General features: G+C 37.8%; 52 protein-coding genes, 4 pseudogenes and 2 other annotated features (1 of these 58 running past the window's edge). Of the genes and pseudogenes, 9 read left to right on the forward strand and 47 right to left on the reverse strand.

From position 1 onward, the window contains the following. The coding region (locus H346_RS0100860; protein ID WP_027969402.1) for a transposase at nucleotides 1-244 on the forward strand (244 nt) is incomplete at its 5' end. Nucleotides 245-497: 253 nt separating this feature from the next. On the opposite strand, the gene rplL is transcribed toward H346_RS0100860, so the two are convergent. From rplL to uvrB, 8 genes are all read right to left on the reverse strand, one after another. Beyond that, complete coding sequence (gene rplL / locus H346_RS0100865) at nucleotides 498-863, reverse strand: 50S ribosomal protein L7/L12 (protein WP_027969403.1); 366 nt, start codon at nucleotides 861-863, stop codon at nucleotides 498-500. Between the two features lie 61 nt (nucleotides 864-924). After that, entirely contained in the window at nucleotides 925-1,425 is a 501-nt protein-coding gene (gene rplJ / locus H346_RS0100870) for a 50S ribosomal protein L10 (protein ID WP_027969404.1), read from the reverse strand. Nucleotides 1,426-1,453: 28 nt separating this feature from the next. Further along, nucleotides 1,454-1,589 (reverse strand) — a sequence feature (ribosomal protein L10 leader region). Between the two features lie 318 nt (nucleotides 1,590-1,907). Next, nucleotides 1,908-3,167: a D-alanyl-lipoteichoic acid biosynthesis protein DltD gene (gene dltD, locus H346_RS0100875; RefSeq protein WP_027969405.1), complete on the reverse strand. Its 1,260-nt coding sequence runs from the start codon at nucleotides 3,165-3,167 to the stop codon at nucleotides 1,908-1,910. Next, nucleotides 3,160-3,399 (reverse strand): D-alanine--poly(phosphoribitol) ligase subunit DltC, encoded by a 240-nt coding sequence (gene dltC, locus H346_RS0100880; RefSeq protein ID WP_027969406.1) that lies wholly within the window; start codon nucleotides 3,397-3,399, stop codon nucleotides 3,160-3,162. The genes dltD and dltC overlap by 8 nt, the downstream gene beginning before the upstream one ends. Nucleotides 3,400-3,415: 16 nt before the next feature. Then, nucleotides 3,416-4,672: a D-alanyl-lipoteichoic acid biosynthesis protein DltB gene (dltB, locus tag H346_RS0100885; protein ID WP_027969407.1), complete on the reverse strand. Its 1,257-nt coding sequence runs from the start codon at nucleotides 4,670-4,672 to the stop codon at nucleotides 3,416-3,418. After that, the gene (gene dltA / locus H346_RS0100890) at nucleotides 4,669-6,207 is read right to left on the reverse strand and encodes a D-alanine--poly(phosphoribitol) ligase subunit DltA (protein ID WP_027969408.1); all 1,539 of its coding nucleotides are present in this window, start codon (nucleotides 6,205-6,207) and stop codon (nucleotides 4,669-4,671) included. Before dltA ends, dltB begins: the two co-directional genes overlap by 4 nt. 11 nt (nucleotides 6,208-6,218) lie before the next feature. After that, complete coding sequence (locus H346_RS10120; protein ID WP_083940701.1) at nucleotides 6,219-6,362, reverse strand: teichoic acid D-Ala incorporation-associated protein DltX; 144 nt, start codon at nucleotides 6,360-6,362, stop codon at nucleotides 6,219-6,221. Between the two features lie 250 nt (nucleotides 6,363-6,612). Further along, nucleotides 6,613-8,604, reverse strand: coding sequence for an excinuclease ABC subunit UvrB (gene uvrB / locus H346_RS0100895; RefSeq protein WP_027969409.1), 1,992 nt, complete (start codon nucleotides 8,602-8,604; stop codon nucleotides 6,613-6,615). A gap of 191 nt (nucleotides 8,605-8,795) precedes the next feature. On the opposite strand from uvrB, the gene H346_RS0100900 reads away from it, so the two are divergent. Then, nucleotides 8,796-10,973 carry an ABC transporter substrate-binding protein/permease gene (locus H346_RS0100900; RefSeq protein WP_027969410.1) on the forward strand — a complete coding sequence of 726 codons (2,178 nt, stop codon included), beginning with the start codon at nucleotides 8,796-8,798 and terminating at the stop codon, nucleotides 10,971-10,973. Further along, nucleotides 10,973-11,713 carry an amino acid ABC transporter ATP-binding protein gene (locus H346_RS0100905; protein WP_027969411.1) on the forward strand — a complete coding sequence of 247 codons (741 nt, stop codon included), beginning with the start codon at nucleotides 10,973-10,975 and terminating at the stop codon, nucleotides 11,711-11,713. Before H346_RS0100900 ends, H346_RS0100905 begins: the two co-directional genes overlap by 1 nt. A 493-nt stretch (nucleotides 11,714-12,206) precedes the next feature. On the opposite strand, the gene H346_RS0100910 is transcribed toward H346_RS0100905, so the two are convergent. From H346_RS0100910 to H346_RS10125, 10 genes are all read right to left on the reverse strand, one after another. Beyond that, entirely contained in the window at nucleotides 12,207-13,583 is a 1,377-nt protein-coding gene (locus H346_RS0100910; protein ID WP_027969412.1) for a PTS sugar transporter subunit IIC, read from the reverse strand. A 64-nt stretch (nucleotides 13,584-13,647) separates the two neighbouring features. Further along, nucleotides 13,648-14,082, reverse strand: coding sequence for a DUF3284 domain-containing protein (locus H346_RS0100915; protein WP_027969413.1), 435 nt, complete (start codon nucleotides 14,080-14,082; stop codon nucleotides 13,648-13,650). A gap of 3 nt (nucleotides 14,083-14,085) precedes the next feature. Continuing rightward, complete coding sequence (locus tag H346_RS0100920; protein WP_027969414.1) at nucleotides 14,086-14,415, reverse strand: PTS lactose/cellobiose transporter subunit IIA; 330 nt, start codon at nucleotides 14,413-14,415, stop codon at nucleotides 14,086-14,088. 2 nt (nucleotides 14,416-14,417) lie between these two features. Continuing rightward, the gene (locus H346_RS0100925) at nucleotides 14,418-14,729 is read right to left on the reverse strand and encodes a PTS sugar transporter subunit IIB (RefSeq protein ID WP_027969415.1); all 312 of its coding nucleotides are present in this window, start codon (nucleotides 14,727-14,729) and stop codon (nucleotides 14,418-14,420) included. Nucleotides 14,730-14,739: 10 nt separating this feature from the next. Then, nucleotides 14,740-16,737 carry a BglG family transcription antiterminator gene (locus tag H346_RS0100930; RefSeq protein WP_027969416.1) on the reverse strand — a complete coding sequence of 666 codons (1,998 nt, stop codon included), beginning with the start codon at nucleotides 16,735-16,737 and terminating at the stop codon, nucleotides 14,740-14,742. Between the two features lie 105 nt (nucleotides 16,738-16,842). Then, a complete protein-coding gene (locus H346_RS0100935) occupies nucleotides 16,843-17,937 on the reverse strand; it encodes a DUF871 domain-containing protein (RefSeq protein WP_027969417.1) in 1,095 nt (364 codons plus the stop codon). A 13-nt stretch (nucleotides 17,938-17,950) separates the two neighbouring features. Further along, the gene (locus H346_RS0100940; RefSeq protein ID WP_027969418.1) at nucleotides 17,951-19,345 is read right to left on the reverse strand and encodes a glycoside hydrolase family 1 protein; all 1,395 of its coding nucleotides are present in this window, start codon (nucleotides 19,343-19,345) and stop codon (nucleotides 17,951-17,953) included. A 436-nt stretch (nucleotides 19,346-19,781) separates the two neighbouring features. Beyond that, on the reverse strand, nucleotides 19,782-19,940 hold the full coding sequence (locus tag H346_RS10420) for a hypothetical protein (protein ID WP_027969419.1): 159 nt from the start codon (nucleotides 19,938-19,940) through the stop codon (nucleotides 19,782-19,784). A gap of 89 nt (nucleotides 19,941-20,029) precedes the next feature. Further along, the gene (obgE, locus tag H346_RS0100950; RefSeq protein ID WP_027969420.1) at nucleotides 20,030-21,343 is read right to left on the reverse strand and encodes a GTPase ObgE; all 1,314 of its coding nucleotides are present in this window, start codon (nucleotides 21,341-21,343) and stop codon (nucleotides 20,030-20,032) included. 54 nt (nucleotides 21,344-21,397) lie between these two features. Further along, entirely contained in the window at nucleotides 21,398-21,526 is a 129-nt protein-coding gene (locus H346_RS10125; RefSeq protein WP_083940703.1) for a DUF4044 domain-containing protein, read from the reverse strand. Between the two features lie 168 nt (nucleotides 21,527-21,694). Between H346_RS10125 and H346_RS0100960 the strand changes: the two genes are divergently transcribed. Further along, the gene (locus H346_RS0100960) at nucleotides 21,695-22,936 is read left to right on the forward strand and encodes an aminopeptidase (RefSeq protein ID WP_027969421.1); all 1,242 of its coding nucleotides are present in this window, start codon (nucleotides 21,695-21,697) and stop codon (nucleotides 22,934-22,936) included. Between the two features lie 81 nt (nucleotides 22,937-23,017). Here the strand turns inward: H346_RS0100960 and H346_RS0100965 are convergent, their stop codons facing one another. Further along, a complete protein-coding gene (locus H346_RS0100965) occupies nucleotides 23,018-23,746 on the reverse strand; it encodes a pseudouridine synthase (protein WP_027969422.1) in 729 nt (242 codons plus the stop codon). Nucleotides 23,747-23,855: 109 nt separating this feature from the next. Here H346_RS0100965 and H346_RS0100970 point away from each other — a divergent pair, with 109 nt between their 5' ends. Next, nucleotides 23,856-24,221: a thioesterase family protein gene (locus tag H346_RS0100970; RefSeq protein WP_027969423.1), complete on the forward strand. Its 366-nt coding sequence runs from the start codon at nucleotides 23,856-23,858 to the stop codon at nucleotides 24,219-24,221. 209 nt (nucleotides 24,222-24,430) lie between these two features. On the opposite strand, the gene H346_RS0100975 is transcribed toward H346_RS0100970, so the two are convergent. Then, nucleotides 24,431-25,651: an MFS transporter gene (locus tag H346_RS0100975; protein WP_027969424.1), complete on the reverse strand. Its 1,221-nt coding sequence runs from the start codon at nucleotides 25,649-25,651 to the stop codon at nucleotides 24,431-24,433. A gap of 524 nt (nucleotides 25,652-26,175) precedes the next feature. On the opposite strand from H346_RS0100975, the gene H346_RS0100980 reads away from it, so the two are divergent. Then, nucleotides 26,176-27,660, forward strand: a complete 1,485-nt coding sequence (locus tag H346_RS0100980) for a DUF1846 domain-containing protein (protein ID WP_027969425.1) — start codon at nucleotides 26,176-26,178, stop codon at nucleotides 27,658-27,660. 229 nt (nucleotides 27,661-27,889) lie between these two features. On the opposite strand, the gene H346_RS0100985 is transcribed toward H346_RS0100980, so the two are convergent. From H346_RS0100985 to pyrR, 11 genes and pseudogenes are all read right to left on the reverse strand, one after another. Beyond that, nucleotides 27,890-28,129 carry a KH domain-containing protein gene (locus tag H346_RS0100985; protein WP_002985072.1) on the reverse strand — a complete coding sequence of 80 codons (240 nt, stop codon included), beginning with the start codon at nucleotides 28,127-28,129 and terminating at the stop codon, nucleotides 27,890-27,892. Between the two features lie 8 nt (nucleotides 28,130-28,137). Further along, nucleotides 28,138-28,410: a 30S ribosomal protein S16 gene (rpsP, locus tag H346_RS0100990; RefSeq protein WP_027969426.1), complete on the reverse strand. Its 273-nt coding sequence runs from the start codon at nucleotides 28,408-28,410 to the stop codon at nucleotides 28,138-28,140. Nucleotides 28,411-28,525: 115 nt separating this feature from the next. Next, entirely contained in the window at nucleotides 28,526-30,268 is a 1,743-nt protein-coding gene (locus tag H346_RS0100995; protein WP_027969427.1) for a glycerophosphoryl diester phosphodiesterase membrane domain-containing protein, read from the reverse strand. Nucleotides 30,269-30,903: 635 nt separating this feature from the next. Further along, the gene (locus H346_RS0101005; protein ID WP_027969428.1) at nucleotides 30,904-32,124 is read right to left on the reverse strand and encodes an ABC transporter permease; all 1,221 of its coding nucleotides are present in this window, start codon (nucleotides 32,122-32,124) and stop codon (nucleotides 30,904-30,906) included. A gap of 15 nt (nucleotides 32,125-32,139) precedes the next feature. Beyond that, nucleotides 32,140-32,427, reverse strand: a pseudogene (locus H346_RS09525) (ABC transporter ATP-binding protein); the annotation flags it as partial. Continuing rightward, nucleotides 32,384-33,010: pseudogene (locus H346_RS09530) on the reverse strand (efflux RND transporter periplasmic adaptor subunit); the annotation flags it as partial. The pseudogenes H346_RS09530 and H346_RS09525, both read right to left, overlap by 44 nt. Before the next feature lie 210 nt (nucleotides 33,011-33,220). After that, nucleotides 33,221-36,397 carry a carbamoyl-phosphate synthase large subunit gene (gene carB / locus H346_RS0101020; protein ID WP_027969430.1) on the reverse strand — a complete coding sequence of 1,059 codons (3,177 nt, stop codon included), beginning with the start codon at nucleotides 36,395-36,397 and terminating at the stop codon, nucleotides 33,221-33,223. 367 nt (nucleotides 36,398-36,764) lie between these two features. Continuing rightward, nucleotides 36,765-37,862 (reverse strand): carbamoyl phosphate synthase small subunit, encoded by a 1,098-nt coding sequence (locus H346_RS0101025; RefSeq protein ID WP_027969431.1) that lies wholly within the window; start codon nucleotides 37,860-37,862, stop codon nucleotides 36,765-36,767. 36 nt (nucleotides 37,863-37,898) lie between these two features. After that, the gene (locus tag H346_RS0101030) at nucleotides 37,899-38,831 is read right to left on the reverse strand and encodes an aspartate carbamoyltransferase catalytic subunit (protein WP_027969432.1); all 933 of its coding nucleotides are present in this window, start codon (nucleotides 38,829-38,831) and stop codon (nucleotides 37,899-37,901) included. Nucleotides 38,832-38,886: 55 nt separating this feature from the next. Continuing rightward, on the reverse strand, nucleotides 38,887-40,146 hold the full coding sequence (locus H346_RS0101035; RefSeq protein WP_027969433.1) for a uracil-xanthine permease family protein: 1,260 nt from the start codon (nucleotides 40,144-40,146) through the stop codon (nucleotides 38,887-38,889). A gap of 15 nt (nucleotides 40,147-40,161) precedes the next feature. Then, nucleotides 40,162-40,683, reverse strand: a complete 522-nt coding sequence (pyrR, locus tag H346_RS0101040; protein WP_027969434.1) for a bifunctional pyr operon transcriptional regulator/uracil phosphoribosyltransferase PyrR — start codon at nucleotides 40,681-40,683, stop codon at nucleotides 40,162-40,164. A gap of 279 nt (nucleotides 40,684-40,962) precedes the next feature. On the opposite strand from pyrR, the gene H346_RS0101045 reads away from it, so the two are divergent. Further along, complete coding sequence (locus H346_RS0101045; RefSeq protein WP_027969435.1) at nucleotides 40,963-41,577, forward strand: TVP38/TMEM64 family protein; 615 nt, start codon at nucleotides 40,963-40,965, stop codon at nucleotides 41,575-41,577. A 116-nt stretch (nucleotides 41,578-41,693) separates the two neighbouring features. Here the strand turns inward: H346_RS0101045 and H346_RS0101050 are convergent, their stop codons facing one another. The 11 genes and pseudogenes from H346_RS0101050 to H346_RS0101090 form a co-directional block, all read right to left on the reverse strand. Continuing rightward, a complete protein-coding gene (locus H346_RS0101050) occupies nucleotides 41,694-42,587 on the reverse strand; it encodes an RluA family pseudouridine synthase (protein ID WP_027969436.1) in 894 nt (297 codons plus the stop codon). Further along, entirely contained in the window at nucleotides 42,577-43,035 is a 459-nt protein-coding gene (lspA, locus tag H346_RS0101055; protein ID WP_027969437.1) for a signal peptidase II, read from the reverse strand. Before lspA ends, H346_RS0101050 begins: the two co-directional genes overlap by 11 nt. Then, nucleotides 43,032-43,946 (reverse strand): LysR family transcriptional regulator, encoded by a 915-nt coding sequence (locus H346_RS0101060; protein WP_027969438.1) that lies wholly within the window; start codon nucleotides 43,944-43,946, stop codon nucleotides 43,032-43,034. Before H346_RS0101060 ends, lspA begins: the two co-directional genes overlap by 4 nt. A 297-nt stretch (nucleotides 43,947-44,243) precedes the next feature. Then, nucleotides 44,244-44,654, reverse strand: a pseudogene (gene tnpA / locus H346_RS10130) (IS200/IS605 family transposase). Between the two features lie 103 nt (nucleotides 44,655-44,757). Continuing rightward, nucleotides 44,758-45,051 carry a 50S ribosomal protein L27 gene (rpmA, locus tag H346_RS0101065; RefSeq protein WP_027969439.1) on the reverse strand — a complete coding sequence of 98 codons (294 nt, stop codon included), beginning with the start codon at nucleotides 45,049-45,051 and terminating at the stop codon, nucleotides 44,758-44,760. Nucleotides 45,052-45,078: 27 nt separating this feature from the next. Further along, complete coding sequence (locus H346_RS0101070) at nucleotides 45,079-45,405, reverse strand: ribosomal-processing cysteine protease Prp (protein ID WP_027969440.1); 327 nt, start codon at nucleotides 45,403-45,405, stop codon at nucleotides 45,079-45,081. Nucleotides 45,406-45,416: 11 nt separating this feature from the next. After that, complete coding sequence (rplU, locus tag H346_RS0101075; RefSeq protein WP_027969441.1) at nucleotides 45,417-45,731, reverse strand: 50S ribosomal protein L21; 315 nt, start codon at nucleotides 45,729-45,731, stop codon at nucleotides 45,417-45,419. Between the two features lie 34 nt (nucleotides 45,732-45,765). Continuing rightward, nucleotides 45,766-45,840: a sequence feature (ribosomal protein L21 leader region), on the reverse strand. Nucleotides 45,841-45,953: 113 nt separating this feature from the next. Beyond that, nucleotides 45,954-46,112 (reverse strand): annotated as a pseudogene (locus tag H346_RS10765) (LacI family transcriptional regulator); the annotation flags it as partial. Between the two features lie 360 nt (nucleotides 46,113-46,472). Further along, nucleotides 46,473-47,666 (reverse strand): CapA family protein, encoded by a 1,194-nt coding sequence (locus tag H346_RS0101080; RefSeq protein ID WP_027969442.1) that lies wholly within the window; start codon nucleotides 47,664-47,666, stop codon nucleotides 46,473-46,475. 453 nt (nucleotides 47,667-48,119) lie between these two features. Then, nucleotides 48,120-49,334: a tRNA uracil 4-sulfurtransferase ThiI gene (gene thiI / locus H346_RS0101085; protein WP_027969443.1), complete on the reverse strand. Its 1,215-nt coding sequence runs from the start codon at nucleotides 49,332-49,334 to the stop codon at nucleotides 48,120-48,122. A gap of 11 nt (nucleotides 49,335-49,345) precedes the next feature. Continuing rightward, on the reverse strand, nucleotides 49,346-50,488 hold the full coding sequence (locus H346_RS0101090; RefSeq protein ID WP_027969444.1) for a cysteine desulfurase family protein: 1,143 nt from the start codon (nucleotides 50,486-50,488) through the stop codon (nucleotides 49,346-49,348). Nucleotides 50,489-50,910: 422 nt separating this feature from the next. Here H346_RS0101090 and H346_RS0101095 point away from each other — a divergent pair, with 422 nt between their 5' ends. Next, entirely contained in the window at nucleotides 50,911-51,348 is a 438-nt protein-coding gene (locus H346_RS0101095; protein ID WP_027969445.1) for a DUF6556 family protein, read from the forward strand. 183 nt (nucleotides 51,349-51,531) lie between these two features. Here H346_RS0101095 and gorA read toward each other — a convergent pair whose 3' ends face one another. The 5 genes from gorA to H346_RS0101120 form a co-directional block, all read right to left on the reverse strand. Then, entirely contained in the window at nucleotides 51,532-52,884 is a 1,353-nt protein-coding gene (gene gorA / locus H346_RS0101100) for a glutathione-disulfide reductase (protein WP_027969446.1), read from the reverse strand. A 228-nt stretch (nucleotides 52,885-53,112) separates the two neighbouring features. Beyond that, nucleotides 53,113-53,454 carry a YlbF/YmcA family competence regulator gene (locus H346_RS0101105; protein WP_027969447.1) on the reverse strand — a complete coding sequence of 114 codons (342 nt, stop codon included), beginning with the start codon at nucleotides 53,452-53,454 and terminating at the stop codon, nucleotides 53,113-53,115. 60 nt (nucleotides 53,455-53,514) lie between these two features. After that, nucleotides 53,515-54,681: a chorismate synthase gene (aroC, locus tag H346_RS0101110; RefSeq protein ID WP_027969448.1), complete on the reverse strand. Its 1,167-nt coding sequence runs from the start codon at nucleotides 54,679-54,681 to the stop codon at nucleotides 53,515-53,517. 87 nt (nucleotides 54,682-54,768) lie between these two features. Beyond that, on the reverse strand, nucleotides 54,769-55,449 hold the full coding sequence (aroD, locus tag H346_RS0101115; RefSeq protein ID WP_027969449.1) for a type I 3-dehydroquinate dehydratase: 681 nt from the start codon (nucleotides 55,447-55,449) through the stop codon (nucleotides 54,769-54,771). Beyond that, complete coding sequence (locus tag H346_RS0101120; protein WP_027969450.1) at nucleotides 55,446-56,609, reverse strand: class I SAM-dependent rRNA methyltransferase; 1,164 nt, start codon at nucleotides 56,607-56,609, stop codon at nucleotides 55,446-55,448. The genes aroD and H346_RS0101120 overlap by 4 nt, the downstream gene beginning before the upstream one ends. A 146-nt stretch (nucleotides 56,610-56,755) precedes the next feature. On the opposite strand from H346_RS0101120, the gene H346_RS0101125 reads away from it, so the two are divergent. Continuing rightward, nucleotides 56,756-57,671 carry the beginning of an LTA synthase family protein gene (locus H346_RS0101125; protein WP_279614476.1) on the forward strand. Its footprint extends 1,256 nt past the window's final position, so only the first 916 of its 2,172 coding nucleotides appear in the window; the start codon lies at nucleotides 56,756-56,758; the stop codon falls past the right edge of the window.

Genomic DNA, 57,671 nt, shown 5'->3' on the forward strand with positions numbered 1-57,671 from the left:
ATCTAAGACAGTAACTATTCCTGAGAATATAGAATTCACCTTCATTCCACCCTATACACCTGAAATGAACCCTATTGAACAAGTATGGTCAGAGATTCGCAAACGTGGTTTCAAGAATAAGGTATTTAGAACTCTAAGTGCGGTAATGGATAAACTTCAGGAAGTTATTCAAAACTTATCTTCTGCTCAACTCAAATCAATTGTACATAGAGATTGGACATCAGCTATTTTTGATTTTAATTGAGTATTAATTACATGGAAGACAATGCCATTGTAACTAGTCAATAAGTCTATACCAAAATCAGAAGACCCTATAAAATTTATAATCTCCCAAATCCTCATTAGAACGCAAAGTCACTAATTAAAAAAATCCTGCCAATGATTTTTTGGCAGGATTTTTGGCAGGAAACCAAATCAAATTATCAGTTTCTTTAAATCGCTATAAGCTCTAAAAGACTGGTAAATCGGGCTTCCGCTCTCAAATTGCTATGTGACTCTTATTTAAGAGTGATTGTTGCTCCAGCTTCTTCAAGTTTAGCTTTAAGTTCTTCTGCTTCTGCTGCAGAAACACCTTCTTTGATGTTAGCAGGTGCACCGTCAACAAGACCTTTAGCTTCTTTAAGACCAAGACCTGTGATTTCACGAACAGCTTTGATAACACCAACTTTTTTGTCACCAGCAGATGTCAATTCAACGTCGAATGAATCTTTAGCTGCTTCTTCAGCACCACCAACAGCAGCTACAGCTACAGGAGCAGCTGCAGTTACACCAAATTCTTCTTCGATAGCTTTTACAAGATCGTTAAGCTCAAGGATTGAAGCTTCTTTAATTTCAGCAATAATGTTTTCAATGTTTAATGCCATGGTAATTTCCTCCAAATAATTAATTTAAAATGTTAAGTGTAGCCTTAAGCTACTTGACGACTTAAGCAGCACCTTCTTTGTTTTCTGCAACAGCTTTGATAGCGTATGCAACGTTGCGAACTGGAGCTTGAAGTACAGAAAGAAGCATAGAAAGCATTCCTTCGCGGTTTGGCAATGTTGCAAGTGCTTGAATTTCTTCTTTTGAAGAAACAGCGCCTTCGATTGCACCACCTTTGATTTCAAGTGCGTCAGCAGTTTTAGCAAAGTCATTGATGACTTTAGCCGGTGCGATAACATCTTCGTTAGAAAATGCTACTGCAGATGGTCCTACGAAAAGATCTTTCAATCCTTCAAGACCTGCTTTTTCAGCTGCACGAGTCAATATTGAGTTTTTAATAACTTTGAACTCAACGTCACTTTCGCGAAGCGAACGACGAAGAACAGTATCTTGCTCAACTGTAAGACCACGTGAATCAACAACAACGATAGACGCAGCAGTCTTCATTTTTTCAGCTACGATATCCACTTGCTCAGCTTTTTTAGCAATAATTGCTTCACTCATTAGTTTTACCTCCGTTTTTATTTTTGGGATAGGCACAAAAAAATCGTACCTAAACCTAGACACGAAAGTACAAATACGTTATTTTCTTTAATCACGCTTTGTGCCTCGGCAGGAATATTACGAGCACGCTCCCCTGCTGTCTTAGGTCAGTTTTCTACAAAAACCTTACATAAGTATAACCTTTTAAATTCTTCCTGTCAAGAAGAATCCACTAAGTTGTAAAATTTTTAAGAAATGTTAATTTCCAAAGTAAATTGTTTTGAAGGCGAAGTAGGTCTTGGTATTCTAGGTGAACTCTAGTCTGTCATTTTTCTAAACTCGTAAACTGTAGCCCCAAAGGCAAGATTTTACACTAATCCCCATCAACTAGAACTTAGTCTGAAATGCAACAAAATAAAAAGACTGACAATTACGAACCCTTAACTAGCCAAGCAAACCCAGTTAGTTGTGGCAATTCGTTATCCTCAGTCTGATAATCACAATCACTCATCTTGCGACACTGATTGTTTATTAGCCCATTCCTTGCTGTAGAAATAAGGATTAAGCTGATATTTTGGAGACGGATGGTTCATCTCCAAGAAAGGTTGAACCGCCTTATCAAAAGCTAACCAACCATTCCAACCAATATGAATGGTATCTTGCATAAAGTAAGGTTTCCCGCCATCTTTTGAAAAATCAGCAATTTGGTGAAATCCTTGCGTCTTTAGCTGATATTTTATTTTTCGGACAGCCTCTTGATATTTTTCTTGATTAAGACCTGTATAATCTGCCCATGCCTTATTAACAGGTGTGATGACAAAAAGAACATCTGTCTTTTGTTTAGCAAATTCTGACAAAACTAATTGAAAATCATTGTATTCTGGTGATGTCACATAACTATATTTGGCTTGGAAATTTTTATAAAACCGGTGTCTAGGTGCGATACGCTGACTATAGAAGGAATTTTTAATGCCAAAGCGATTATTTGTAGTCGCAAGTTGTCCTCTCCTAGTTGCTAGTTCAGCTAAACGCGTATACGAAAATGTCTTTGGAAGTCCCTTAACACGAGGAAGAATCTTAGTTTCATAATTCTTAGATTTACTAAAAAAACTAAAGAGGGACTCCTCTCTTAAAGCAATTTGATGTTGCCATTTTAAAAGAATAACCTCCCAAGCACTAAGCGCACGTCCTTTGCTGATTTTCTTGAGTAGGTCTGACTTGGAAACACTAGGATTAATCTTAAGCAAGCGCTTAGCAGCCACCTGTGATTCTTTATCAGTCTTTGCCTTTAACAGAAACTCAATCACTTGAGTATTTGACAAATACATTTGAACCGCACCAGGGTTAGTGCCTTTTGGTGTAAACCATTGAGGAGATATCACAAATACAGCTTTTTTCCCTTGCATTTCCTCTGAAATCTGCTGCATCCCATAATATTGTGATAAAGAAGCAGAGCCTCTTTTGCCGATTAAAAATGGTCTATAGCTACGCTGATAGCGCTCTGCAAGCACAGATGGATGCATTCCGTCCATTCGACTCCATTCACTGGAACCAAAAAAGGGAACAAAGCGACATTGACTGTCCGATAAGGCTTGTCTTTTAATAAGGCCATTTTTAAAAGAACTGTCTGTAATCGCTACAGCATTTGCTTTTTCCTGCACCACGGAATGCTTAAGCCTAGTTGGAAAACTAAAAATAGTGAAACAAACTAGAACAAAGGCAACGAAAAGGGGACCTAGGATTAACCAAAGTCTCTTAAGCATTTTGTAATTCCTCTACACCTTGGATGATTTTATTAGCGGTATTCCAATCTTCACGACCAAACTCTGAAATTGGTACTTTAATATTGAAAGCCGACTCTAATTCAACAATCAACTCCACCGTCCCAAGACTATCTAAAACACCTGCATCAAACAAGTCCTCATCCATCATCTCTGAAACATCTTCCATAAATAAACGATCAAACAACTCAATTACTGTTTCTTCAATAGACATTTTTATACTCCCTTTATTAGCGTAATGGTTTGCTAAACCAAAGATTATTTAAAAATCCCGAGAATAACAAAAGTGAAAACATGACAACATGGAAAGTTATCACAATACATAAAACGTGGAAAACCTTACTCTGAAAGTATGGTGCCAAGCCTTTTTTCTTACGGTTACGGTTAATTTCTTTTTTCTTACGAATCCAGGCATCATTAATAATGAGCCCTATACCGTGAAATAAACCATAGGCGATATAATACCAAGTCAAACCATGCCAAAATCCCATAACCAGCATATTTACCAAATAGGCAACCCCTGAAGTAACATTTCTACTTTTAAAGGTTTTATGCTTAACCAGAAAATGTACCAGTCTCATGAAAACGTAATCTCTAAACCAAAAAGACAGACTCATGTGCCATCTATTCCAAAATTCTTTCAAGCTGGGTGATAAGAACGGTTTGTTAAAGTTTTCTGGTGTTTTAATTCCTAACAAATATGAAACACCGATAGCAAACATGGAATAACCCGCAAAATCAAAGAAAAGATTCAGCCCGTAAACATACATCACTAAGATTGTCTCTTTATTGACATAGCCACCAGCCGCCAATGCTTTATTTTCAATAACAGGCAACAAAATACCGCTCAAGCAATAAGAAATGATATGTTTGTACAAAAAGCCAAGCATGATATACATCACTGCTTTATTAAGCATTGTAAGATAGTCATTACAAGTAGGAACTGTTTTGTAATCTTCTTGAAAACGCTTAAAACGATCAATTGGACCACTTGAAAAGGTTGGGAAAAAAATCATGAAACGAATGAAGTCTTTCAAACTAACATCCGTTAAAGTCCCATCCCGCATCTCAATAACCATTCCAATACTCTTGAATGTTAAATAGGAAATTCCTAAAAAACTAAAGAGGGTTTGATTTGACTGTGATGTTAAGGGAACAACTTTGACACAAATTAGTGGAAAAAGAACCATTACAATAGCTAGATAAAAAATACTAGTACGGTTAGCCTTTTGACGATAAAATTTGTAGGCGAAAACACTAAAAATTTGCCAAACAAGATAGAACAAAAAAGCTAGGAACTGGTGGTAATGTTCTCCCCCAAACATAAAGAGAATAAAAACTAAACTAACTAATGTTTCATAGACTGAAAAACGCTTTTGTTTAAAAATTCCAATCACTACTGGTAGAAATGCTAGGATAAGATAAACAAAGTAAATAGGATTACCGTAAGGTTCCATGTAAGGGATATGGCCAAAAATCGTCCTCATCGGTTATTGACCTCATTAATTAAGAATTTTATGTCAATCTTCCCATTTGGTGTGAGAGGAAGACTATCTCTATAAATAAATTTAGAAGGCATCATATAAGCCATCATATGGTCTTTGACCGATTCTTTGATAGCCTTAGTCATGTCTAACTCTCTGTCAAATTGTTCTTTAACACCATCTTTTAAAACAATATAGGCTAGGAGATTTTGAACCTTGTATTCTTTATTGTACCTTGGTACTGCTACAGCTGATGCAATCATTGGTGACTGGTTCAACTGCTGAGAAACATCTTCAAGTTCGATGCGGTAGCCGGCATATTTAATTTGAAAATCTAAACGACCACCATAAAGTAAGATATTATCTTCAGTTAAAGACCCTAAATCTCCAGTGTGGTAAGCAGGTTGTCCATCAAATGTAAAGAAAGCTTCCGCCGTTTTTTCAGGATTATTGAGGTAACCTTTTGAAACAGCAGGGCCCGTCACAATAATCTCACCTTGCTGACCTGGTGCCAATGCCTTACCCTCTTCGTCAATGATATAAGTTGGAGAATCTAACTTAGGATAACCAATTGGCAAACGGGTGTAGGTATCTACCATTTCTTTTGTAATAGAAATGGCAGATAAAGCAACAGTAGCTTCTGTCGGTCCATAGGCATTAATAATCTTTACGTCTGGGAAACGTTCAAAAAGTTTTCTTGCCGTAGACACCGTTAACTCTTCGCCATCAAAATAAAAATGTGTTAAAGCTGGCATCTTATCCTGACAAAAATCATCACTAAGCATTGCCATATCAGCAAAGGAAGGTGTTGATGTCCAAATACCAACCGGTAATTGTGTAATAGTTGCAAACAATTGTTTAAAATCCGAAACCATTTCTTTAGGAAGTGCAAAAAGTGTTCCTCCTAGAGCTAAAGTTGGTGCCCAGTACATGACCGAAAGATCAAATGAATAAGGGGGCTGTGCCAACATTTGGGGTTGCTTAGGAATGGCAAATTCAGTATCCTCAATCATCCAGTTGGTAAAACTGAGAAGGTTATCATGTGAAATTTGGACCCCTTTTGGTTGACCAGTTGTCCCAGAAGTGAAGATAATATAATAATTATCGTCACCTTTTACAGGATTTGTCATGATATAAGGGGTCACACTTGCTTTTGCTTCTTCGATTTCGACTAGAGAAACAACTCTTATCATTTCCACTGAGACAGATAACTCTTCGATAGCAATCACCAAACTTGGCTTAGCAATGTCAATAATCGACAAAATACGCTCAGTTGCTGAATGCACATCTACCGGAATATACGCATGACCTGATTTGGTCAAAGCAACAAATGTCGCCAACATATCGTAAGTCTGAGCACCAAAAACCAAAACCGGAGATTTCTCTGGCAATCCTAGACCATCTATGAATGAAGCAATGCTATCAGAATCTTTTTTTAACTGTCCATAAGTGTAACGTTGTCCTAAACAATCATACACTGGAAAATCCGCTTGTGTCCGAGCAAAATACTCAACTCGTTCAATCATATCCGTAATCATCAGTTGATCTCCTAAAATTCGTTGTAAATAAAGTTACTTTGACCATGTCCTAGGTAACCAAAGAAATAGACCAGTAACATTAAAATCAGATAGAATAAAGCTACTTTGCCTATAAATACAGCAACTACCCTCATTCTCGATTTATTCTTTATCATACTTTACCTTCTTGTACTAGTGAAATAATATCCTAATAAATTTTACTTGAAAAAGCTTGACTTGACAAGTTAAAAGTCAAACTATTAAAAAGAAAATTTATTTAATTTAAAAACCTTTAAATTCTTCATTTATTAATCTTATAAGAACTTATAAAAGCTCTATTAACATCCTCAAATTAAGCTTTTCAAAGCCTCGTTACTCTATTAGAAAAATGAATTTTTTTGATCGTATTTCTAATTTATAGTGGTATTAATTCATTAATTTCAGTTCTAAAATTATGTCACGGATTTGGGCAGCCAGTTCAAAGTCAAGCAATTCAGCTGCCTCTTGCATTTGTTTTTGTAATTTTTTAATCGCTTCTTTTCGTTCAGACTTAGACATGGTTTCATAGTCAATCTCTGCTTCTGTCGTATTAGTACCGGCTGCCTTGCTGATACTAATTAAATCACGAATTTCTTTTTTTATAGTTTGTGGAATAATCCCATGTTCTTCATTGTAAGCCATTTGAATGTCACGACGACGTGCTGTTTCATCAATAGCTCGCTGCATGGAATCCGTCACCTTATCAGCATACATAATAACATGCCCGTCTGCATTTCGCGCTGCACGACCAATCGTCTGAATTAAGCCACGTTCATTACGGAGGAATCCTTCCTTGTCAGCATCTAAGATAGCTACCAGACTAACCTCTGGAACATCAATCCCTTCACGTAAAAGATTAATTCCTATGAGGACATCAAAGACCCCCAATCGTAAGTCTCGGATAATTTCAGTTCGCTCCAATGTCTTAATATCACTATGCATGTACTTGACTTTGACCCCCATCTCTTTCAAATAGTCTGTCAAGTCTTCTGCCATCTTCTTGGTTAATGTTGTAATAAAAGTTCGTTCTCCACGCGCAACACGTTGATTAATTTCCCCTAGCAAATCATCCATTTGCCCCATACTTGGACGAACTTCAACTTCTGGATCAAGTAAGCCTGTGGGACGAATGATTTGTTCAATAATTGTGTTTGTTTGTTCCATTTCATAATCCCCCGGTGTTGCAGAAACATAAACAATCTGATGCACGTGACTTTCAAATTCTTCACGTCTTAAGGGACGATTATCAAGGGCAGATGGCAAACGAAAACCATAGTCAACCAGCATTTGTTTTCTAGCTTGGTCCCCATTATACATCCCTTTGATTTGTCCCATAGTCATATGACTTTCGTCAATCATAATCAGAAAGTCCTCCGGAAAGAAATCTAACAGGGTGTATGGTGGTTCTCCGACTGAGCGACCATCTATGTGACGTGAGTAATTCTCAACCCCATTCGTATAGCCCATCTCACGAAGCATCTCAATATCATAATCCGTTCTCTGGCGTAATCGCTGTGCCTCAAGTAGTTTCCCTTCTGATTCAAGCACTTGTAATTGTTCTTCTAGCTCTGTTTGAATCTTAGCAATGGATTGTTCCATGTGTTCATCATTGGTCATAAAGTGAGTAGCCGGAAAAAGAACCAAGTGGTCAACTTCTCCTATTGTTTTACCTGTCAAACTTTCAATTTCACGGATACGGTCAATCTCATCTCCGAAGAATTCTATTCGAAAGGCGTGGTCATCTCTTGATGCAGGAAATACTTCAACGACATCGCCACGAACACGAAAGCGTCCCCGCTGAAAATCAATGTCGTTACGTTCAAATTGACTATCTACTAATTGATTAAGCAGCTGGTCACGCGATATTTCTTGCCCAGGACGTAAACTGATAGCTGAATTAGCATATTCTTTAGGCGACCCCAATCCATAAATACAAGAAACAGATGCCACCACAATAACATCATTACGTTCAAGTAAAGCTGAAGTGGCTGAATGGCGCAATTTATCAATTTCATCATTAACAGAACTGTCTTTTTCAATGTAAGTATCACTTGATGGCACATAAGCTTCGGGCTGGTAGTAATCGTAGTAAGAAACAAAATATTCTACGGCATTATCCGGAAAAAACTCTTTAAATTCTCCGTATAACTGACCAGCCAGTGTTTTATTATGGGCAATGACCAGAGTCGGCTTGTTTACCTTGCTAATGACTTGACTCATGGTGTATGTTTTTCCGGTACCTGTTGCTCCTAAAAGAATCTGTGCTTTCTCGCCACCTTCAATATTATCAACTAAAGTTTCAATTGCCTGCGGCTGATCTCCAGAAGGGGAATAGTTTGAAACCAATTTAAATTGTCTATCCACACGTTTATCAATCATGTTCTTGTCCTTTAACTTAATGTCTCCCCTTTATTTTAACATATACAGAAAAGATTATCCTTTATTTAGGTCATTTCAAAACCTCCTCTGTCCATGTTAGGTTTTATGACACAATAGAAAGGAATTTGTTGCCTTATCAAAAAAAGTTTGTTATAATTAGTCATATTTTTTATTTTTATAAGGAGGTTAGTATAATGTACAAATTAAAAGCATTCTTGCTTGCCATAATAGCCGTTATATTTATGACTAATGGTCAAGCAAGCGCAGAAACAATTCATATTGTTTCTGACACAGCTTATGCCCCGTTTGAGTTTAAAGATTCAGATCAGGTTTATAAAGGAATTGATGTTGATATTATCAGTGAGGTTGCAAAGCGTAAATCTTGGGATTATAATATGACTTTCCCAGGTTTCGATGCCGCTGTTAATGCCATTCAATCTGGTCAAGCAGATGCTCTTATGGCTGGTACAACAATTACTGATGCTCGCAAAAAAGTATTTCATTTCTCAGATCCTTACTACGATACCAAAATCGTCATTGCGACACGTAAAGCTAGCCCCATTAAGAAATATAGTGAACTAAAAGGCAAGATTATTGGTGTTAAAAATGGCACAGCGGCCCAATCTTTTTTGGATAAATTTCAAAAAAAGTATGGTTATACGGTTAAAACATTTGACACTGGCGACTTAATGTATAATAGCTTATCCGCTGGTTCTATTGCTGCAGTCATGGATGATGAACCTGTGATCCAATATGCCATTAACCAAAAACAAGACCTCGCTATCAATATGAAAGGCGAGTCCATTGGCAGTTTTGGCTTTGCTGTAAAAAAAGGTAGCGGCTATGACAACTTGATTAAGGATTTCAATGCTGCCCTTGCAGAAATGAAAGCTGATGGCACTTACCAAGCTATCATGGCAAAATGGCTCGGTACAGATGATAAAGCTACCACAAGCCAAGCAACAGGAAACGCTTCTGCCAAAGCTACACCTGTGAAAGCTATCTACAAGATCGTCTCTGACTCTGCTTTTGCTCCATTTGAATTTCAAAATGATAACGGCAAGTATGTCGGAATTGATATAGAATTGATTAAAGCAATCGCCAAGCAACAAGGTTTCAAAATTGAAATCACCAACCCCGGCTTTGATGCTGCATTAAATGCAGTACAATCTAGCCAAGCAGATGCCGTTATTGCTGGAGCAACCATCACTGACGCTCGCAAAGCTATCTTTGATTTTTCAGATCCTTACTACACATCAAATATTATTCTAGCGGTTAAATCTGGAAAAGGCATTAAGACCTATGATGCTTTGAAGGACAAAACTGTTGGTGCTAAAAATGGAACCTCTTCTTATTCTTGGTTGAAAGAGAATGCCACAAAATATGGCTACAATGTTAAGGCATTTGACGATGGATCAACCATGTACGATAGCCTAAATTCAGGTTCTGTTGATGCTATTATGGATGATGAAGCTGTTTTAAAATATGCGATTTCTCAAGGACGTCGCTTTGAAACCCCCATTGATGGTATTTCAACCGGTGACATTGGCTTTGCTGTAAAAAAGGGCACAAATCCAGAGTTAATTGAGATGTTCAACAATGGTTTAGCGGCTCTGAAAAAATCCGGAAAATATGATGACATTATCGATAAATACCTAAATTCTAAAAAGGTTGCCAAATCTTCTAAAAAAGGTGTTGACGAATCAACTATTTCAGGGCTTTTATCTAATAACTACAAACAATTATGGGCTGGTCTAGGAACAACCCTCAGTTTGACCTTGGTCTCATTTGCAATTGCTTTAATTATTGGGATTATCTTTGGAATGATGGCTGTATCACCCACTAAATCTTTCCGACTTATTTCATCGATTTTTGTTGATGTGGTTCGTGGCATTCCATTAATGATTGTAGCCGCTTTTATTTTCTGGGGTGTACCAAACCTTATTGAAAGTATGACAGGTCATCAATCACCAATCAACGATTTCTTAGCAGCTACAATTGCCTTATCGCTTAATGGTGGTGCTTATATTGCTGAGATTGTGCGTGGGGGTATTGAAGCTGTTCCAGTAGGTCAAATGGAAGCTAGTCGCAGTCTTGGTTTGTCTTACGGAACGACTATGAGAAAAGTGATTCTTCCACAGGCTGTCAAACTCATGCTACCAAATTTCATCAATCAATTTGTTATTTCTTTAAAAGACACAACTATCGTTTCAGCAATTGGTTTAGTGGAACTCTTCCAAACAGGTAAAATTATCATTGCAAGAAACTATCAATCTTTCCGTATGTATGCTATCTTAGCAGTTATTTACCTTATCATGATTACGCTCTTAACAAGACTTGCAAAACGTTTAGAAAAGAGGCTTAACTAATGGCAGAATTAAAAATTGATGTCCAAGATTTGCACAAATCTTATGGTCAAAACGAAGTGTTAAAAGGAATTGATGCCAAATTCTATGAAGGCGATGTCGTTTGCATTATCGGTCCTTCTGGTTCTGGGAAATCAACTTTCCTACGTACTCTGAATCTCCTTGAAACCATTACAAGTGGTAAAGTTGTGGTTGATGGTTTTGAATTATCAGATCCTAAGACAACGATTGACAAAGCGCGTGAGAATATCGGAATGGTCTTTCAACATTTCAATCTGTTTCCGCACATGACTGTCCTTGAAAATATCATTTTTGCTCCGGTTGAACTTGGCAAAGAAACTAAAGAGACTGCCAAAAAGCATGGAATGGCTCTCCTTGAAAAAGTTGGACTTTCAGATAAGGCCGAGGCTTTTCCAGATAGCTTATCAGGTGGTCAAAAACAACGTGTTGCCATCGCAAGAAGTTTAGCGATGAATCCGGATATTATGCTCTTTGACGAACCAACTTCTGCTCTTGATCCTGAAATGGTTGGAGATGTGTTAAACGTTATGAAAGATTTGGCTGATCAGGGAATGACCATGTTAATTGTAACCCACGAAATGGGCTTTGCCCGTCAAGTGGCCAATCGCGTTATTTTCACTGATGGTGGGCAATTCTTGGAAGATGGAACTCCAGAAGAGATTTTTGATCATCCTAAACACCCTCGTCTCATTGAATTTTTAGACAAGGTTTTAAATGTCTAATTAAATTCATAAAGTACTACACTAACTTCCAAGAAATCAAGGAGAGTAGGCGACAACGTTGACGGCTAGTGCCAATTTGTCATCTCACTGAAAAGTCTAATATCAAAAAATCAAATAAGCAAAAAACGAATGTCGGTAGTTATAGAAAATACATAACGATCCTTCATTCGTTTTTAAGTTCTTTTCATTCAAACAGATAATAATCATTTGTGATTCTTTATTTTCAGTGATGTCCTCTTATCTCAGTCTCTATTTGATTGCCTTTAATGCTATAATCAAGTTACAAAAATGGGGATACCCTTATGACTCTCTCCTTCATAAGAGTGTCCCCATGTGCTTGATTACAGGCGCTTTCGTTTGATCAGACAATAACCTAATATAATAAGAGTCAGCCCTGTCACAATGTGCAAGTATTTGTTACCAAGAACTGGACTAATAGTAATGAGGAAAAATCCTATTGCTATCAAAAACGTTGCCCCATTTTTTTCTTTCATCAAAGGTCACTCGCTTTTTCTTTATTAGCTGAAATAACAAAAGGTGCCCAAATAAGGAAAGCTACAAAAAGATTAAACAAGGATACCAGACCTGCCATAATACTGCCTCCAGTAGCTAAGTAAGCATAAAGTCCAACCGGCGTAATCCAAGGCACCGGCAAGAACACTGGTGGAATCAAACCTACTGCTGTGGCAAAATAAGCGATACTAGCACAAATTGGTGGTACAACTAACCATGGAATCACAAAGGTTGGGTTCAAGACAATCGGCATCCCAAATGTAATCGGCTCATTAATATTGAACACGCCCATCGGTGCTGATAGTTTAGCGATTGTTTTGTGTTCTTCACGTTTTGAAAAGATAAAAATCGCAATAATAAGGGCTAACGTAACACCTGATCCCCCCATTTGGGCATAGGCATCAAAAGAACCACGTGTCCAGAGATAAGGTAGATTAGCAGCACTATGTGCTGTATTATAGGCAGCTGTATTTTCTGTCAGAGCCACCATATAAATTCCATCCATGACGGGCGCTAACACATTGTGACCATGCAAACCAAAGAACCAGAGCAGTTGAACCAAGAAGGTTAATAAGATAACCGAGCCAATTCCTTGTGAGAGACCTAGCAAAGGTAACTGAATGTAGGTTGAAATCACATCACTCAAAGATGAACCTGTAACAATAAAGATAAGGTAAGCAAAAATTGCTGATGCGTAAATGGCAGCTGTCCCTGGAATAATAGCCGCAAAGGCCTTATTGACTGCTGGCGGCACATTATCTGGTAGTTTAATCGTCAAATTCCGTTTGGTCAAAGCTGCATAGACAAAACTAGATAAGAAACCAATAATTAAAGCTGTAAAAAGCCCTGTTGCTCCAACATATTTCAAGGCAATAGCTCCCCACTCACTGGTTTCTAAGGTTGAGACTCCCTTTGTAGTAACTACCGAAAGCCCCATATCTTTCATGCTCGCTAACATACTAGCGGATGCTTCTTTTAAGGGTGTTGAAATGGTCAAACTTTGAGGAAGGGTAGCAATAAAGGAAGCAAATGAAATTAGCCCACCCGCCAAAGGGTTAACCTTGTGCATCACAGCCAAATGATAGCCAAAAGCAAAGGCAAAAAATAGAGCCATAACTCCTATCGTACCGAAATAAACATAACCATTAATAGCAATAACAGGCTGCATAGCCGTTGCAAACCCAGTCCAGCCCATATTATTTGGAATATCACGTAAGAAAACATTCAGTAAAACGGCAACTGAACCTGCCATTGTGATTGGCATCATTGAAATAAAAGAATCACGAATAGCAACCAAATGCCTTTGTGACCCGATTTTCCCTGAAATCTCCATGAACTTATCAGAAAAATGCGACATAATTTTCTCCTATATGTATTTTTTAGTATGACAAAATCATAATTAACTTTCGTTACAAATCATGTTAAGATAATTGCTTAGCATACTGGATTAGCGCTGCTAATTGAGCGTGTGATTGTCGTTCCAAACTTTTTTTGAAGAGTTTTCCCATGATTAACTGATTGACTTTTTGAAAAAAATCAACAGCCTTCATTTCATATTGGTAAGTAATTCTTGTTCGGTGTTCTCCTAAAGCTTCTAGATAGTAAGATAGTTCCTTAATCCCACGATTGGAACTAAAGCGGGCAGCATAAAGGCTCGGAACTTCAAAAGCTGTCACCAATACCTTTACGGTATGCTCGTGATGCTTGCCATAACGTTTCGTGTAGCTTAGCCCTTCTTTCAAATCAGAAAGCGGCAACTGTTTCAAGGTGTTTTGACGGTAATCGTCTTGAAGTGATCGCCTGATAGCTTCAAAGCATTGGTTTATAGAAATATCTCCTTCTGTCGAAATAATCATAACTTACCTCTTTGCGATTTCTGATATTTTCTCATAAACACTCACCAATTCTTTAGCTAAATCAATGAAAGCTAAAGCTGTCATCATGTGATCTTGACCATGCACCATCAATAAGGATAATTCAACAGAGCCCCCAGAGGCTTCTTGAGATAGTAAATTAGTTTGGGATTTATGAGCAACATTTAACGAATTTGTGGCTTCTTGGAGCAAGGCTTTAGCTGTGCTAAACTGACCATCTCTAGCCGCATGAATGGCTTCAACAGCTTTTCCTTTGGCTTCACCACCATACATGATTAACCCCATAATGGCTTCTAGGTTTGATGGTTCCGTCATACCTATTCCTCCATCATTGCCAGGGCCGTTTCAAGCACTTTTTCGCCATTCATGAGACCATAATCAGCCATATTAATGGCATCCACTTTAATTTTGGGTTCAAATTTTGTCTTAAAGTCCTTTAGCAGAAATTTTACTTGTGGTCCCAACAAAAGGACGTCAATGGTTTTGGTAGCGACTTCATTGTCAGCTTCGCTCACAGGAACCGCCCAAATATCAGCTTCGATGCCACGTGCTTGGGCCACTTTTTGCATTTTGGTCACTAGCATACTCGTTGACATACCAGCGTTACAAACTAACATAATTGTTTTCATTGTGTTTCTCCTATTGTTCATTGAGTAAGGGAATAAATAATGTGATTAATTGAGCATAGCTTGGCTCATCTAATAAGGCTTTTTGAAGCTTCACTTGGTTAACAAACGAGACCAAGCTCGGTGAAATGTATTTTAAATGGCTATTACGTCCCTTAGAGGGCGATAACAAAAAGATAAATTGAACCGCTTGATGCTCCTCGTCCCAATAAATGGGTTCTTGACAAATTGCCACAACGACCTGTTCTGAATACGTCATTGGATTTGCTGGATGTGGAAAAGCTAGCACATCTCCAAAAACAATCGAGCTATAGCTTTCTCTTAGGACTATTTGATCGTAGAAAGTGGTGTTAAACGCTTCAGTTGTCACCTCATCTAGGCAAGCAATCATTTGAAAAAGCAATTCCTTTTTCGCCACTTTTTTATCAAAGTAAAGGAGCCGCTTTGGACTAAAAACCTCTTTTAAAAGTTGTTCTGCTTTTGTTACACTCATCTGATAGGGAAAGTGCCTTTCTGTTTTGAGACGTTCTTGCTCACCAATAAACTGACGAATCCTTTCAATATCCTGATCTGATAGAAAAACACTAACGGTAATGATAGGCGTTAAAAACGTGACATTGGTCAGACTAATTGAGGAAATGATCAAATCAATGGTTTTGAGACGTTCTTCAGTAATTTCATAGTAACTAATCACATCAACAATGTGAATTCTGCCTTCAAATTCTTTTTCCAAACGATTTTTAAGCATCATGGCACTGCCATAACCTGTTGCACAAACCACTAATACCCTTAATTTATGACGATTTGAATAGCGTTCAATAGCTGCCATTAAATGTAAGCTAATGTAAGCCCATTCGTCATCCGACAAGTGATAAGCGTTAAATTCTGGTAAACCACTAAAGGCACGTTTTGTTACTTCAAAGACTTCCGGATACTTACGTTTAATATCTTCTGTTAAGGGGTTAGACAACCGAATATTATTTTCAAGACGTATGGTTAAAGGAGTCATATGTGCCAACAATCCCTGAAGTAAATTCATATCAGAATCCAAACTTATTCCTACCCATTCACTAGCTTTAACAATACTTGCTTTTAAATGGTTAGCTAATAAATGATCAGCATTGCCTCCTTGTAACGTATTTCTAGCCGACTGTTTAACCTTTAAATGCAGGGCAATGTAATTGGCTTCGTCCTTAGGAAAACGTATCCCCATCACTTCTTCTACTTGATATAAAATACGAAGAGCTACTTGATACTCATCAGACTGGCGAATATCGTCTGGAATAGAAAACATTTCTAAAGAATAACCTGATCGAATGCGTTGAACCATCAGCGCAATATGCAAAACCAAGTTATGCATCACAAAATCTGACAATTTCAATTTTGCATCGCGGCATTCACCTAGAACGATAATCGTTATTTCAGTAAACTTAATATTGTCAAGAAAAGTATTGCCTACCATGGCATAGATTGACTCATCAAAACTATCCCCAAAAAAATAATCCATGATAAACCGTCGAATATTCTCTTCTTTCCCTTTTACTTGGATATGATGATGACTAATATCAAGACACAACTCATAAGGACTAATCCGCTTTTTAATAGCCACCAAAACATTTTTTAAGGTGGTTCGACTGATATAAAGTTCTTGGCAGAGTGCCTCAAATTCTTGAATAGCTTCTTCAAAAAAGAATTTGTTTAACAGGTAGTGTTCTCGGTCAATGGATTCTTCTACCTGTGTCACATCTGCTAAGCGTTTTTTAGAAGATAAATTCTCTTGCCAAAACATATCAAATTCCATAGAATGATCTACTTCTAAACAATATCCCTGTCCTTGTTTAGAGGTAATATGAGCACCAACTTGGGGAAGAAGCGTGATCAGATTCTTTAAGTATTTTCTAACTGTGCGGTCACTGACACCGATGGCTTTGGCTATGGTTGCACTGGAAACAAAATAACCTTTCTGACTCATTAGAAATGCTACTATGGCCATTTCTTTTTTCGATAGCATCATTCCTCCTTTTTCTTTTAGAAAACGCTTTCTTTGTGATTTTAGTTTAGCAAATCTTTCCCAAAAAAGGGAACCGAAATTTTCCGTATTGATTGTGAAAAGTGATCAATCTTTCTCAACTAGCAATGAAAAATTTTGCCATGGAGCCAAGTCAGCTAACAAGTCTAAAGACTCTTCCTTGATTTCCGCTACCACATTTGCCTTATCGCTAACTGTGAAATCCCTTAATGCAATCTGTAATTCTCCTTTGTAGCGAGTGTAGCGGTTATTGTCAATGATAACACTCCCACGTTTAACGCATTTGGATTGTTCCCTTGCTGGCAGTGATTCTTTAGCATAAACTACTCGAGGCATGGTGGAGCGGATCACATAGTCTGAAACATCTCCCCGATACTGATGCGGGTAGGTAATGATTTTTTCTTCCACTTCGGTTAAAGTAACGAGTGGTCTAACCTTAATTGTCATCACATTCCTAGCGAGAGCTTGCACACATTTGGCTAGTTCCTCTTCTGAAATAAATTGATTGGACAAAATAACAGTGTCAATCATCCCGGTTGCTTTCACCAGTTCAACCTGAGAATCTATTGGAAAATGGCGATAAGCCTCAATGGTTGGTAAACCTTCCGACACTTGCCAAGGACCCTCATTAGCTGACTTAGCCGTTATAAACGCAGCTGTTTCAATCCCATGTCTATGATAAAACTGAGATATTTCTTTAAAATATTGCACAGACAGACCTGTAAATTCATGAGGATAAAAATTATGACACCCAATAATAGCTGTCATATCAGCATCTGTTGCCAATAAATCCGTCAATAATTGCTTGCCAGAACTCATATTAAGCTCAATTTTAAGTCCAAAAGGGTTTTTAGTTAGGGCTACAATAGTTTCTAGGGGAAGCGCCTCATCTAAACGTATCCCTCCTATTCCAAACGCATGCGCCTTTTCCATCAGGCATTCAGACCAACCTGCTTGCTTAATAAAACCAGGACTAATGTCTGCAATAACACGAATTCCCAATCCCTTGGCATAGGCAATCACTTGAGCATACGTTTCAAGCGTTTGATAATCATCTGGAGCAACTTGCAAAAGACTCATAAATAAACGTTTTGCTCCATACTGATGAAGCAGCTTAATGTAATGCTGACTTTTTGCGAAAGCATGCCTTTCCGGATAAAGAGAAAACCCTAAATCAACCATTAATAGTAGCCTCCTATTTCCTAAAACCATTGTGCTGACTTAGTGCTTTAAACCAATAACCCGACTTTTTAATGGTTCGTTTCTGTGTTTCTAAATCTAATGCAATCAAACCATAACGATTTTTATAAGCATTTAGCCAAGACCAGCAATCAATAAAGGTCCAAATCAAATAACCTTTACAATTGGCACCTTCTTTCAAAGCTTTGTGAAGTTGTATTAAATGGTTAGCCATAAAATCAATTCGGTAATCATCCTGAATCTGACCATCCACTAAGAAAGCTTCTTCACCTTCAACACCCATCCCGTTTTCAGTGACTATCCATTCAATGTTGCTATAATTTTCTTTCAAATTAAGCGCAATATCATAAATTCCTGGCTCATAGATTTCCCATCCACGGTGAGGATTGATTTTCTTGCCTGGCATATTGTAAGGTTCAAAGTAACAATCTAACGTGATCGGTTGCTCTTTTTGTCTCCTTGGTGCTTGGACACGCAAGGGTTGGTAATAATTAACACCCAAAAAGTCTACAGGATTATTTTTAATAATAGCTAATTCATCAGCACAATACTCTGGCAAGATGTCCTCTTCCTTTAAAATACTAATTAGCTCATCTGGATAAACTCCCAAAACGGATGGATCTAGGAAAGATTTTGTTTGGAAAAGCTCTGCAATTCTTGCCGCTTTCAAATCCTCTGGATGATCACTCCGTGGATAGGCAGGGGTCAAATTGAGAACAATACTAATCTTGTGCTCAGAATTATGTTCATGACAGGCTTTAACAGCAAGGGAACTGGCTAATTGTGTGTTGTAGGCCACCTGAACGGCTGCCTTAGCATCAACCTTACATGGATAATGGTAATGCCCTAAATAACCGCATTCCACTGGGACAATCGGTTCATTGAAAGTAATCCAAGTATCTACTAAATCTCCAAAAAGGGAAAAACAAGTTTTGGCATAAGTCTCATAAGCCCAAACTATTTCCTTACTTTCCCAACCTCCTTTTTCTTGCAAGATATACGGAAGGTCAAAATGGTAAAGATTCACAATTGGTTTAATGCCTTGTGCTTTAATTTCTTTAAATAACTCTCGATAAAAAGCCACTGCTTTAGAGTTAACTTGCCCAATGCCCTCTGGAATTAAGCGAGACCATTGAATAGATAATCGAAAAACGGTATGACCAGTCTCTTTTAACAAGGCAATATCACTCTTATAATTGGTGTAAAAGGTTGATGTTGTTTCTGGACCAATACAGTGATGGAATTTTTCTGGTTCAATGCTAAACCAATAATCCCAATTATTTAGACCTTTACCGTCTCCCTGAACAGTTCCCTCACTTTGAGGTCCTGAGGTTGAACTCCCCCATAAAAAACCTTTTGGAAATTGATAATGACAAACTTTTTGATTCATGCAATTCTTCCTTTCTATCTTCTAAACTAAATTCATTATAGGAAGAATCACAATTAATGTAAACGTTTTTAGAAATCAAATTTTTCCTTATTGCCAAGGAAGATAATTGTCAACGTTTTTCTCATCCAAGACGCATCAAATCCACAAAGATCAACTGCCTATAGCTAACAGAACAATACATTCATCGGAAAACTAAAACAAACCAAATAACTAAAATCCATTATCAAAAGGGCAAAAACGACCTGCTCTACCTCTCTTACTTATCGTAAAATAACATGATTCTTATCGTTCATTTTTATCTCGGACACTTTAACAATCCTCTTCTTTTTAATAAATCAAACGAGTAAACTTCCTTTACATGCTAATATGATTTATTTTTGAGCAAGAAAAAGACAAACCTCTAAAGGAAGTTTGTCTTCAATCTTAAAATGAAACCTCACGTCTCATCTTTTTTTAATTTTTCGCGTTCCAGACGTAAACGTCTATTAGGATTCAATAAATTAAATAATTCTTCTAATTTTTCGGCATTCCAGACATCTGCTGCCGAAACAAAATTGCCATCCTTATCCATAAAGGATATTGGTTTATCTCCCATGGCTAACCTCCTACAAATATTGGTTAAACGGACTAGCATTGTTACTTGATGCTGAAATGGTCCAACTTACCATAGTCTAAAAACAGTTTTTAATCCACAAACTCAAATTCAAACTGACCAATGCGAACAAGATCACCATCTTTAGCACCACGTTCACGAAGTGCCTCATCAACCCCCATGCCACGTAGTTGGCGGGCAAATTTCATGATAGATTCATCACGTTCCATATTGGTCATGACAAAGAGACGTTCTAATTTTTCACCAGACAAGACCCAAGTGGCATCGTCATCACGTGTAATGTCAAAGTCTTTCTCAGCTTCTGAAAAACCATAGTAAGCTTCTTCGTCAACTAAATCAGATTCATCGTATAACAAGAACTCATCAGTCTTAGCCAACAATTCTGCTGTCGCTTCTAATAAATTGTCGAGTCCTTGATGTGCCAAACTTGAAATTGGAAAAATCATTGGCACTTCCTCAAATTCATCATACTGGGCGACCAATTTTTCCTTGAAACTAATCAAGTTCTCTTGCGCTTCTGGCATATCCATTTTATTAGCCACAATAATTTGCGGGCGCTCCATCAATCGTAAGTTATAGGTTTCAAGTTCATTGTTAATAGAAACATAATCTTCATAAGGATCTCGACCCTCACTTGCAGACATATCAATGATATGCAAAATAACACGTGTCCGCTCAATATGACGGAGGAACTGGGTTCCTAAACCAACACCCTGACTGGCACCCTCAATCAGTCCAGGAAGATCTGCCATCGCAAAACTATCACCAGACTTGGTACGAACCATGCCCAGATTTGGCACAATAGTTGTGAAGTGATAGGCACCAATTTTAGGCTTAGCAGATGAAACCACACTCAAAAGCGTTGATTTCCCAACAGACGGAAAACCAACCAAACCAACATCTGCAAGAATCTTTAATTCTAATTCTAATTGACGTTCTTCACCAGGCTCTCCATTTTCAGAAATTTCTGGCGCTGGATTGCGAGGAGTTGCAAAGCGAATATTCCCACGACCGCCACGACCACCTTTAGCAATAACCACTTCTTGACCATGCTCAACCAAATCTGTAATCACTTTTCCGGTTTCCGCATCACGAACCGTTGTTCCTTGAGGAACAGATACAATGAGGTCTTCAGAACCCCGACCGTGCATGCCTTTAGTCATGCCTTTTTCGCCTGATTTAGCCTTAAATTTACGATTGTAACGGAAATCCATCAAGGTGCGTAAGCCTTCGTCAACTCTAAAGATAACGGAGCCTCCCTTGCCACCATCTCCACCCCAAGGGCCACCATTTGGGACATACTTTTCACGGCGAAAAGCTACCATACCATCGCCACCACGACCCGCTTGGACGCTAATTTTTGCCGTATCTAAAAACATACTCATACTTTTTATTCTCTGACTTTCTTTTACTGTAAAAAAACGCCTTTCAGCGTTTTCTTACATCAATACTGATAGGGCACCCGCAATAAGCCCACCAACAGTTACAAGAACCATTAGGACAACAACAAACATTGTCACTTTTTCAAAGGTTGTCTTTTTGCGAGGTCCATTTTCTCCAAATGCCACGTTTCTACCTCATCTTATGATTTTTCTTTTTATATCTTAACATGAAAACCAGTTTTAAGCAAATAACAAATGAACCTTGCTACCAAGCATTCATCTGTCACCATTTCTTGTGAATTCTTCTCTAATATGATACATTAGAATTTACAAAATAATATTTAGGAGATTTCCATGGTTCTACCAAATTTCAATCACAATCTTGAAAAATATGCTAACCTACTGGTCAAAAAAGGTATTAATATTCAAAAGGGTCATACCCTTTTGATTACCATTGCTGCTGAGCATTACTACTTCGCTCGTCTTTTAACCAAAAAAGCTTACGAAGCTGGGGCTGCAGAAGTTGTTGTTGACTACATTGATGACCAAATCACGCGCGAAAAACTCTTGATGGCTGATGAAGATCGTCTTCTAAAGGTTCCAAATTACGTGGTTGAAAAATCACATTACTTCCTTGGTAAAAAAGCCAGTCGTTTAGTGGTCCGTTCATCTGACCCAAATGTATTTGCTGGAGTTGATTCAGAACGCTTATCAGGAGCTACCCGCGCCACCTCAATTGCCCTGGAAGAGCAACGCGCTGCCACCCAAGCTAATAAAGTCAGCTGGAATCTTGTAGCTGCTGCAAGTCCAGAATGGGCTGCCATGGTTTTCCCAGATTTGGCAACTGAAGAAGAACAAGTTGATGCCCTCTGGGATGCTATCTTCAAGATGAACCGAATTTATGAAGAAGATCCTATCAAAGCATGGGAACAACACCAAGAACGCCTTGTTTCTAAAGCTAATATCTTAAATGACTATCAATTTGATGCCCTCCATTATACGGCACCCGGAACAGACTTGACCCTTGGCATGCCTGAAAATCATTTGTGGGAAGCAGCTGGAAGTAGCAATGCTCAAGGGGAAGAATTCATTGCCAATATGCCAACCGAAGAAGTTTTTACCGCACCAGATTATCACCGTGCAGATGGTTATGTGACATCGACTAAACCGCTTTCTTATGCCGGTGTTGTGATTGAAGACATGACCTTTACTTTCAAAGATGGGAAAATTATTGATGTAACGGCTAAAAAGGGCGAAGAAACCATCAAACGACTGGTTGAGGAAAATGATGGTGCTCGTTCTCTGGGTGAAGTGGCGCTGGTCCCTCATAAAACCCCAATTTCTCTTTCTGGTTTAACCTTTTTTAACACCCTTTTTGATGAAAATGCCTCTAACCACTTAGCTATTGGCTCTGCCTACGCTTTTAACATCAAAGGTGGGACAGAAATGACCAACGAGCAATTAAAAGCAGCTGGTTTAAATCGGTCTACTACCCATGTTGATTTTATGATTGGTTCTGAACACATGGATATTGATGGGATCACTAAAAATGGTCAAGTCATTCCTATCTTCCGTGGGGGAGAATGGGCTATTTGAAAACTTCATAAAGTCTTATACCATGATGATAAAAAATGCTTCTCCAACCGATATGATCACTACTTAAGAAAAGCTTATATCCTACAAATCTTGCCAATAATCTGCTAAGAGAGTTAATTCTTCGGGTTTTAATCTTCTAAATTCACCCACTGCTAGTTCATCATCAAGTCTCAATGGTCCCATGCTGACACGCTGTAAATTGGTAACTTCCTTGCCACAGGCCGCGACCATCCGCTTTACTTGATGGAATTTACCTTCTTTAATGGTTATTTTAACCAAACTGCTGCCTTGTTCTAAATCAGTCTCTATCACTTGCAATTGTGCAGGCAAACACTGATGATCTTTTAAGACAATCCCTCTAGCAAATCGATCTTGATCTTCATTAGTCATAATACCTATCACTTTAGCAAGGTATTCTTTTGCAACATGTTTTTTAGGTGATAGAAGCTCATGAGCTAACTTACCATTATTTGTGAGCAACAACAAGCCATGCGTATCTTTATCTAGTCTTCCGACAGGAAATACTTCTTTTTGATGCGCCACATCATCAAGTAAATCCAGAACAGTCTGATGAACTGGGTCTTCCGTCGCCGAAACAACACCCACTGGTTTATTTAAAAGGTAATACACAAAGGGTTCATAAGCCAAATCTTTTCCTTGATAAGTCACCTGATCCTTATGCTCATCTACTTGAAACTTTGCTGAGGTTTGAACAACTTGATTCACTAAGATTTCTTTCTTTTTTATGAGATGCTTGACCTGACTCCGAGTTCCAATCCCAGCTTCCGCTAAAAATTTATCTAATCGCATACTGACCCTTTCAAAAGAAATTCTTTAAATAGTATAGCACAAAAGATAGTCCTTTTAAGACTGTAAGCGTTTAATATATTATAATGGGTTCAAAGAATTGGAGGTAAAAATGACCATTTATTCTCAAATTTACAAAACAACTCACAAACATTCTGCCAAGATGATGGGCTCTGGTGACCTTGATGTGTTGAGCACCCCTGCGCTTGTTACCTTTATGGAAAACACTTCTTATTTATTTGCCCAAAGCCAGTTAGACAACGGATTAACAACAGTTGGTAGCGAGATCACCATTCAGCATTTAACCGCTTCTACCATCGGTAAGCCAGTTACAATTATCATCACAGCCCTCAAAGAAGAGGGACGAAAATACGATTTTCGGCTCGAAGCTTTTGTTGAAGAGCAGTTGATTGGCAAAGCTTGCCACACAAGGGTATGTGTCAACAGCAAAGAATTTCTTGCCAAACTAGCAGATTAGGCATGTTTGCACTATGAAAAAGGAGCTAAGCAAGATACTTTAAAACAAGAGAAAATCACTATAGATCATACACGTTAAAAGTGCTGATTTATAGTGATTTTTTAGGCTAATTTTATTCTAAAAGTTAAGATTAGATTTTATCAGCACCTATTGTCTAATGATTTTCAAATACTAACAAATAGCTTTTACACCTGTTATTTGCCCATTTCTTAATGCAACCTTTGATAGCGGTCTGCTTTTAAATCTGTGATTGTCCACATCGCTATAAAACTAACTAAGTAAAGAGAGGCTAAGAAAATCATGACCATCGCTACACCAGACACATCCAAGATACTTCCAATAATAACTGATGAAAAACCTCCCAAAGCACGTCCAACATTAAGAATAACATTATTGGCTGTTGAACGAATATGATGTGGATAAAGTCTTGTAATCATCGCACCATAACCCGCAAACATTCCATTAACAAAAAATCCCACGATTGCACCACCAATGACCATACCAGTCATGGAATTGGCAAATTGGAAAAGATAAACACAAATAGCTGATGCTAATAAGAAAATGGAATAAACCAATCGTGGACCAAACTGATCTAAAATGTGACCAAAGACCAACATGCCTAGACACATGCCCAAAATCGTTGATACCATCCACAAGGAGGAACTCTTAACAGAAAGGTGCAAACTTGTTTGAATAATCGTTGGCAACCAGTTCATCATTCCAAAATAACCAGCAATTTGTACTGTCGTCATAACCATTAAAGCAAGGGTTTGAGCAGTCAATGTTCTTGTCTTAAATAACTCATTAATTCTAACAGGTTGGCTACCTTCTTCCTGCTCTTGACCATAATTATCCCAAATTTTTTCGTCATCTATAGCCAGTTTCATCCAAATCACCAAGAAAATTGGGAGCAAACCAAAAAGAAAGAGGCCACGCCAGCCAAGACTTGGAGCGAGCCAGCCCGCTAAAAGAGCTGAACTGATAGATCCTAGTTGCCCCGCAATACCATTTAACGAAGAGATTCGTCCCATCTTACCGGGAGGGACAATTCCTGCCATAATAGCAATCGCAACCCCATATTCACCACCGACTCCAATACCTGCTATGAAGCGCATTGCATACAAAAAAGAGAGCCTTTGAGTAAAATAGATAGCACCTGTCGCTAAAGAAAAAAGGACAATAGTCCACTTAAAGACTTTAAATTTGTGATACCTATCTGCCAGTAAACCAAATAATAGACCACCAACCAACATTCCTAAGTTGGTAATAGTCGCAATCCAGCCTCCCTGTGTCCCACTAATGCCAAGTTCTGTAATAATTGACGACATGGAAAAAGCTAAAAACATCACATTAAGATCATCTGTTCCAGATGCTACAATAGCAGCCAATAAGGCACGTTTGTTATTCTTGTCTAAAGACAATTTTGACATGGTATTCTCCTTTTAATAGCAGCTCTCTGACTACTTTAATTAATGGAATACCTCTTTTTTAACACCAAAAAAGACTCTGGTACAAGTCCCGCGAGTCATTTCAAGCTTACAAAAAATTCGAGTCTCTAATAAGCCTCTCTATCATTGTCACTTTCATGTTTCACGGAACATGTTTAAAGCGGTATTTCATTGTTAATAGTATAATCAAGCCGACTCTCATTGTCAAGTTATTTATCAGATAATTCTTCTCTTACCTGATCCAGTCTCCTAATGACGAATTACCGTTAAGCATTAGACTATGCAAAACACATGAAAGATTTTTCAGTAAGAAATAACATTGTTTGCATGTCAATGTTCAGATATTCCACAACAAATGATTATTTTTAGATTTTTTACTATTATGAATGGTTTTCATCTGTACGATAATTCGGAAATAACCATTTACTGCGTCTGTCATGACATCAGACAAAAAAACTTTCCCTTCTTTTCCTTTCTTGTTATAATGCTGTACAGAGGTGAAAAAAATGAAGACTATTGCTTTTGATTCTAACAAATATCTGAACTTACAAAGAGATCATATTTTAGAACGTATCAGCCAGTTTGATGGCAAACTTTACATGGAATTCGGTGGTAAGATGTTAGAAGATTACCATGCTGCTCGCGTACTGCCTGGCTATGAACCTGACAATAAAATTAAACTGCTTAAGGAACTAAAAGAACACGTCGAAATTGTTATTGCCATCAATGCCAATAATATTGAACATTCTAAAGCTCGGGGAGATTTAGGGATTTCCTACGATCAGGAAGTTTTTCGTTTAATCGATAAATTTAATACTTTAGATATTTACGTTGGATCAGTCGTGATTACCCAGTACAATAACCAATCCGCTGCTGATACTTTTCGTAAACAGCTGAAAAAAAATGGCATTGCTTCCTATTTGCATTACCCAATCAAAGGTTACCCGACTGATATTAATCATATCATCTCTTCTGAGGGGATGGGGAAAAATGACTACATTAAAACAAGCCGTAATCTTATCGTTGTAACAGCTCCCGGTCCTGGTTCTGGAAAGTTAGCCACCTGTATGTCACAAATGTACCACGACCAAATGAATAGTGTCACATCTGGCTATGCAAAATTTGAAACTTTCCCTGTTTGGAACCTTCCTCTCCATCACCCGGTTAATTTAGCTTATGAAGCAGCTACTGCCGATTTAGATGATGTGAATATGATTGACCCTTTCCATCTAGAAACTTATGGCAAAACTGCTGTCAATTATAATCGTGATATTGAAGTATTCCCAGTCTTAAACCGAACCTTTGAACGTATTTTGAACCAATCGCCATATGCCTCACCAACAGATATGGGGGTCAATATGGTCGGCTTTTCAATTATCAATGAAAAAGCTGCTATTGAAGCGTCAAAACAAGAAATTATCCGCCGCTACTATCAAACCCTTGTAGATTTTAAAGCAGAACGTGTCACGGAAGCTGCTGTTAAGAAGATTGAACTCTTAATGAATGATATTGGAGTTACTCCTGAAGATCGTCAAGTCACTGTTGTTGCTCGCCAAAAAGCAGAGCTGACTAGTCAACCCGCCCTGGCTTTACAATTACCTAATGGTCAAATTGTAACCGGAAAAACATCTGAACTATTTGGACCAACTGCAGCCGTCATTATTAATGCAATTAAAACACTGGCTAATATTGACAAGGCAACCCACTTAATCGAACCCGAATACGTTAAACCAATTCAAGGACTAAAAGTAAACCATCTAGGGAGCCAAAATCCACGTTTACATTCCAATGAAATTTTGATTGCGCTAGCCATTACCGCTAGAAACAATGAACAGGCTAATCTTGCCATGAAAGAGCTCGGAAACCTTAAGGGGAGCGAAGCGCATTCTACCGTCACTCTAACCGATGAAGATAAAAATGTTTTGCGCAAATTAGGGGTTAATGTGACCTTTGATCCTGTTTATCAGCACAACAAATTGTACCGTAAATAAAATAGTTCTATAATTTCTGTAGTGGATAAAACCACTGCGGAGATTATAGAACTTTTTGTTTGATTTTGGCTTCAAAACACAATTACATAAACTCTCTAAGATTTTTCATTATCTCCTGTTATTGAGCGCTAACTTGACATCAAAGACCTTTGAAATAAATAAACAAAAAGCCTGCTAACTGAGGCTAACAGACTATTCTTTATCAATTGTTATAGCAACCGAAAAGCTATTATTTCTCATCAATGACTAAACGAACTTTTTTTCCTAGAGTTGGAACCGAGTAGACAATCGATCTTATCGCTGTAATAGTACGACCTTTTTTGCCGATAACACGACCGATGTCTTGAGCATCCAAGTCAAGATGATACTCTAAAAAATCAGGAGTATCTTCAATTTTAATGGTAAGATTATCTGGTTGTGAAATCAAAGGTTTCACAATAGCGATAATAAGATTTTCAATGGTATCCATAGGCTTTACTATTTAGAGAATTTTTGATCGTGGAATTTAGTCATAACACCAGCTTTTGACAGGATGCTACGAACAGTGTCAGAAGGTTGTGCCCCTTTAGACAACCAGTCAAGAATACGATCTTCTTTAAGTGTCACTTGATTTTCAGCTACAAGCGGGTTATAAGTGCCAACCGTTTCAATGAAACGACCATCACGTGGCGCACGTGAATCTGCAATGTTAATACGATAGAAAGGTTTCTTCTTAGAACCCATACGAGTCAAACGAATTTTAACTGCCATTTGTAATATCTCTTTTCTTATAATAATTTCAAGAAATAGCTTTGCTAATCCTTATATGCACTAGTATAGCTTAACTAAAATCTTCTGTCAAGTTTTTTTCTTGACAGTTTTTGAATTAATAAAGACTACTGATAACTCTAACAAGACGTCCAAAATAAGAAGTATCATTTTCTAATTCTCTAATTAATCGCTTTGTTAGATCAGGTTTATCTGTAATAATCCCTTGGATAGGTTTTAATAAATAATGTTCGATTCTCTTAGCATCGTTAATGGTCCAAACATAAATATCTTTTTTCTCCCAGAAAGCTTGGGTTGACAAATAAGACCTATATGAAAAATCCTCAATCACATAAAAATCAACCCTCTCATCACCAAACAGACCAAATTGGATCGGAATCACATAACCCGTGGTGATTGAAGAATCTTTTTTCTCTATTGCTTCCATCACTTTTAAATTAAGTGACATCACCTTATTTTCCTTACCGACACCAAGTCTGTGATAAGTTTCCAAGAAAAGATCGACATAATTCTTAGGTTCAGAACCCGTTGGTTTAAGTTCAATTAATAGTGGCATTTTTAATGCCTTGGCTCTTTTATAAAAGGTTTCAAATGAAACAAAGTGACTTGAAAATCGTCCCTGATGAATTCTTAATTGTTCAACTTCTTTCAACGTTAAATGTCGAATTTCTTCGTTAATGCCAGCTAAGCGTTTTAATTTATTATCATGCGATACGACAAACTGGTTATCCTTAGTTAACATTAAATCTAGTTCAACATAATCGCTATTCGCTTTTTTAGCACCTTCCAGTGCTTCCAACGAATTTTCAACACCTGCTGAAACAAGACCTCGATGAGCTATTACAGTCTTTGATGTGGGACTTTTGAAAACCGATAAACGCTCTAAAGATTGATAGGCAAAACCCAAAGTTATCAGAAAAAGCAGCAGAACGTATCGTTTACGACATCTATTTGGCTGGTCTTTGACCAAAACTTCTCTACTTGGTTCAATCTCTTCTTTTAGCATCACTGCAGAGCAGAGTTTCAAGAAAATAGTAGCAAAAAAGATTAATTCCCAAATAGCCGTCAATGAAAGTAGTTGTATGAGTGATTGACCTTCCTTAGGATTAATAAAATAGAGCAAAAAAAGAATAAGAGAAATCGCCACTGATAACATCAAGAAAACAAAACCGCTAACGGTTATGAGTTTTATAAATAGAGACACTCGATGACCTTTTGTCCTTTGCCAACTCTCTACTAAGGCTTCTTTCACCGTCCGATGTTTTATCGCCAGCAACGGTAAAAAATAAATCAATCTCAGATTGAGATAACATAAAAAGATAAAAACGGCATACAAAAAATATTGAGTTGTAGCTGTTTTAGATAATTCTTTAACAATAAATTCTGGCACATAAAGTTTTTCAGTAATAACCGAGGACAACCCCAGATGCAAAACTGGAATAGTAATCAGAACATAAGCTAAAAAAAGGAATAATTGGTAGCCTGAAAAAGTCCTCCAAATACGACCAAGATAAGATGAAAATTGTTTCCCAAAATCTCTAATACTTATGTCTCGATTAGTAATGATACGGTAGAGTGCAAAAAATTCTAGATGGATAAACACAGCCAATAAAAATAAATAAACGCATAACAGGGCAAGTGCTATCGGATTCTTAAAAAAGGTTAAAAAATTATCTTTGTCTAAATGATATTGACCGGTGACACTTAAAATTGAGTAGAAACATTCAGACAATACAAAATTAGCAATTGTAACAAATAGTAATTGAAAGACACTTGCCTTTATTAACCAAGATAGTCTGATTTTTGTCATTATTGAGAATAAATCAGATAAAACTGTCATTGAAATCTCCTTTTAACAGTTAATGTAATAACCTAAAAAATTCCCAGTTAAACGGCGTTTAACTAGGAATTAAAAAGCCACGAGCATATGTTTGATGACCTCTCCACCATAAATCCAAAAATAGCTAAAAACAATAATCGAAATCAGCCAAAAAATCATGATAATTATCAAAAATCGTTGATGGCTCATTCAACTTAATCCTATCATCATAATCAACACAGCCGCAGGAGCCAGTGGAGAAAGCATATTTAAGATAAAAAAGACTTCAAATGTTTTAGCAGTTAATTTTTTCTCGTAGAGATCTAATTGATCTTTCGTTAAAATAATCGAATAAAAGGCTTTCCATATTTTCTAACGAGCCTAAATACTATTGAAGAGCCGGTGTAAATCCCCGTAACATTAAGTAAAACCCCAAAAACAGACCCAAAGACCAGAAAACCGACTACTGTGGTCACACGCTCCTGGGATAATTGGGATAACAACTTCGATAATTTTTGACCAACTATGCTAAAACCTTAGGGATTGAATAATATCAAGTTATCTCATCAAATAGACAACTGGAACGATTGATAACAGAATTGATAGGGCACCAAACACTTTTAACTTTTTTTCAAAAATATATAGAGATACCAAAGCTACTCGTAGCGTAAAGCCTCAATTGGATCTAATTTACTTGCTTTATTAGCCGGCAATAGACCGAAAATAATGCCTATCGCAGCTGAAAAAAGAATCGCAACCAATGCTACATCTAAAGAAACAGCAGCTCCTTTTAATTTCAGAGCACTTCCTAAAACGCCTACACAAAGTTGAGCTAGCAATAGACCCAGTAAACCTCCAATAACGGTCAGAACAATTGATTCTATCAAGAACTGCGCAAGGATTTTTAAACGAGTGGCTCCCAAAGCTTTTCGCAACCCAATTTCTCGTGTCCGTTCAGTAACAGAAACTAGCATGATATTCATCACTCCAATGCCACCAACGAGCAAAGAAATTCCTGCAATAGAACCAATAACTGTTGTCATAATCGCAAATTGAGTATCAATTTGCTTGATGAGTTTGCTATTATCCGGAATAGCGTATCGTCCATCTTTAACGTGAGATAGCTTAGTCAACATGTCTGCAGCAGCATTTCCTAAGACAAGGCTTTGACGAACATCACTCACGTGAATGTAAATAGAGCCGACCTCTTTAACATTAAACTCAGAAGCCACTTGTGTGTTAGCCATAATAGCACTACCCATTAAACCACCTGTGGTAATAGCAGATTGCTCGGTTTTATAAATTCCTATAACAAGGTAATCTTTATTGCCTAAACTCACAACTTTATTTAGCGCTTTTTCATAGTTGCCTTTTCCAAAGAGTTCATCTGATAAAACAGTATCTAATAGTATAATACGAGAAAAGTTTCGATAATCTTCTGGTTTAAGTGTCCGTCCTGCTACAATAGCATAATCTTTAACTTTGAAATAATCTTGGCTAACCCCTGTAATCGAGGTGTTTTTCACCTTCTTTTTTTCATAAGAAATGGTTGAGGAGGTACTATTAGTAAAATAATAAGAATCAATCCCTTTAATATCTCTAACAATTTGTTCTAACCACTCAGCTTTGACTTCTTGAGTGTTTTGGTGCGGATATAAGGAAGCATAAGAATCTTCTTCCTCATCATTTCCTTTGTAGTAAAGTTGAATCTCTTTTTGATTACTTGAAAAAGAGTCTGTAACACTTTTTTTCATCGCATTACCAAGCCCCATGATGATAACGACTGCTGATACCCCAATAATAATCCCTAGCATGGTCAAAATTGAGCGCATCTTATGCCCCCAGATAGAACTAAGAGCAAATTTCCAATTTTCCATTAATTATTTATCCTCCTAGTCAATTCTGACCCTTTTTGTTGTATCAGTTGTAATCTCACCATCACGGATAACAATTTTTCGAGTTGCAAAATCGGCAATTTCCGGCTCATGAGTAACCATAATGATTGTTTTCCCTTCCTTATTTAATTCTGTCAAAAGCTGCATAATTTGCTGACCTGTTTTAGTATCCAAGGCACCTGTTGGTTCATCTGCCAAAATAATAGAAGGATTATTCACCAAGGCACGTGCAATAGCTACTCTCTGTTTCTGTCCCCCTGATAATTCCGATGGCAACGACTGTATCATTTAAAGCAATTTGTGCTTTATTCACCTCTGATTGAGCATTCGCATAACTGTCATTTAAATCTTGTAATTGTTGCTTGTAACTGGCATTTTGCTGAGCTGACGGCTGAACTGTTGTCGTTGTTTCTTTCCCTGTTTCCTCATCTTTAGTGGTATCAGTTGTCGCTACAGGGACCCCGTAAGTTTTTAAATGATCAATCTGGCGACCAATTTTATTCAAATTGCGAACAGCTGTATCATAGGCTGCCTGAGGAACAGTTTTATTGTATTGAACCAATTGCTGTCCCTTGGTTACCTGATCTCCCACTTTGACAGTTACAGTTGCATTTGTCCCTTTGCTTGAATCAAAATAAATATATTCTTCCGAAAGTGCTTTGACAGTCCCCGAAAGCAATGTTGAAGAAGCTATACTGCCTTCAGTTACATTAACCAACGAGTACGGTTTTTTGACAGTACTAGCTGAAAGCTTATCCTGTTGCTGTTTCCACAAAATTCCTCCGATAACCACTAATGTTAGTACACTAATTCCAATGATAATACCGTTTGTTTTCTTTGACAGTCTAATCTTCCCTTTTTTAGACATTTCTGTCCCCCCTTTTTTGTACTACTTCCATAAGACAAGTATATGACCTTTTAAAACACTTGTCAAGAATTAGTTAATTTTTTATAAAACAGGTCATAAAGTCGATATCCCATTCTATTGTAACGCTTTTTGCTTGTCCCGCACAAACACTTTTGTAATAGTGACCAGATAAAAAGCCATTTTAAGTTTCCTTAAAAATGGCTTTAGGTTCTAAATTGCTTGTGTCGTAAAACCACGGCTTTCTAAAACTTTTAGCATGGCTTCGGCTGTGTCTAAGGCAGTGAATAAGGGCACTCCCTGTTCAATGGCTGAACGACGAATTATTTGTCCATCTTCATCTGCTGTTCGTTTGGTCCCAACAGTATTGACAATGGCTTGAACATTTCCGTGACGAACAAGCGTTGGGATATCATTATCACTTTCACCTATCTTTCCAACGAAATGAGTAACAAGTCCTTGTTCCTCAAAATACCTTGCCGTTCCTTCCGTCGCTAACACACGATAACCAATTTTGTCAAATCGTTCAGCTAATTTCAAAGCTTCAGACTTGGTATCATCAGCTATCGTAAACACAATATTGCCAAACTCTGGAAGATGGAAGTAACTAGCTTCAAATGCTTTATAAAGAGCTTTTTCAAGCGTTATATCTGTTCCCATTACTTCACCTGTTGACTTCATCTCTGGTCCTAAAAGACTGTCAACCTTGGCCAATTTAGTGAATGAAAAAACCGGTGCTTTGACATGGACATTTGGACTTTCAGAATAAAGACCATCCTGATAACCTTGTTCTGCCAAAGATTTTCCTAAAATCAGATTTGTTGCCACCTGTGCCATTGGAATATTTGTTACCTTAGAAAGAAATGGCACGGTACGGCTAGCACGTGGGTTAACTTCAATCACATAAACCATTTCATCTTTGATGACAAATTGAATATTCATCATCCCGATACAGTTCAGTCCAATCGCCAGTCGCTTAGTGTATTCTGTAATCGTTTCTTGAACTTTCTTTGAAAGTCCTTGTGGGGGGTAAACCGCCATTGAGTCTCCTGAGTGAACCCCTGCACGTTCAATGTGTTCCATAATTCCGGGAATCAAAACGTCTTTGCCATCTGAAATAGCATCAACTTCACACTCATGACCAATGATATAGCTATCAATCAAGACGGGATGGTCAGGACTAGCTTTGACAGCTGTACGCATGTAAGAATGAAGATCTTCTTCATTTTCAACGATTTCCATCGCACGTCCACCAAGAACATATGACGGGCGAACCAAGACTGGAAAACCAATCTTACGAGCTGCTTCAACGGCTTCTTCTTCATTAATCACTGTATAGCCTAGCGGCTGTGGGATAGTCATTTCCTTAAGTGCTTGTTCAAAGAGATTTCGATCTTCGGCACGGGCAAGATCTGCAACCTGTGTCCCAAGAATAGTGACACCAGCATTTGACAAGCTTTCTGCTAGGTTAATCGCTGTTTGACCACCAAACTGGACAACCACACCTTTTGGCTGCTCCAATTCAATCACATTCATCACATCTTCAAAGGTTAGTGGTTCAAAATAGAGTTTATCTGAAACTGAAAAATCTGTCGAGACTGTTTCAGGATTTGAATTCATGATGATAGCTTCATAACCAACTGCTTGAATGGCTTTAACCGAGTGAACGGTTGCATAGTCAAATTCAACCCCTTGCCCGATACGGATTGGACCTGAACCAAGGACAATTATGGATTCTTTGTCGGACTTAATTGACTCATTTTCCCATTCATAAGTTGAGTAGAAATAGGGTGTTGCTGACTCGAATTCAGCAGCACAGGTATCAACCATCTTATAGACTGGGACAATCTGATTCTCAAGTCGAAAAGCACGCACCTCATCACTTGTCATCTTCCAAAGCTCTGCAATCTTACGGTCTGCAAATCCATTTCGTTTGGCATCTCGTAAAACAGTGACATCCTTGACGTTTGTTACAAGAGCCTGCTCGATTTCAAAGATATGAAGGAGTTTGTCTAGAAAGAACAGGTCAATCTTTGTTAGCTCTGCCATTTCTTCAATCGTATAACCGCGACGGATGGCTTCTGAAAGGTAGAAAAGACGATCATCTTGGGCTTTAACGATTTTTTCAATGAGGGCATCATCTGTTACCTCTACTAGTTCTGGCATTTCATTATGGTAAACACCAATCTCTAAAGAACGACAAGCTTTTAGCAAACTTTCTTCGATATTTCGACCGATAGCCATTACTTCACCAGTTGCCTTCATTTGCGTCCCAAGGTGACGTTCACCATGTTCAAATTTATCAAATGGAAAGCGTGGAATTTTAGCAACGACATAATCAAGAGCCGGCTCAAACATCGCATAGGTTGTCCCAGTAACGGGGTTAATCATCTCGTCAAGAGTCAAACCAACAGCAATTTTAGCCGCTAATTTTGCGATTGGGTAACCTGTTGCTTTTGAGGCGAGTGCTGATGAACGAGACACACGTGGATTGACTTCGATAACATAGTAATTAAAACTATGTGGATCAAGGGCCAGTTGAACATTGCAGCCGCCCTCAATTTTAAGGGCACGAATGATTTTCAAACTAGCGTCACGTAACATTTGATTTTCAATATCTGATAACGTTTGTGTTGGAGCGAAAACGATTGAGTCTCCTGTGTGGATACCAACTGGATCAAAGTTTTCCATATTACAAACAACAAGGGCATTGTCAGCCGCATCACGCATGACTTCATATTCAATTTCCTTGAAACCAGCGATTGAGCGTTCAATCAAGCATTGTGTTACTGGGGATAATTTCAAACCATTTTCAGTAATCTCACACAATTCTTGCTCATTAGCACACATCCCACCACCAGTACCGCCTAGGGTAAAGGCTGGACGGACAATGACTGGATAGCCAATAGCTGATGCAAAGGCAACCGCCTCTTCAACCGTATTAACAATTTCAGATTCTGGAATTGGTTGATCAAGTTCTTTCATTAATTGCTTGAAAAGATCCCGATCTTCGGCCCGATCAATAGCTGATAATGTTGTCCCAAGGAGTTCAACACCAAGTTCACCAAGAATACCCGCTTTTGACAATTCCATTGCCATATTAAGACCAGTTTGACCGCCAAGTGTTGGTAACAAGGCATCTGGGCGTTCTTTTCGTAGAATGCGTGTCACAAATTCAATGGTAATTGGCTCAATATAAACCTTATCTGCAATTTCCTTATCTGTCATTATCGTTGCTGGATTTGAATTGACAAGAACAACACGATAGCCTTCTTCTTTCAAAGCAAGACAAGCCTGAGTTCCTGCATAGTCAAATTCAGCAGCCTGACCAATGATAATCGGACCCGACCCAATAACCATGATTTTTTTAATATCTTTTCTTTTTGGCATACTTAAGATATGAAAGGCGACCAGAGAACTCTCAAACTAAGGAAACCAACAAATACTTACGTCCCAGCAAGTGACCTAAATTCTGAGATTTTCGTCGTGTTCTATTTTGAACGCCCCTTCTTTCCCCTTTCTTTATTCGCTACCTCACTGGGTAACATGAAATCATTTCTGATGATTTTTTAACAAAAAGTATTGTTTTTACTAGCAATTAATACATAAAATCATTGACTCTCTAGGATTCACAATTTCAAACTAAACCATGACTCGAAGTCTTATAAGGACAGACAAATCGTTTCCATTGACTTTTTCTTGAGTGATCGCCATACAAATTGCTCCATTGGACAAGAAGTCCACTAACTCGTTTACTTTAGTGGTGGTGGTTTATCTCTTGTTTTCGCTGCCAAGCATCAATCATTTCCAAAAATTCATCAAATAGGTAACTGGCATCATGTGGTCCAGGGGCAGCATCTGGATGGAATTGGACAGAAAAGGCTGGGAGTTCTCTATGCCTAACCCCTTCTACAGTTTTATCATTAATTTCTTCGTGGGTAACCAATAAACTATCAGGTAAACTCTCACGCTCCACAGCATAACCATGATTTTGACTTGTAAAATCAATGCGTCCAGTCGCTATTTCTTTTACTGCATGATTGAAACCACGATGACCAAAAGGCATTTTGAAGGCTCTAGCCCCATTCGCTAAGCTAAAGAGTTGATGCCCCATACAGATTCCAAAAATAGGAATTCTACCTTGAACACCACGGATCATGTCTAAAGCTTCTGGCAAATCTTTTGGATTTCCTGGTCCATTTGAAAGCAGTAAGCCATCCGGATTTAACTGAAAGATTTCCTCTGCCGTTACATTGAAAGGAACCACCGTAACGTTACATTGCCTTTTTGAAAGTTCTCTTAAAATGGAATGTTTTAAACCCAAATCCACTAATACAATATTTTTTCCAATCCCTGGTGCTGGGTAAGCTGTCTTGGTTGAGACCTGTTCAATAGCATTGCTTGGTAGGACTGTCGCACGAAGCTGATCTTTTAAATGCTCAATCGTATCCCCATCATCAGCCAGTGTTGCTTTCATGGTCCCGTGTTGCCGAATCATTTTAGTTAATGCTCTCGTGTCAATACCTGAAATTCCTGGAATGCCTTTATTTTTCAAAAATTCATCCAAAGTCATTTGTTGGCGCCAATTGCTTGCGCGTCTGCTCACCTCAGATACAACAATGCCTCTACAAGTTGGTGTAATAGATTCATAATCGTCACGATTGATGCCATAATTTCCAATAAGAGGGTAAGTAAATGTTAAAATTTGCCCATTATAAGATTGGTCAGTGATTGATTCTTGATAGCCTGTCATTCCTGTATTAAAAACAATTTCACCCGTAACATCTTTATCTGCACCAAAAGGGCGTCCTTCAAAAACAGTGCCATCTTCCAAAATAAGTAATCGTTTTGTCATTTCAACACCTTCCAACACGTTTTAAAACGTGTTTGACTATTTTTCACTTCTCCCATTAAGAATGGCTTCAATAATTGCCATACGAACAAAGACACCATTTGCCATCTGGGTCACAATTCTCGCTTTAGGAGCTTCTACCAAACTATCTGCAATTTCAACGTCACGATTGACTGGAGCTGGATGCATAATAATGGCTGACGCTTTTAAAGACTTGTAGCGCTCTTTTGTCAAACCAAACTGCCTATGGTAAGCTTCTTTTGAAAAACTTTGACGCCCATCATGACGTTCATGTTGAACACGAAGAAGCATCAAAACATCCAATTCATCAATAATCTGATCAATAGCAACATAAGTCCCATAATCATCAAATTCTGACGCATACCATTCTTCAGGGCCATAAAAATACAACTCTGCTCCTAGCCTTTTTAAAATTTGCATATTGGATTTTGCCACACGAGAATGGGTCAAATCCCCGGCAATGGCAATTTTCAATCCTTCAAATTTCCCAAATTCTTCATAAATAGTTAACAAATCAAGCAAACATTGACTTGGGTGTTGACCAGAACCATCACCACCATTCACAATAGAAGCCGTAACCGTTGGACTCTCCACCAATTCTTTATAGTATTCATCTTCTGGATGACGAATCACACAAATTTCTGTTCCAAGAGCACTCATGGTCAAAACCGTATCATAAAGTGTTTCACCTTTATTAACAGCACTTGTATCAGTATTAAAATCAAGAACGGTTAAACCAAGTTTCTTCTCAGCGACTTCAAATGATTTGTGCGTTCGGGTTGAATTTTCAAAAAATAAATTGGCGACAAAATGCTTTTTATTATCTGAAAGAGTGACCTTACCTGCCTTATATTCTGAACCACGACTGAGAAGCCCTAAAACGTCTTCATTCGTCAGCTGTTCCATGGAAACTAAATTTTTGAGTGCAACACGATGATTTACGACTGACATGATTATCCCCTTTATCAATAACTAATGACAACTAAACAAGTAAATGAATGACTTATTACTTTTCCGGAAGAACTTGATACAAGATAATTCCAAGAAGTGTTGCAAAGGCAACACCTGAAATTTGAAGCCCATTCACTTGAAGCATAAGTCCTCCAATTCCAGACACCAAAATGACACTGGCAATTAACAAATTTTTCTTATTATCCATATCAACTTTAGCTTCAATCAGGATTTTCAACCCACTGGAAGCAATAACACCAAACAATGCCACTGATATCCCACCAATCACTGGCGTTGGAATGGATTGGATCAGTGCTGATACTTTACCAACAAAGCTTAGAAGAGCTGCAATAACCGCCGCACCGGCAATAACATAAACTGAGAATATTTTATTTAAAGCCATCACACCAATATTTTCACCGTAAGAGGTTACTGGCGGAGCACCTAAGAAACCGGCAATCATTTGAGCAAAACCATCACCCATTAGTGTTTTTTCAAGACCAGGATCCTTGAAATAATCCCTTTTGGTAAGGCTATTTAAAACCATGATATGCCCAAAATGTTCTGTCATTGTGACAAAAGCAATCGGTGCCATTGTTAAGATTGCACTGGGATAGAATTTAAAACTATAAGTCAGAAAAGGCATTTCTACTGCTGGAATACTGAACCATTCGGCTTGTGCCACATTCGTAAAATTGATAATTTCCTGTCCCGTTATCATCCCAACAAATAGTGCAAAGAGGTAACCAATCAACAATCCTAGTAAGATTGGAATAATAGCTACAATCCCTTTCCCATAGATATTGAAGAAAATGACTGATAATAAGGTAACCAAACCAATGACAACGTAGATTAGGTTATATTTTCCGTCCTTTAGCATGACATCATTAACAGCTGTCGAAGCAAGGCTAAGACCAATAACCATAACAATCGGACCAACAACAACTGGTGGCAGAATTTTATCAATCCATTCATTACCAATAGTTTTTACAACAAGAGCAACAATCAAGTAAACCAAGCCACCTGTGACTGCACCCTGTGCGACTGCACCAATGCCATCTGTTTTCATTAACATTTGCATAGCGGCAATATAAGCAAAACTTGATCCCATGTAAGCCGGAATTTTAAACTTGGTCACTGACAAATGGGCTAGAGTTCCTAAACCACTTGACAATAAGGCGACTGATGGATCAATTCCAACTAAAATTGGGACAAGGACAGTCGCCCCAAACATCGCAAATAAGTGCTGGAACGACAAACCAATTAAAATACCTGCTTTTGGCATTTCTTCCACATCATAAATAACATCTTTCACAAAACAACCTCTTTCTTATGTTGGATCAACAATGCTAACACGGTCTTGACCATCAATTTCGACAACCTCAACGACAATTTCTTCCACACTACTGGTTGGGATATTTTTTCCAACATAATCTGCGCGAATCGGCAATTCACGATGACCACGGTCAATCAAGACCGCTAAACTAACACGAGCAGGACGCCCTAAACTAACCAAATTATCAATAGCTGCGCGAATGGTTCGTCCTGTGTAAAGCACATCATCTACCAAGATAACATCTTTACCAGTAATATCAACCGGCATAGTCGTTGTGTCTTCTTCAACTTTCATATCATCCCTAAAAGGCTTAATATCTAATTCCCCGATCGGTAAATTTAAACCTTCTAACTGTTGCAATCGTTCTTGAATACGACGGGCTAGAAATACTCCACGAGTCTTGATACCTGCCAAAACCACATTGTCTAGCTGCTTGTTACGCTCAATGATCTCATAAGTAATACGTGTCATAGCACGTTTCATGGTGACATCATCTACAATTTCTTTAGACTTCATGTAAAACCTCCTCAAAATGTCAAAATAAAAAATCTCCCTGATAACAAGGAGATTCAACAAAACATAGCACAATGACATGATGTGCATTTCTTCAGATGGGTCTCCTTGACAGCCTCACAGGACCGTTTTAAAGGAATATTTTATTTCTACCAGTATAGCAAAAACACCCTCCAAAGACAAGTATTTTTTTAGAAAATACATCCTGAGACCTATTGTTTTTGTATCATGACAATAGTACAATAAAACCAATTATTAAAGTGATGAAAGCGAGAGACTTTTATGCAACTTAAAACATATCAACCAAACCACAAGCAGCTAATCCAACTAATCACAGGATTTGGTATCATCTTGTCATTGCTATTCTTCGTTTACTTTCAACAACATCCAAATTTCTTTACGGTCGGTGGGATCTTCCAATCCTACTTGATTAAACTTGGAATTCTAGCCCCCTGCCTATTTATCTTAATTCAGATGATACAGGTTGTTTACCCTGTTATTCCAGGTGGATTGACTTGCGTTTTAGGACATGTGGTCTTTGGTCCTTTTATGGGATTGGTTTACAATACGATTGGTATTTTCATCGGTTCACTCCTTAGCTTTTTATTGGCTAGAAAATATGGTGAACAGTTTGCCAAAGCTTTTGTTTCTAGTAAAACTTACGATAAATACATCCCTTACTTAAACAAAGGAAACTATTTTGAACGTTTCCTTGCAATTGCCTTTATTCTGCCAGGTTTTCCCGATGATTTTCTTTGTATGGTAGCCGGTTTAGGAAAAATGTCTCTGCGCAAGTTCATCATTATTTTCCTTCTTACAAAACCAATCACACTTTATATCTATACTATTCTCACTTACCAAGGCATTCAATTTGTTGGCCAAGTGCTTCAATTCTGATTAAGATAATCATTTACCATCAATCATGACACTTGACCACCTCTTCCTTACAATTCCCTTTTTCACCACGCTTTTAGAGACTCAAAATGAGGTAGAAACAACTTGTTCTTCCTCATTTATCGTTTTTGTCTTAATTGTTGCAATGTTTTTTGAAAAAGATCAGGTGCTTCAACCGTAAAAACCATTTCTTCACCTGTTTTTGGATGTGTTAACCCCAAGGTCTGAGCATGAAGAAACTGCCCATGACCAAACAAGGTTTTACGCGGTCCGTATAAGGGATCTCCTGCTACAGGGTGACCAATATAAGCCATATGGACACGAATCTGGTGGGTACGCCCCGTCTCAAGTTGTAATTCTACCAAAGTGTAATCACCAAAACGTTCCAAAACCGTAAAACGAGTTGTGGCTTCTTTTCCTTTTGCAGTGACAGCTTGTTTTTTACGGTCTTTCTCACTGCGACCAATCGGCGCCTCAATAAGACCACGGTCATTTGGTAAATTTCCATGAACAATGGCCAGATATTTTCGTAGCGACTTTTTAGCTTTTAATTCTTCTGCTAGAATTTTGTGAGCCACGTTGGTTTTAGCCACCATCAAAAGACCTGAAGTATCCTTATCAATACGGTGAACAATTCCTGGACGGACAACACCATTTATTGATGACAAATCTTTAACATGGAACATAAGAGCATTGACCATGGTTTCAGAAGGATGTCCTGCTGATGGGTGAACAACCATCCCTTGGGGTTTATTAATAATAGCAAGAACATCGTCTTCATAGATAATATCCAAAGGAAGATCTTGAGCCTGGTATTCTAAAATCTCCTCTTTTGGGAGTTCAAAAGTGATCACATCACCTGCTTGAACAGTATATTTAGCTTTCTTTCGGGAACCATTAACTCTGACAAGATCTTGTTTAATCTGATCATTAGCCTGACGACGTGACAGGGGACTTAAATCAGCTAAAGTCTTATCCAAGCGCTGCCCCGATTCAACAACCTTAATTTCCATCATTCTCTTCTTTCCATAAACAGATGACTAGTACGATGACCCCAATAGTAAGATAAGAATCTGCTACATTAAAAATTGCAAAATCGATAAAATCCAAATGAATCATATCAATAACGTAGGATAGACGTACACGGTCAATAAAATTTCCAATACCTCCTGCTATAATAAACATCAGTGCAAATTGTTTCCAAAATGACATTTGAGGATGTTTGATAGCATAATAAATGGCATAACCAATCACTAAAACAGTCATTAAAACAAAGAACCATTTCTGATTTTGTAATATTGAAAAAGCTGCTCCACTATTCCGTAAATAGGTTAAACTAACAAAACCTGGGATAAACGCTTTAATGTCTCCCAATGGGATATGTGAAACAATCCAAAATTTGCTTAGTTGGTCTAAAATAATAAAAAATGCACAGCCAAGACTAAAAACGATTTTTTTCACGCTAAAGCTTTCCTTCTTTCTTCAAAATAGTCTTTTAATATGGTCACAAAAGTCAACCCAGCAACCGATAAATGCTTATCTTTTCGCTTAACATAGATCATCTGATTATCAATATGGTCAACAAGAGGAATGACTTTAATGCCATTAACACTTCGCTGATCAAGGAATCCTGACCCCGTTGCAAAAGCATCCGTTCTTTCTAAAATACCATTTAAGGTTGCCCTATCAGACACATTGTAAATATGAGGGCATTCACTTGTATCTACAAAATTTTCAGAATAGTATAAGTATTCATCTTTTTCTTGTGTGAATCTCACCACAGGCAAGTGTTGAATGTCTTTTAAATAGAGAACATCCCGATCTGCCAGTGGATGCGTCTTAGAAAGATAGATATGAGTCGTAAAAGGAAGTAATGAGACATATTCTAAACCTAATTTATCCATCCGTTGGAAAAGCCCTTTTTGATTTTCTGCATTAAGATAAATAATCCCGATTTCACTATTTCCTTGTGCTACCTCATCCAAAATTTGAATAGTTGTTGATTCAAAAATACGAAAAACACGATGACCACCATATTGTTTGGAAAAGGCTGTGATTAAAGGAGGAAGAAAATCGTAATGTTGACTGGCAATTGAAAATTCATTTTGGTTTAAATCAGACTGTGAAAATGCTCTCTCAAATGAATCAAAACATTTAACTACCTCTAAAGCTTTTTCGTAAAATATAAGTCCCTGACTCGTCAAAACCGTTCCTGAAGTGGTTCGATTAAAAATTTGAAACCCAAGTTCTGTCTCTAGATCCTTAACAGAAACCGAAAGACTTGGTTGACTAACAAATAATTTGGAGGCAGCTTCGCGAAAAGTCCCATTATTTGCAATAGCAACCACGTAACGTAATTGTTGAATATTCATTGCTTCCCTTTCTAAATCTAGTACCACTAATTATAACATAAAGCTACTGTTACAACATCTTCTAACCTCCTTTTATGACTTAAAGCGTTTCTTCTGGATACTGTTTTATCATAAAATGGTCAAAAGACACAACAAGTAAATTGCTAATGGTATAGAATCTGATAATTAACATATTCACAGAAACAAAACCACCCCTATGAACTGGCAGTTCCCTAGCAAAAACCACTTTCCCGAGCTGGTACTAACACACCAAGGTTCGTTTTTCTTATTTGGTTCACCTGTAAACGGATCAACTACCTAAAATAATGTGAGTTGGTCTGCTATCTGTTTTCTTATAATTGATTTTGAATATATTCAGCTATCCCTTTTTGGTTTCTACCAACTGTGTCTACATAGTATCCTGTACCAAAATTTTCGATTGGCATATTTATCAAATATCATCAAGGCACTCTTATATTTCAAGTACCCCATGAAATCGGAAATCAAACATTTTGGTGGAATCAATACAAGCATATGAACACGATCTAGCATCATGTGTCCTTCAATAATTCCCACACCCTTGTATTTTGATATAGATGGCGAAAAATTTTAATGAGTTCTTTTCCTATTTTTATAATAAATGGATTTTCTACCGTACTTTGGTGTAAAAACGATAGGATATTGGCATATCCATTTGGTATGTGACAAACTGTAACTGGTTTTAGCCACTATGACTTTTGTTTTTTTCTTCGTGAAAAACAGGCTTCAGGCAAGCCATAAAAAACAGGCTTCCCGAAACCTCGGAAAGCCTTATGTGATGCGATATTAATAATTATTTAGCTACGGGGTAAACAGAAACTTGTTTTTTATCGCGCCCTTTACGTTCAAAACGTACAACACCTTCAACTTTAGCAAAAAGGGTGTCATCTCCACCACGGCCTACGTTTACACCTGGGTAGATATGAGTTCCACGTTGACGGTAAAGAATTGATCCACCTAAAACAGTTTGACCATCAGCTGCTTTGGCACCAAGGCGTTTAGCTTGTGAGTCACGTCCGTTTGATGTAGAACCTCCACCTTTTTTGTGAGCGAAAAGTTGCAAGTTAGCAAGATTCATTTTTAACATAATGTTGTTTCCTCTCTTAAAATAAATTTAGATGACCTTTGTTTGGACAAATTTTGAAGAATTTTCAGCCAAATTAGTCATTCCTAGAAGAAAAGATTCAAACAATAGTTGAACTTTCTCCTTGTTGTCATGCGGCGGTATGGAAATAGCCATATACCCACCTTCAACCTCATTAAGATTTACTGCTGCTTGGCAATTTGCTAATACCTCAAGAGAATTAACAAAGTTAATCGCTAGTGTACTAACAGAAGCACAAACAATATCAAAGCCATGTTTACCACTACCAGCATGCCCTGTCAGTATAACACTGCTCAGTTGACCATCTTTTTGGCGAGTGAAAATTGCTTTAATCATAGGCTAGTAAATTATGCGTTGATAGTGTTGATGACAACTTTAGTATAAGGTTGACGATGACCTTGTTTACGGTGGCTACCTTTTTTAGGCTTGTATTTGAAAGTTACGACTTTCTTTTGTTTTCCTTGTTTTTCAACAGTTCCAACGACAGTAGCTCCTTCAACAACTGGAGTACCAACTACAGTTTTGTCACCACCGACAAGAACAACTTCGTTAAAAGTAACTTCTGCGCCAGCTTCAGCGTCAATTTTCTCAACGTAGATTGCTTGACCTACTTCAACTTTAACTTGTTTTCCACCAGTTTTGATGATTGCGTATGTGCTCATGATGCACCTCCTATAAAATTTTTGGTTGAGGTTTCCCTCTGTGAAGACTCGCCTGGAATCGTGAGACCTCGTCTACTTGAAAACGATTTTCGTGCGGTTGCACAGGATGTGCACTTAGTCAACGTTACTATTTTAGCACTCTTACTCTTTTTTATCAAGGAAAATAGTTTTATTTGTGTTTAAATCTTATCATTTCTTAAATTATTCTTGGTTGCTATAGTCTTATAAACTAGAACCCCTAAGAGTCAAGTCTGTTCCTAATCTTGTCATAGTAATGCTATTTCCAGGATGGATCAATTGCTTATTGAGAACATCAACAGAAGTGATTCCCATTTCCTCAGTATAAACAGTAATACTTGATAAAGGAGGGAAAACTTGTCTTCACTAGTAGACAGACTCTCATCTTTATTGAGAACTCTTGAGATGGTTGCCTGTGAGACTAAATTAATTTAATTGAATTGGAGAGCATATAAACTATATATGGAGAATACGTTTTTCTAGCAGCTATTATCCTAAGAAAACTCCCCTCATAGGTTTTAGTAAATTTTTGTTTTTTCACTGTCCACTATAAGGAGAATATATCAGTCCAAGATGGGCTTTTTCTTCAATCTAACGCCTCTAAAAGGGGGTTTTTATTAATAATTGGTTTCATCTTATAAAAACAAGTCAGTCAAAAATTTTCCTTCAGGTGACCACCTTTTAAATTTGTCGGTTAGATTCCTATAGCAAGTCATCACGGAACTACCACTTTACATTGACCAACTCATTGACTTCTCGATAAGCAATGGCTACTTTTTCTTGGGTTTCAGCATCAATCTTATCATAGTATTTGCCACCTTTAATAAAATCCTCTAAAACTATCGTTCGATAATTGTAAAGATCAAATCCTTCGCTGCTATATGTCCCTTTTGCCTTGGCAAGTACCATCGTTGGGTGTGCCTTAACTGTTTTGATAGTTGTTTTCTCTCCTTTCTTTTCAAAGGTCAAATCCATAAGTAAACCACGTTCGGTCCAAATATCATCTACGGTTTCAAGACGCTGATTTGAAATAAAATTCCCCATAGAGTAAATAATAAATTTCTTTTCTTTATCTTTTATAATGGTCTCTGAGGGTTCAATAACATGGGGGTGTCCACCAAGAACCACATCGGCTCCCCACTCAATCATTTTGCGGTAGAGGTCTTTTTGCTCTTGTGTTGGTTCTAAAGCATATTCTGTCCCCATTTGTGGCATTACAATGGTCACATCCGCTTTTTTCTCAGCTAGTTGAATCTCTTTTTTTATTTTTGCTTCATCTAAATCAGACAGGTGCTTTTCATATTCTTCTTGGCTAAGGGTTTCTTCCATCCCATTATAACCATAAGAGTAACCTAAGATCGCAATCTTAATCCCATTTACTTTTTTGATTAAAAAGGGTTCTTTTGAGCGATCCTTATCGTAAATACCAATGCTATCGATGCCTAACTTGGCAAAAACCTTTTTAGTATTGAGCGCCCCTTCTAGTCTAGAATCTAAAATATGATTGTGTGCTAAATCAACCACATCATAACCTGTATTTTTAATAGCCGTTGCAATTGCTTCTGGAGCATTAAATAAAGGGTAACCAGCTAAGGGATACTCTGAACTAATAGTTCCCTCATAATCTCCAATAGCTAAATCAGCACTGCGAATCCAATCTTTAACATATTCAAAATAAGGAGTGAAATCATAAGTATCATCTGGTTTTTTAGCACTCATATAAAGAATATCATGAATTAAAATATCACCATTAGCCACAACACGCGCTGTTTTTACTGGTTGCTCAACTTTCGATTTCGAAGTGATTTCATTTTTTTGAAAACCAAGTAAATCATAGATAAAGCCAAAAATTAAGAGTGCAGTAATAACGGTCACAGCCGCTAAAATGGTTTTTTTATATGGAATATCTTTAGTCAAGACGCAACCTCCTTTTCTCACCTTAATTATAGCATCTTGGCTAAAAATTTTCTTTGTTAATTAGCAAAAAGCAGGACAAAGGCAGAAAGCAAATTTTTTAAAATATTTCAGAAGTACATGAGGACATTCCACAATAGCAAAAATTAAATCTCTTATTTGCAGACAGTAGGGGTCTCTTAGATTAATTTGAGACTTGAAATGGAGAAATTACGGATGGAAGTCTTCTAATGCCCTTTTAAAATATGTAAAAGATCCGTTTTGGCATTTTCATAACTTTTTCAGTAGATGATTTTCTTCATACGTTTGATGTGAACAAAAAGCTACCAAGCCTGTAGGAAATGGTGCTATATTACTAGCTTTCTGTGACCCTTTTCTCCCATAGCTTGATCAATCAAAAAAGCCCTAATAAGAGCTTTTGAACATTTGTCAGCGTTGACTACTAGTAATGCTTTGTTACAATACATCATCAATGAGATTTTCAACATCATCATTGATGACTTCTGGTGTGATTTCTGTTACAACAATGCCTGCTACTGCACGTTTCACAAGACCTGCAACATCAAAGCGTTCTTCATATTTTTCGACATTGCTTAATTTAGGATTTGTTTTCGGGCGGTCTGGTGCAAAAATAGTACAGCAATCCTCAAACGGTTGAATAGAAATGTCAAATGTATCAATAGTTTGTGCCATTTCAATAATTTCAAGTTTATCCATGGTAACAACTGGTCTAATTACTGGAGTTGTGGTAACTGCATTGATGGCTTGCATACTTTCTAGAGTCTGACTGGCAACCTGACCAAGACTTTCACCATTAATAATGACAAGTCCTTTACGCTGATCACGGATAGCATCTGTGATACGCATCATAAAACGACGAGTCAAGGTCATCAAGTAGGCTTCTGGTGCCTTATTTTTGATTTCCTCTTGAATTTCGGTAAAAGGAACTTCAATAAATTGAATATTCCCTCCGAAACGAGTTAAGCGACGAGTTAATTCTTGTGCTTTCTGTAAAGCACCTGGGCTTGTGTAAGGAGGACTAGCAAAATGCACAGCTTCAATCTCAAGGCCCCGTTTCAAAGCCAAATACCCAGCAACTGGTGAATCAATACCGCCAGATAGCATTAACATCCCTTTGCCTGAGGTTCCCACTGGCAGACCACCTGCTCCTTTTATTTCCTCGTAAGAAATATAAGCAGCTTCTTCACGAATTTCTACTTTAAGAGTGATGTCAGGATTTTTCATCTGCGCCTGAATATTAGGCAAAACCTCAAATACTGCTCCACCAAGAAGACGGTTTAAATCACAGCTATCAAGTTCAAACTGATGATCACTACGCTTACTAGCAATTTTAAAGGTCAAGCCCTCGTGATACAGAGACTTCATGATATTCTGAACTGCCAAAACCAAAAGAGGTACGTCTTTTTCTAACTTATAAACAGGGGATAATGCTTGGATTCCAAAAACAAGTTTTAACGCTTCCACAACAGGCTGATAGTCTGTGCCATTCAGATAGACATGAGTTCTATCACGGTCTGAGCGGACAGTGATTGCTGGAAAAGGAACTAAAACATCTTGAATATTCCTTTTAAGTTTATTGATGAATCGCATGCGATTCTTTCCTTTGGTTGATAATTCCCCATGGCGAACCATAATTTCTGAATAGTTCATTTTAACTAATATTACCTGACTTTCTGTGTTTTCTCATAAATTTGTTTAAATATGGTCAAAAATTGCTCTACCTGCCCCATATCATTGTCATCATTCAAACTAATACGGACTGCCATTTGAGCCGTTTTCACAGGGACCCCCATAGCAATTAAAGTTCCGGCAGGCTTTCCTACTTTGGATGAGCAGGCACTCGTTGTGGAAATATAAATCTCGTGTGTCTCAAAAGCATGGACAAGGACTTCACCTCGAACCCCTTTGATTCCAAAAGTGATAATATTTGGAGCAAAGTTTTCTTGTTCAGAAAAAAGAGTAACATCTTGATAGTTTTGTAGAGCCTGATGCATCACATCTCTCATGGCTCTCATTTTAGAAAGAGCTTTTTCCTGCTTTTCTGTAACCATTCTTAAAGCTTTAGCCATACTAGCAATAGCTGCTACATTTTCGGTGGTAGAACGCAGATCCTTTTCTTGACCACCACCAGTTAATAAAGGACTAATCCGTTTTCCTGATTTTTTATAAAGGAAACCTACACCACGAACCGCATGAAATTTATGCCCAGAAAACGAAGCGAAATCTACACGCTCTGTTAAGTAATCACTTGTAGGAATTTTTCCAATAGCTTGAACTGCATCGACATGAAATGAAACGGTTGGCTTATCTGCTATCAAGTCTGAGATGGCTCTTATTGGCTGAATCGAACCAATTTCATTATTAACAGCCATCACTGAAATCAAGATGGTATCCGGTCGAATTAAATCACCTAATTGCTCTACATCAATTATACCACGTGATGTCACTGGAGCATAAGAAACAGAAAATCCTTGCTTAGCCAGCCATTTGGCACTTTCCTTTACCGCAGGGTGCTCTATCTCTGAAATGATAATATGCTTCCCAAAACTTGCTTTCTCAAAAGCAAGTCCTTTAATAGCCCAGTTATCACTTTCTGTTCCACCAGATGTAAAAAAGATTTCCTCTGGTCTAACCCCTATCAGTCCTGCAATTTGCTGACGAGAAGCCTCTAAAATTCGACTCGCATTAGTCCCTAGGTGATGTAGACTTGAGGGATTTCCATATATTTTACGAGCTACTTCTTGATAGGTTCTAAGAACCTCATTATAAGGTACGGTTGTGGCAGCGTTATCAAAATAAATCATGTGTCACCTTCGCTTTTACTCAATACTTCATTGTATCATAAAATCACTTAAAATATCAAAATAAGAACTAATCAACAGCGACAAATGCAACTGGAAAATTTATGTTATCCTTTTCAGACAACATCCGTTTTCAAAATACTGTCACAATGGGGTGCTAAACAGATTTACTTCCTTCTAGTAAACTGGTAATTAAGATAAAAAAAGCCTCTAAAGGAAACCTTTTTCTAACGATAATTATTCTTTCACACAGTTGGTGTGATTAGGCAATAAGACTTCCTTGTCCTTGACATAAGGTAAACCATTGACTTCACTTTTTTTCTAGATTATACTGATAGATGAAGCCTCAAGGACCTTCGTGGCTAATTATAGGTCTCACCAATCCTTGCTATGCTTATTGTCACAACGATTTAAAGGAGAGAGTCATGTCATCAAACTATTCACGCCAACAGAAATCTAGTAAGTCTGGAGGAGTCCCTACCAAACATATTAAAACTGGTTTTACTGCCCTTCAAAAGTTTATTGCTCTTATCGGTAGCATTCTTAGTATCATTGTTGCAACAATTACAATCACACGAACGCTACAACCATCGTCTGATTCAACATCTGGACATTCTTCCAAAGAATCGACCAGTACTGTCATTAAAGTCATCGAAAAAAATACATCACAAGGTGATCGATCACATACCGAATCCTCACGCACTGCTGATGAAAATAAACCAACAATTCCTTCTTCCACCACTCCTAGTGATGAAACGGCTGCTACTTCAACTTCTGAAATTCCAAAATCAACAAACTCTTCTCAACCAAATCATCAATCTGGTGCTGATGAAACAACTCCTAGTCTCTCAAAAACACCCTAAGTTAAAATAATGATTGGCGATATCATAACGACTTACTATTTTTAAGGTTAAGTCATTTTACTTACCCCAATTTCCATCTAGTTGGTCTAGCTAATCAATCATTTTCATTCAAAAATCGCTCATACCAGTAGCAAATTTTGCCAAACTGATATGAGCCTTTTTTCATAACCATAAAACACCAACCTACCTCATTGTGACAAATTCTTCTGCACCAGTTGGGTGGATAGCAACAGTATTATCAAAATCAGCTTTTGTTGCTCCCATTTTAATAGCAACGGCAAACCCCTGAATCATTTCGTCAACACCGTAACCGATACCATGTAAACCCACTATTTTTTCATTGTCACCAACTGTAACCAGCTTCATAAAACAGGGTTGACGATGTCTCGTTACCCCAGCAAACAAAGAGGTAAAACGAGATTGGTAAGTTTTAACAGCTTTCTGACCATATCTCTTGATCGCTTCTTCTTCAGATAGACCGATTGATCCGATAACTGGATGGCTAAAAATCACTGTCGCAACGTTTTGATAATCTAGCTTTGAGTCTGTTTTACCATTAAAAAGACGCTCCGACAAGCAACGTCCTGCAGCAACTGCTACTGGTGTTAGCGGTAACTTTCCATTGACATCACCAACCGCATAGATGCCCTCAACAGAAGTGTTTTCATAAGCATCTGTTTCAATGTAACCTTTCTCACTAATAGTAATACCCGTTTTTTCAAGCCCAAAACCTTCTAAACGAGGTTTGCGACCAATAGCCCAAATCAGTTGATCTACCTCAATTTGTTGACCATCCTTAAAATGAAGAGTCAATGACTGATCTTTATTTTGAATGACTTTTTCAATTTCTGAATGAGTGTGTAAGTATGGACCATTTGCACTCATTTCATCAACAAGAACTTCCACAATATCTCTATCGAATCTCCGAAGCGGTCTATCATAGCGAATGACCAAGTGAGTCTCTGAACCAAGTGCGTGTAAAATCCCTGAAAGTTCTACCGCAATATATCCCGCACCAACTACAGCTGTGCGTTTTGGAATAGTGTTCAAGGCAAAAAAACCATCTGAACTAATGCCAAGTTCGGCACCTTCAATATCTGGAAAAACAGGATAACCTCCCGTAGCAATCAAAATATGTGGTGCCGTATAATGCTGCCCAGCAATTTCCACAATACGGGGTCCTTTAAAACAGGCATAATCATAGATACGGTCAACACCATTTTGCTCAAAGCCACGTTCATAAGAGGCATGAATCCTATCAATATAAGCCTGACGATTCTTTTTTAAACGCTTAAAATCAAACTTGATATTTCCGACATGAAAACCATAATCCTCAGCGTAAGTCGTCATCATTTCGGCAAGCTGAGCACCATGCCACATTACCTTTTTAGGAACACAACCTAAATTAACACAAGTTCCCCCAATAGCTTTTCCTTCAGCTAACAGTACCTTTGCACCATGCATTGCCGCTCGATTAGCAGACGCAATTCCTGCACTTCCGCCACCGATAACAATATAATCGTAATGAATAACCATTCCTTTACCACCTTTAAACGAAACCTCAATAAGCTCTCAAAACAAATAGCCGTCACCTAAACCCTAGAACATCGGCTTAATCTTTTTTGACCCCACACTATCTATTTTATTTGACTATATCACAAATAACAGGGAGTCTCAAATCTCTGCTACGCCGATTAATCTCACAAAAAATGGCGTGTGACAACCTGTCACACAGCCCATTAGCTTTAGCAGTTAAGCATTCTTCTAATTAACCAAATCCTTCAAAGGTGCAAAAACGATGCGCTCAATATCACTAACATAAATTGAAAGAGCTTGTTGTGCTTCAAAATAAGTTTTCAATTGGTCATTAGCTTCCATTTTCTGGCTAAGATCTTGAATAGTACTCTGCTCTTCAGCAGTTGGCATCTGACCTGTTTGCATCATACCTTGAATCTTTTCTTGCATGGCGATAAATTCGTCAAATAACTGACTAGCAGTAGGATCTATTTTAATTGCTTCTTTCACTTCTAACACTTTTTGGTATTCTGGTAAGGCACGTAATGCCCTTTCTAGTTTGTTAGCATTGTCATAAATTTCTTGTGACATGAGATTCTCCTTATCTTTTGTAATAATGCTATCCTATCATAAAAACCGTTATCATGCTTTCTAAAACTGTTTCACATAGGTACAATAATCTAAGAACGCTTTTTGTAAATCAACCATTGTATCAGATGAAAATGTTTCTAAAATTTCCTGCGCAATAACAGTAGCCACCACACTTTCCATGACAATACCCGCAGCAGGCAAGGCCGTTGGATCTGAACGCTCCACTGTTGCTTTATAAGGTTCATGACTATCAATAGACACTGACATCAAGGGCTTATAAAGGGTGGGAATAGGTTTCATAACCCCTTTAATGACGATCGGTTGACCATTGGTTACCCCTCCTTCAAAGCCACCTAAATGATTCGTTTTACGACTATAGCCTTTATCAGCATTCCAAATAATTTCATCCATCACTTGTGATCCTTTTTGGTACCCCATTTCAAACCCTAAACCAAATTCAACACCTTTAAAGGCATTAATAGATAAAACAGCCTGTGCGAGTTTAGCATCCAATTTTCTATCCCATTGAACATAAGAGCCTAGCCCAGCCGGTAACCCCATAACCAAGGTTTCAATTACTCCACCTAAAGTATCACCCTCTTTTTTAATACGATCAATATAAGCTTTTATTTCTACTTCTTGCTTAGGGTTGACAATGGATAACTCTGATTGACGAGCCACTTTTTTCATTTCAGATAGAGACAGACCTTCAGGTACAGCAACCTCAATGCCACCAAAAACGAGAACATGATTTAGGGTTTCAATTCCTAAACTCGATAAAATCAATTTGGCTATGGCTCCTATAGCTACCCGCATAGTTGTTTCCCTAGCAGAGGAACGCTCCAAAGCATTTCGCAAATCGTCAAAACGGTATTTTATCCCCCCAACCAAATCAGCATGTCCTGGTCTAGGATGCTTGACACGTCGCTTTGATTTGAGTTCCTCCTCAATATCCTCAACAGCCATAACATCTAACCATTTCTGATGATCTCTATTAATAACTGTTAAAGTAATCGGTGCACCCGTTGTTTTCCCATGACGAACACCCGATGAAATAAAGACACGATCAGACTCAATTGTCATTCTAGCGCCCCGACCATAGCCCCCCTGACGACGCTTTAAGTCTTGATTAATAGTCTCTGTGGAAAGAGATAAACCTGCCGGAACACCTTCAATAATAGCTGTTAAAGACGGACCGTGGGATTCCCCTGCTGTCAAATATCGCACCTTATCTCCTTTTGTTTTCTCAAAATAAAGGAAAGACACTATTTCCGAATTCCCCCATGAAATAATGTCTCTTTACAATCATCACTCTTACGAATCTGCTTCTAAAACATCCATAATATGTTTCATATCGCCAAGCATCACCTGACCTGGCGCACTGGCTTGATCCAGTGAAACAAAGGTCCATGAAGAACCAACCACATCACCCGCTAAACGTGACAACCTTCCCAGTTTTCCCATTGACATCGTCGCAAACTCTTGCTCAGGATTAAGTGTTTTAAAACCTCTCGTATAATTCATCAAGTCTAAAACATCTTGCTCACTCTTTGGCATAACTGCAACCTTCACCACACGTGGTGCCAATTTTGTCATTTCGGAGAAAGATTCCATTAAGTTTTCAGGCGTCTCTTCAAAATTATGATAAGACAAAACAAGATTTGGAAAGTCTAACATTTCATGGAAAACAGCTGTATGACTAAAATACTCAAAATCAATATAATCGGGGTTGTAAATAGCGTTGATTTCCTTAATTAAATCGACATATTCCTGATCTGAAAGGGTAATATTCCCCCCCTCTTGGTCTGTGCGAAGGGTAAAGATAATTTCTCTGCCGGCAAATTTTTCAAAAATGGCTGGCGCTACTGAGACAATTTCTTCCTTAGGAAGGTAGTCTGCTCGCCATTCAATAAGATCAACATCTTCATATTTGGAAATATCAATGGCTTGAGCCTCTTCAAAATTTCTTGGCATGACTGGTGCTACAATTTTCATTCTCGTACCTTTATAGTAAATACCTTTAAATAATTACTTCTTTCATCTGCTTTATTTATAGTAAAGTCACTTGGAAGCTGCTGAAGGGTCATTGACTCAAAATGACGGCTTCCAAATCCTTTGATAATTTGCTTTTTAAACTGATTAACAGTCATATTGGCAGCATTTGTTGAAGCGATAATGGTTCCTTCAGGACTCAATATGTCCAGTGCCTCAGCGATTAGCTTGTGATAATCTTTGTGAACAGAAAATGTCTGTTTCTTGTTCCTAGCAAAACTTGGTGGATCTATAACAATCACGTCAAATGACAAATTTTTTCGCTTAGCATACTTGAAATATTCAAAAACATCCATCACCATAAAATGATGCGTGGCTAAGTCTAAATGATTCTGTTTAAAATGAGCGATAGATAACTCTCTAGAGCGCTTAGCCAAATCCACAGAAGTCGTTTCGATAGCACCGCCCATGGCAGCTGCTACTGAAAAAGCAGCCGTGTAAGAAAATAGATTCAACAAGGTTTTGCCAAGAGCTAAACCATCCACCAAAGCTTTTCTGGCATCGTGTTGATCCAAAAAAATCCCCGTCATCAAACCATCATTTAGGAAAACATGATAAGAAACCCCATTTTCTAAAATAGAGAAAGTCTCCTTTGCTTGTTCACCATACAAATGAGCAGATTCAAAATCTAGCCCCTTAAAACGAATCTTTTCATAGGCCCCTCTAATTTCAGGAAAAACCTCTTGAAAGGCAGCGACAATCAATTCTTTTTCTTGATAAACAAACGTATTATACCATGAAAAAACAGCATAATCCATATAAAGATCAATCGTCACCCCTCCAAAATGATCCCCTTCTTGATTAAAGAGACGGTAAGCATTTGTTAAATCTGACTGTGCAAATGCTTGCCTTTTTGCCTTAGCAGCTTTGAATAAGGTGACAAAATAAGAAACCGTTAACGATTCAAGAGAAGCTCCTAGATACCAGCCAACTCCCTTATTTTGTTTGGAAATGTAAGCTGTTCCAATGGAACGATTAGACCGACTTGTCAACTGAACCAGTTGGTCAGTTTCTTTTAAATTGGGAAAATCCCTTTCATCTAATAATTGTACCCCTGTTGCTAACTTTTTTTCGACAAAAGAATCAATATAGAGTTTATTCATAGTTTTTATTATATCAAAATCTTGTAAAAAATCCTACTAAATTTGAACTTATGACAAGCATTACCTCTATATTTTTGATATAATTTAATCTGAGATTTTATTTGGAGATTGTATCTTTAGGAAAAAATGATAAGGAAGTTCCTACTGTGAAAAAATTAAAAACACTTATCACAGGCTTTATCAATACAAGATTAGGATTCGTGATAACACTTCTCTTCTGTTATTGGCTAAAGACCTTGTGGGCATATCATACCGACTTTTCACTTGATTTGGGAAATCTATACCAAGTCTTTCTAACCATTATTAATCCAATCCCACTAGCGCTATTACTACTGGGATTTGCCCTTTATATAAAAAACACACGCACTTTTTACATCAGCTCTTGGGTTGCTTACATCATTCTCAACCTTCTGTTAATATCAAATTCTATTTACTACCGAGAATTTTCAGATTTTATTACTGTAAGTGCTATGTTAGCAAGTAGCAAGGTTTCAGCTGGTTTAGGAGATTCAGCTCTGAACCTCTTGCGAATTTGGGATATTATTTATATTCTTGATTTTATTGTCCTCATAGGTTTATCAGTGACAAAAAAAATCAGAAAAGACCAGCGACCTTTTAATAAACGAGCAGCCTTTGCCGTTACAGCACTCTCTTGTTTGTTTTTGTCGGTTAATCTCTTTTTAGCAGAGATTGACCGTCCTGAACTCCTCACCCGTGGTTTTTCAAACACTTATATCGTACGAGCACTTGGCTTGCCAGCCTTCACCTTATATAGTGGTAATCAAACCTATCAAGCTCAAAAAGAACGTAATGGTGCCACCGCTGAGGAATTGGTTAAGGTCAAGTCCTATGTTAAGCAACACTATGCTGCTCCTGATCCTCAGTATTTTGGAATTGGTAAAGGAAAAAACGTTTTTGTCATGCATCTAGAAAGTTTCCAACAATTCCTAATTGATTACAAATTAAAGGATGGCGATAAAGAGCATGAAGTAACACCTTTCATCAATTCTTTATATCATTCACATTCTACCTTAGCTTTTTCAAATTTTTTCCACCAAGTGA

Source organism: Streptococcus castoreus DSM 17536, from assembly GCF_000425025.1.
Taxonomy (GTDB): domain Bacteria; phylum Bacillota; class Bacilli; order Lactobacillales; family Streptococcaceae; genus Streptococcus; species Streptococcus castoreus.

Bases quoted from the DNA above. Each gene is read 5' to 3' on its own strand.
- H346_RS0100940 (WP_027969418.1), bottom strand. From the start codon at position 19,345: ATGAATCAAAAAGTTTGTCATTATCAATTTCCAAAAGGTTTTTTATGG.
- H346_RS10120 (WP_083940701.1), bottom strand. From the start codon at position 6,362: ATGATAAAGAATAAATCGAGAATGAGGGTAGTTGCTGTATTTATAGGC.
- H346_RS0100935 (WP_027969417.1), bottom strand. From the start codon at position 17,937: ATGGTTGATTTAGGGTTTTCTCTTTATCCGGAAAGGCATGCTTTCGCA.
- H346_RS0100910 (WP_027969412.1), bottom strand. From the start codon at position 13,583: ATGTCGCATTTTTCTGATAAGTTCATGGAGATTTCAGGGAAAATCGGG.
- H346_RS0100905 (WP_027969411.1), top strand. From the start codon at position 10,973: ATGGCAGAATTAAAAATTGATGTCCAAGATTTGCACAAATCTTATGGT.
- carB (WP_027969430.1), bottom strand. From the start codon at position 36,397: ATGCCAAAAAGAAAAGATATTAAAAAAATCATGGTTATTGGGTCGGGT.
- dltC (WP_027969406.1), bottom strand. From the start codon at position 3,399: ATGTCTATTGAAGAAACAGTAATTGAGTTGTTTGATCGTTTATTTATG.
- thiI (WP_027969443.1), bottom strand. From the start codon at position 49,334: ATGAACTATTCAGAAATTATGGTTCGCCATGGGGAATTATCAACCAAA.
- H346_RS0101045 (WP_027969435.1), top strand. From the start codon at position 40,963: ATGCAACTTAAAACATATCAACCAAACCACAAGCAGCTAATCCAACTA.
- H346_RS0101005 (WP_027969428.1), bottom strand. From the start codon at position 32,124: ATGGAAAATTGGAAATTTGCTCTTAGTTCTATCTGGGGGCATAAGATG.
- H346_RS0100920 (WP_027969414.1), bottom strand. From the start codon at position 14,415: ATGACGGAACCATCAAACCTAGAAGCCATTATGGGGTTAATCATGTAT.
- uvrB (WP_027969409.1), bottom strand. From the start codon at position 8,604: ATGATTGATAAACGTGTGGATAGACAATTTAAATTGGTTTCAAACTAT.
- rplL (WP_027969403.1), bottom strand. From the start codon at position 863: ATGGCATTAAACATTGAAAACATTATTGCTGAAATTAAAGAAGCTTCA.
- H346_RS0100930 (WP_027969416.1), bottom strand. From the start codon at position 16,737: ATGCTATCGAAAAAAGAAATGGCCATAGTAGCATTTCTAATGAGTCAG.
- H346_RS0100960 (WP_027969421.1), top strand. From the start codon at position 21,695: ATGGTTCTACCAAATTTCAATCACAATCTTGAAAAATATGCTAACCTA.
- H346_RS0100975 (WP_027969424.1), bottom strand. From the start codon at position 25,651: ATGTCAAAATTGTCTTTAGACAAGAATAACAAACGTGCCTTATTGGCT.
- H346_RS10420 (WP_027969419.1), bottom strand. From the start codon at position 19,940: ATGGGAGATAAACCAATATCCTTTATGGATAAGGATGGCAATTTTGTT.
- H346_RS0101095 (WP_027969445.1), top strand. From the start codon at position 50,911: ATGTCATCAAACTATTCACGCCAACAGAAATCTAGTAAGTCTGGAGGA.
- dltB (WP_027969407.1), bottom strand. From the start codon at position 4,672: ATGAGGACGATTTTTGGCCATATCCCTTACATGGAACCTTACGGTAAT.
- H346_RS0101090 (WP_027969444.1), bottom strand. From the start codon at position 50,488: ATGATTTATTTTGATAACGCTGCCACAACCGTACCTTATAATGAGGTT.
- rplU (WP_027969441.1), bottom strand. From the start codon at position 45,731: ATGAGCACATACGCAATCATCAAAACTGGTGGAAAACAAGTTAAAGTT.
- H346_RS0100985 (WP_002985072.1), bottom strand. From the start codon at position 28,129: ATGGATACCATTGAAAATCTTATTATCGCTATTGTGAAACCTTTGATT.
- H346_RS0101050 (WP_027969436.1), bottom strand. From the start codon at position 42,587: ATGGAAATTAAGGTTGTTGAATCGGGGCAGCGCTTGGATAAGACTTTA.
- dltA (WP_027969408.1), bottom strand. From the start codon at position 6,207: ATGATTACGGATATGATTGAACGAGTTGAGTATTTTGCTCGGACACAA.
- rpsP (WP_027969426.1), bottom strand. From the start codon at position 28,410: ATGGCAGTTAAAATTCGTTTGACTCGTATGGGTTCTAAGAAGAAACCT.
- H346_RS0101105 (WP_027969447.1), bottom strand. From the start codon at position 53,454: ATGTCACAAGAAATTTATGACAATGCTAACAAACTAGAAAGGGCATTA.
- H346_RS0101120 (WP_027969450.1), bottom strand. From the start codon at position 56,609: ATGAATAAACTCTATATTGATTCTTTTGTCGAAAAAAAGTTAGCAACA.
- H346_RS0101060 (WP_027969438.1), bottom strand. From the start codon at position 43,946: ATGAATATTCAACAATTACGTTACGTGGTTGCTATTGCAAATAATGGG.
- aroD (WP_027969449.1), bottom strand. From the start codon at position 55,449: ATGAAAATTGTAGCACCAGTCATGCCAAGAAATTTTGAAGAGGCTCAA.
- obgE (WP_027969420.1), bottom strand. From the start codon at position 21,343: ATGAGTATGTTTTTAGATACGGCAAAAATTAGCGTCCAAGCGGGTCGT.
- H346_RS0101025 (WP_027969431.1), bottom strand. From the start codon at position 37,862: ATGACAAAACGATTACTTATTTTGGAAGATGGCACTGTTTTTGAAGGA.
- H346_RS0100965 (WP_027969422.1), bottom strand. From the start codon at position 23,746: ATGCGATTAGATAAATTTTTAGCGGAAGCTGGGATTGGAACTCGGAGT.
- H346_RS0101070 (WP_027969440.1), bottom strand. From the start codon at position 45,405: ATGATTAAAGCAATTTTCACTCGCCAAAAAGATGGTCAACTGAGCAGT.
- pyrR (WP_027969434.1), bottom strand. From the start codon at position 40,683: ATGAAGTCTAAAGAAATTGTAGATGATGTCACCATGAAACGTGCTATG.
- H346_RS0101030 (WP_027969432.1), bottom strand. From the start codon at position 38,831: ATGTCAGTCGTAAATCATCGTGTTGCACTCAAAAATTTAGTTTCCATG.
- rpmA (WP_027969439.1), bottom strand. From the start codon at position 45,051: ATGTTAAAAATGAATCTTGCTAACTTGCAACTTTTCGCTCACAAAAAA.
- H346_RS0100970 (WP_027969423.1), top strand. From the start codon at position 23,856: ATGACCATTTATTCTCAAATTTACAAAACAACTCACAAACATTCTGCC.
- gorA (WP_027969446.1), bottom strand. From the start codon at position 52,884: ATGGTTATTCATTACGATTATATTGTTATCGGTGGCGGAAGTGCAGGA.
- dltD (WP_027969405.1), bottom strand. From the start codon at position 3,167: ATGCTTAAGAGACTTTGGTTAATCCTAGGTCCCCTTTTCGTTGCCTTT.
- H346_RS0100915 (WP_027969413.1), bottom strand. From the start codon at position 14,082: ATGATTATTTCGACAGAAGGAGATATTTCTATAAACCAATGCTTTGAA.
- H346_RS0100925 (WP_027969415.1), bottom strand. From the start codon at position 14,729: ATGAAAACAATTATGTTAGTTTGTAACGCTGGTATGTCAACGAGTATG.
- H346_RS0100980 (WP_027969425.1), top strand. From the start codon at position 26,176: ATGAAGACTATTGCTTTTGATTCTAACAAATATCTGAACTTACAAAGA.
- rplJ (WP_027969404.1), bottom strand. From the start codon at position 1,425: ATGAGTGAAGCAATTATTGCTAAAAAAGCTGAGCAAGTGGATATCGTA.
- H346_RS0100995 (WP_027969427.1), bottom strand. From the start codon at position 30,268: ATGACAGTTTTATCTGATTTATTCTCAATAATGACAAAAATCAGACTA.